The 51,046-nt window shown below is 42.2% G+C and carries 40 protein-coding genes and 2 tRNA genes; 19 read left to right on the forward strand and 23 right to left on the reverse strand.

Annotation, left to right across the window (positions count from 1 at the left end; all coding sequences use genetic code 11):
* Nucleotides 1-180: 180 nt before the first annotated feature.
* A complete protein-coding gene (locus AAGA18_11085; GenBank protein ID MEM9445882.1) occupies nt 181-540 on the reverse strand; it encodes a hypothetical protein in 360 nt (119 codons plus the stop codon).
* Nucleotides 541-726: 186 nt separating this feature from the next.
* On the opposite strand from AAGA18_11085, the gene AAGA18_11090 reads away from it, so the two are divergent.
* Complete coding sequence (locus AAGA18_11090; protein ID MEM9445883.1) at nt 727-1,521, forward strand: energy transducer TonB; 795 nt, start codon at nt 727-729, stop codon at nt 1,519-1,521.
* Nucleotides 1,522-2,070: 549 nt separating this feature from the next.
* Nucleotides 2,071-2,709, forward strand: coding sequence for a CBS domain-containing protein (locus tag AAGA18_11095; GenBank protein MEM9445884.1), 639 nt, complete (start codon nt 2,071-2,073; stop codon nt 2,707-2,709).
* Nucleotides 2,710-3,270: 561 nt separating this feature from the next.
* Here AAGA18_11095 and AAGA18_11100 read toward each other — a convergent pair.
* Complete coding sequence (locus AAGA18_11100) at nt 3,271-4,059, reverse strand: TIGR00266 family protein (protein MEM9445885.1); 789 nt, start codon at nt 4,057-4,059, stop codon at nt 3,271-3,273.
* Between the two features lie 349 nt (nt 4,060-4,408).
* Between AAGA18_11100 and AAGA18_11105 the strand changes: the two genes are divergently transcribed.
* Nucleotides 4,409-4,861, forward strand: coding sequence for a DUF4339 domain-containing protein (locus tag AAGA18_11105; protein ID MEM9445886.1), 453 nt, complete (start codon nt 4,409-4,411; stop codon nt 4,859-4,861).
* Between the two features lie 226 nt (nt 4,862-5,087).
* On the forward strand, nt 5,088-6,467 hold the full coding sequence (locus tag AAGA18_11110) for a response regulator (GenBank protein MEM9445887.1): 1,380 nt from the start codon (nt 5,088-5,090) through the stop codon (nt 6,465-6,467).
* A 16-nt stretch (nt 6,468-6,483) separates the two neighbouring features.
* Here the strand turns inward: AAGA18_11110 and AAGA18_11115 are convergent, their stop codons facing one another.
* Nucleotides 6,484-8,352, reverse strand: coding sequence for a TIGR03790 family protein (locus AAGA18_11115; GenBank protein MEM9445888.1), 1,869 nt, complete (start codon nt 8,350-8,352; stop codon nt 6,484-6,486).
* A gap of 99 nt (nt 8,353-8,451) precedes the next feature.
* Between AAGA18_11115 and mqnC the strand changes: the two genes are divergently transcribed.
* Complete coding sequence (mqnC, locus tag AAGA18_11120; protein MEM9445889.1) at nt 8,452-9,552, forward strand: cyclic dehypoxanthinyl futalosine synthase; 1,101 nt, start codon at nt 8,452-8,454, stop codon at nt 9,550-9,552.
* A 5-nt stretch (nt 9,553-9,557) separates the two neighbouring features.
* Here mqnC and AAGA18_11125 read toward each other — a convergent pair whose 3' ends face one another.
* The 4 genes from AAGA18_11125 to trmFO form a co-directional block, all read right to left on the reverse strand.
* Nucleotides 9,558-11,747, reverse strand: a complete 2,190-nt coding sequence (locus AAGA18_11125; GenBank protein ID MEM9445890.1) for an EAL domain-containing protein — start codon at nt 11,745-11,747, stop codon at nt 9,558-9,560.
* Nucleotides 11,748-11,771: 24 nt separating this feature from the next.
* Nucleotides 11,772-12,947, reverse strand: a complete 1,176-nt coding sequence (locus AAGA18_11130) for an NAD-dependent epimerase/dehydratase family protein (GenBank protein ID MEM9445891.1) — start codon at nt 12,945-12,947, stop codon at nt 11,772-11,774.
* Between the two features lie 201 nt (nt 12,948-13,148).
* Nucleotides 13,149-14,561 (reverse strand): exopolysaccharide Pel transporter PelG, encoded by a 1,413-nt coding sequence (gene pelG / locus AAGA18_11135; GenBank protein ID MEM9445892.1) that lies wholly within the window; start codon nt 14,559-14,561, stop codon nt 13,149-13,151.
* A gap of 73 nt (nt 14,562-14,634) precedes the next feature.
* On the reverse strand, nt 14,635-16,005 hold the full coding sequence (gene trmFO / locus AAGA18_11140) for a methylenetetrahydrofolate--tRNA-(uracil(54)-C(5))-methyltransferase (FADH(2)-oxidizing) TrmFO (protein MEM9445893.1): 1,371 nt from the start codon (nt 16,003-16,005) through the stop codon (nt 14,635-14,637).
* A 46-nt stretch (nt 16,006-16,051) separates the two neighbouring features.
* Between trmFO and AAGA18_11145 the strand changes: the two genes are divergently transcribed.
* The 7 genes from AAGA18_11145 to sucD all read left to right on the forward strand — a co-directional run bounded on the left by AAGA18_11145 (nt 16,052) and on the right by sucD (nt 24,035).
* Nucleotides 16,052-16,414 carry a Spx/MgsR family RNA polymerase-binding regulatory protein gene (locus AAGA18_11145; GenBank protein ID MEM9445894.1) on the forward strand — a complete coding sequence of 121 codons (363 nt, stop codon included), beginning with the start codon at nt 16,052-16,054 and terminating at the stop codon, nt 16,412-16,414.
* Between the two features lie 298 nt (nt 16,415-16,712).
* On the forward strand, nt 16,713-17,642 hold the full coding sequence (locus AAGA18_11150; protein MEM9445895.1) for an ATP-binding cassette domain-containing protein: 930 nt from the start codon (nt 16,713-16,715) through the stop codon (nt 17,640-17,642).
* 40 nt (nt 17,643-17,682) lie between these two features.
* Entirely contained in the window at nt 17,683-18,402 is a 720-nt protein-coding gene (locus AAGA18_11155; protein MEM9445896.1) for an ABC transporter permease, read from the forward strand.
* Between the two features lie 24 nt (nt 18,403-18,426).
* A complete protein-coding gene (locus tag AAGA18_11160) occupies nt 18,427-20,343 on the forward strand; it encodes a GldG family protein (GenBank protein MEM9445897.1) in 1,917 nt (638 codons plus the stop codon).
* A 42-nt stretch (nt 20,344-20,385) separates the two neighbouring features.
* Nucleotides 20,386-21,495 (forward strand): DUF4340 domain-containing protein, encoded by a 1,110-nt coding sequence (locus tag AAGA18_11165; protein MEM9445898.1) that lies wholly within the window; start codon nt 20,386-20,388, stop codon nt 21,493-21,495.
* 465 nt (nt 21,496-21,960) lie between these two features.
* Nucleotides 21,961-23,145, forward strand: a complete 1,185-nt coding sequence (gene sucC, locus AAGA18_11170) for an ADP-forming succinate--CoA ligase subunit beta (protein ID MEM9445899.1) — start codon at nt 21,961-21,963, stop codon at nt 23,143-23,145.
* Nucleotides 23,146-23,156: 11 nt separating this feature from the next.
* Nucleotides 23,157-24,035, forward strand: a complete 879-nt coding sequence (gene sucD, locus AAGA18_11175; protein ID MEM9445900.1) for a succinate--CoA ligase subunit alpha — start codon at nt 23,157-23,159, stop codon at nt 24,033-24,035.
* A gap of 26 nt (nt 24,036-24,061) precedes the next feature.
* Here the strand turns inward: sucD and AAGA18_11180 are convergent, their stop codons facing one another.
* The 7 genes from AAGA18_11180 to AAGA18_11210 form a co-directional block, all read right to left on the reverse strand.
* Nucleotides 24,062-25,249 (reverse strand): RtcB family protein, encoded by a 1,188-nt coding sequence (locus tag AAGA18_11180; protein ID MEM9445901.1) that lies wholly within the window; start codon nt 25,247-25,249, stop codon nt 24,062-24,064.
* A gap of 60 nt (nt 25,250-25,309) precedes the next feature.
* On the reverse strand, nt 25,310-26,413 hold the full coding sequence (locus AAGA18_11185; GenBank protein ID MEM9445902.1) for an AAA family ATPase: 1,104 nt from the start codon (nt 26,411-26,413) through the stop codon (nt 25,310-25,312).
* A gap of 73 nt (nt 26,414-26,486) precedes the next feature.
* The gene (locus tag AAGA18_11190) at nt 26,487-27,416 is read right to left on the reverse strand and encodes a slipin family protein (GenBank protein ID MEM9445903.1); all 930 of its coding nucleotides are present in this window, start codon (nt 27,414-27,416) and stop codon (nt 26,487-26,489) included.
* A gap of 509 nt (nt 27,417-27,925) precedes the next feature.
* Nucleotides 27,926-28,000, reverse strand: a tRNA-Met gene (locus AAGA18_11195).
* 19 nt (nt 28,001-28,019) lie between these two features.
* Nucleotides 28,020-28,089: transfer RNA gene (locus tag AAGA18_11200), tRNA-OTHER, on the reverse strand.
* Nucleotides 28,090-28,367: 278 nt separating this feature from the next.
* Nucleotides 28,368-28,505, reverse strand: coding sequence for a hypothetical protein (locus AAGA18_11205; GenBank protein ID MEM9445904.1), 138 nt, complete (start codon nt 28,503-28,505; stop codon nt 28,368-28,370).
* Between the two features lie 65 nt (nt 28,506-28,570).
* Nucleotides 28,571-28,729 carry a hypothetical protein gene (locus AAGA18_11210; protein ID MEM9445905.1) on the reverse strand — a complete coding sequence of 53 codons (159 nt, stop codon included), beginning with the start codon at nt 28,727-28,729 and terminating at the stop codon, nt 28,571-28,573.
* Nucleotides 28,730-28,830: 101 nt separating this feature from the next.
* Between AAGA18_11210 and AAGA18_11215 the strand changes: the two genes are divergently transcribed.
* Nucleotides 28,831-29,754 carry a LysR family transcriptional regulator gene (locus tag AAGA18_11215; GenBank protein ID MEM9445906.1) on the forward strand — a complete coding sequence of 308 codons (924 nt, stop codon included), beginning with the start codon at nt 28,831-28,833 and terminating at the stop codon, nt 29,752-29,754.
* Here the strand turns inward: AAGA18_11215 and AAGA18_11220 are convergent.
* The 3 genes from AAGA18_11220 to AAGA18_11230 form a co-directional block, all read right to left on the reverse strand.
* Entirely contained in the window at nt 29,751-30,584 is an 834-nt protein-coding gene (locus tag AAGA18_11220) for an HDOD domain-containing protein (GenBank protein ID MEM9445907.1), read from the reverse strand. The genes AAGA18_11215 and AAGA18_11220 overlap by 4 nt on opposite strands.
* Before the next feature lie 9 nt (nt 30,585-30,593).
* Nucleotides 30,594-30,929 carry a hypothetical protein gene (locus AAGA18_11225; protein ID MEM9445908.1) on the reverse strand — a complete coding sequence of 112 codons (336 nt, stop codon included), beginning with the start codon at nt 30,927-30,929 and terminating at the stop codon, nt 30,594-30,596.
* A gap of 86 nt (nt 30,930-31,015) precedes the next feature.
* Nucleotides 31,016-31,891 (reverse strand): carbon-nitrogen hydrolase, encoded by an 876-nt coding sequence (locus AAGA18_11230; protein ID MEM9445909.1) that lies wholly within the window; start codon nt 31,889-31,891, stop codon nt 31,016-31,018.
* A 140-nt stretch (nt 31,892-32,031) separates the two neighbouring features.
* Between AAGA18_11230 and AAGA18_11235 the strand changes: the two genes are divergently transcribed.
* Complete coding sequence (locus AAGA18_11235; GenBank protein MEM9445910.1) at nt 32,032-33,228, forward strand: hypothetical protein; 1,197 nt, start codon at nt 32,032-32,034, stop codon at nt 33,226-33,228.
* Nucleotides 33,229-33,340: 112 nt separating this feature from the next.
* A complete protein-coding gene (locus AAGA18_11240) occupies nt 33,341-37,750 on the forward strand; it encodes a VWA domain-containing protein (GenBank protein MEM9445911.1) in 4,410 nt (1,469 codons plus the stop codon).
* 321 nt (nt 37,751-38,071) lie between these two features.
* Here AAGA18_11240 and AAGA18_11245 read toward each other — a convergent pair whose 3' ends face one another.
* Genes AAGA18_11245 through coaD form a run of 5 tightly spaced genes read right to left on the reverse strand, consistent with a single transcriptional unit; the run spans nt 38,072 to nt 41,336 of the window.
* Nucleotides 38,072-39,073, reverse strand: coding sequence for a beta-ketoacyl-ACP synthase III (locus AAGA18_11245; GenBank protein MEM9445912.1), 1,002 nt, complete (start codon nt 39,071-39,073; stop codon nt 38,072-38,074).
* Nucleotides 39,061-40,104, reverse strand: coding sequence for a phosphate acyltransferase PlsX (gene plsX / locus AAGA18_11250; protein ID MEM9445913.1), 1,044 nt, complete (start codon nt 40,102-40,104; stop codon nt 39,061-39,063). The genes AAGA18_11245 and plsX overlap by 13 nt, the downstream gene beginning before the upstream one ends.
* A 57-nt stretch (nt 40,105-40,161) precedes the next feature.
* A complete protein-coding gene (rpmF, locus tag AAGA18_11255; GenBank protein ID MEM9445914.1) occupies nt 40,162-40,347 on the reverse strand; it encodes a 50S ribosomal protein L32 in 186 nt (61 codons plus the stop codon).
* A gap of 24 nt (nt 40,348-40,371) precedes the next feature.
* Entirely contained in the window at nt 40,372-40,830 is a 459-nt protein-coding gene (locus AAGA18_11260; protein MEM9445915.1) for a hypothetical protein, read from the reverse strand.
* Nucleotides 40,831-40,841: 11 nt separating this feature from the next.
* Nucleotides 40,842-41,336 carry a pantetheine-phosphate adenylyltransferase gene (gene coaD, locus AAGA18_11265; GenBank protein ID MEM9445916.1) on the reverse strand — a complete coding sequence of 165 codons (495 nt, stop codon included), beginning with the start codon at nt 41,334-41,336 and terminating at the stop codon, nt 40,842-40,844.
* Nucleotides 41,337-41,431: 95 nt separating this feature from the next.
* On the opposite strand from coaD, the gene AAGA18_11270 reads away from it, so the two are divergent.
* From AAGA18_11270 to AAGA18_11285, 4 genes are all read left to right on the forward strand, one after another.
* Nucleotides 41,432-42,325 (forward strand): rhomboid family intramembrane serine protease, encoded by an 894-nt coding sequence (locus AAGA18_11270; protein MEM9445917.1) that lies wholly within the window; start codon nt 41,432-41,434, stop codon nt 42,323-42,325.
* A 16-nt stretch (nt 42,326-42,341) separates the two neighbouring features.
* A complete protein-coding gene (locus AAGA18_11275) occupies nt 42,342-42,668 on the forward strand; it encodes a rhodanese-like domain-containing protein (GenBank protein ID MEM9445918.1) in 327 nt (108 codons plus the stop codon).
* A 208-nt stretch (nt 42,669-42,876) separates the two neighbouring features.
* Complete coding sequence (locus tag AAGA18_11280) at nt 42,877-43,914, forward strand: phosphate acyltransferase (GenBank protein ID MEM9445919.1); 1,038 nt, start codon at nt 42,877-42,879, stop codon at nt 43,912-43,914.
* Nucleotides 43,915-44,061: 147 nt separating this feature from the next.
* Nucleotides 44,062-44,853 carry a TIGR00282 family metallophosphoesterase gene (locus AAGA18_11285; protein ID MEM9445920.1) on the forward strand — a complete coding sequence of 264 codons (792 nt, stop codon included), beginning with the start codon at nt 44,062-44,064 and terminating at the stop codon, nt 44,851-44,853.
* A 136-nt stretch (nt 44,854-44,989) separates the two neighbouring features.
* On the opposite strand, the gene AAGA18_11290 is transcribed toward AAGA18_11285, so the two are convergent.
* Nucleotides 44,990-50,914 (reverse strand): malectin domain-containing carbohydrate-binding protein, encoded by a 5,925-nt coding sequence (locus tag AAGA18_11290; protein MEM9445921.1) that lies wholly within the window; start codon nt 50,912-50,914, stop codon nt 44,990-44,992.
* Nucleotides 50,915-51,046 lie beyond the last annotated feature (132 nt).

The following is a 51,046-nucleotide window of genomic DNA, read 5'->3' on the forward strand; positions in this document are numbered from 1 at the left end:
TGTTTTCAGGACTACTACTTCTCATTTTTGACCAGCTTTTGCGTCTATTGTACCTATTACCAGTCTTTTCTCACAGTCCTTTTATACACTCACCCCTTTCCCATACTAAGCCAAATCACTTTTTCAGTGACAACTAATTAGGAAAGAGAGATCGACTTTGTAACGAAGGCATGCATGGCCCTACTTCATTCTAGAAAACGCGCCAATTTCACCTGTTTGATCGGAGAGTGAAAGCAAGCCATTTTCGAGATTAAAGTCAAAATCTTTGGGTAAGATATTTTTTCCAAAAGTTAGAGTAACTGTGTCAGCATCTTTGAAATTCCACTTCCCTTTGACCTCATTAAAATAGAAAGTCCCATCTTTCTCAAAAGTTATTTTCTTAGCTGCGAGGCGCACTTTGTCGGATGTAGGTTCCCAACTCCCATGGATAGTATTTTGTTCCGAACTGCAGGAAGCCTTAAAAAGCAATACTATTACCAGGCATACCCGCAAGAATAAGCCTGTCACACGACTTTCTAGAAAATTTTCTAAGAGCTGCATAAACGAAAAGGCTTAGTCTGCCATGCTGCAAACGTGTGTCATTTATGTTACGATTACGTGACAAAGTCAAAGAAATTGTGAGATCTAGAATCATAGTTAGTTAAATAGAGCGTGTTTATAACTGGCTTAGCTTTAGAAAAAGCCTGATTTGTCGATATTTAAAAGTCGTTACTTTAATTATAAAGAATGAATAAAAAGCGCGCAGATAATCTAAAATACTGGCATCTAGGCTGGCTCCAATACTTCTTTGTCGCATGCTTGATTATTGACCAAAATCACAGCGCAACAATAGCAGCACCGCCTGCAGTCAAATTGGCTTATTATCCCCTATACCCTCGCGAACAACTTTTAAATGGAGATGTTGGAAATGTCAAAGTTCTGGTCCTTGTAGACAAAAAGGGCAGAGTTTCTGATGCTAAAGTTGAAGTCTCCAGCCACCCAGCATTTGCTAACGCAGCACTCAGGGCAATAAGGAATTGGAGATTTGAGCCATTTGTTGTAGATGGTGTTGCTCGCTCGGTGAAAGTAAGACAACCATTTAGATTTGTGCAATCGGTAGATTCATTTTTTGCGCTAGAGCCACTAAAAAGGTATAAGAAATCCAGTGAGCTATTTCCTGTAGAGGCATATAAGCCCGCTTACCCTAGGGCTTTTAACTCCTATAACTCAAAAGATTATTGTGATGTAATCATTACAATGAATGAGCTTGGTAAGGTTGTTAGAACAGAGATTGAGCAAGTTACGCACCCTGTATTCATAAAGCCATCAATTGAGGCAGCAAAGCTATGGAAATTTACTCCCTTCACCCGTTGGGACAATTTTGAGAGGATGAAGGGTTATACAGCAGACTTTATTAACGAGAGCTACGGTAGAATCAAAATGAGGTTGACCTTTCTTTATGGAATACAACTAGGTGAAGAGTTAGAGATGGTTCAAGAGAAGATACTGAAGTCGTCTAATAAGCAATATGCTAACAAGTAGCTCAGTTTGTACAAGTCTCTTAGGTTCTAGGGAACGGAGTAAAATCTGTTATTTCATGCCGAAATAAAGGGGATGCTTTACTTTATAGCGCTTCCACTTCTTTACCTTAACCCTCCGGTTAGCGCGGTCTGTCGACAAAAACTTGCCCTGGCTCCGACTATCGCCCTCGGCTTCGCTTGGTTTTTTATGCAGTAGCAATCCCAAAATGCTTAACATAACGCTTCTAAAATAATTAAACAGTCGAGGTTGTCAAGTATATGGTAATACTAAAAATATATGGTATTTCGAAATCAGATAAATCTTTTAACTCGAGCTACGACATAAAAATTTAAAGATTTGCATAAGATCTTGGATCCAAAAAACTTAGACCTTGTAGTTCCAAAAAATCCGATGCTTTTATTAAGCCAAGAGTTGTTTATCGTCTATCAAGAATCTCTAGAAATGCGTTACTTGTAACTCTTTTTAGTTAAATTTGAGGAGGGGTGCTTAATTTATCGATCTTTAAGTCTCTACTGCATCGCTCGGGTTGAAGGTCGATAAGGGGAAGAAGTGATAGTTCAAATGTACATGACCAAAGATGTGCAAACGGTTTCTCCCGAAACATCGATGCATGAAGCAATCGCTAAGATGGTCAGACATAAAATTAGGCGACTGGTCGTTTTGAGTACAGAGGGTCGAATTATTGGAATAGTAAGCGAAGGGGATATTGCTAAAAACTACCCAAGCAATGTAAACCCTTTTTCAGCAGCTGGACCTGAAAGCATTCCGGGTGCAAAAGACGTTAGAGGAATTTTATCTAAAAATGTCATCACCATCTCTCAGAATCAGCCGTTAGAAGAAGCTGCCAAAGTAATGGCTGATTACCATGTTGGCGGTTTACCCGTCGAGCACGACAATAAGCTAGTGGGAATTATAACAGAGTCTGATATCTTCAGGGCTTTCGTAAGAATATTGTCTAGTGAAGAGGGGACAGCTCGCATCACTTTTGGTTTAAGTGAAAATGAAAATATTTTATCTTTCCTCATCGAGTTAGTAAAAAAGCATAATGTCAAGCTGCTAAGCTTCCTAAACTACCAGAGTCAAGGTCGAAATTTTGGAGTAGCCAAGATATCAGGCCGACAAATACAGGGATTCGTTGATGAGCTTTGGGACTCTGGACACTCAGTTGAGAATGTCCTGCGAAAGTAGTCTTCTCTGAAAGTGTGAGTCAACCTTCAAACTATTAAAATATTTTTTAGTTTAAGTCAGTTTAAGGATCCGCAATCACACTTCTCTTGGTTTCACTATGCAACACATGGTATAATCAGATATTGGTCCTTTTATCCTGACCCAAGACATTCCCTTAAGAAGATCTTATCATCTTGTAGGCCGACAGGTAACATGAAAGTCTTCATTCTTTCATATTACTTGACTCCTGATTTTTACAATCGGTGCTATGCTAAGTTTAGACCTGCCAGTATCTACTGCCATGATTGGAAATAAAACTTAAGCAACAATATGACTTTAACTCGAATGAGGCTCTAGAGATTGAAAGATCTGTGCAAGATCTTGGCCTTAAAAAACATAGAGTCTCTTAGAAATATCACCTTTTGAACCCATATCGCACTTTTATCTGGATTGGCACTTCGCGCTTCTTCGCTTGCTGGTAAGAGCTGCGTTCAGACGATACGATGTTACATCTTCAGAGACTCTCTTTTTCTTGCGGCTCAAGCTTCTATGCACATCGTTCAACTTCTATGAGATCCTGGCTTAATCACCATCTATGATATCTCCGAGCCCACCTAATACGGATCCCTCACCTTTACGTTGCCCTCCTTTTGAGGGAGCGTGAGCAATAATACGGTCACACATTCTTGAGAAAGGCAAACTTTGTAAATAAACTCTCCCAACGCCACGAAGGGTTGCTAAGAATAAACCTTCTCCACCAAAGAACATGGATTTGAGATTGCCGGCTCGCTCTATGGAGTAGTCAATCCCTTCTGTAAAAGCGACAATACAGCCAGTATCTATCCGTAATGTTTCGTTATTTAGGTCCTTGGAAATTACTGAGCCGCCAGCATGGATAAATGCCATGCCATCGCCTTGTAATTTTTGTAGAATAAAGCCCTCTCCGCCAAAAAAGCCTGCGCCTAATCTCTTGTTAAAAGCGATACTAATTTTGGTTCCTTTAGCTGCGCATAAAAATGCGTCTTTTTGGCAAAGTAACGAGCCGTAATGTTGTTCTAAGTTGATAGGTATAATTTGACCAGGAAATGGGGCAGCAAAAGCTACTCTAGATTTATCAGAATGATGGTTTGTGAAATGTGTCATAAAGATGGATTCACCAGTCAGGGCTCGTTTACCAATGCTTAAGAGCTTCCCCATCATTCCTTCATTCGGATCAGAGCCGTCTCCCATCTTAGCTTCAAAGACGATGCCTTGTTCCATATAATTCATAGCTCCCGCCTCTGCGACGACCGTTTCATTAGGGTCGAGTTCTACTTCGACAATTTGCATGTCGTTGCCAAATATTTCAAAGTCTATTTCATCACACTGCATAATTCGTAACTCCAATTATCGTCCTCTAAAGTAACGTTATCTCTATCAATATCAAATAGCTATGTGTCTAACCACTTGCCACGATTAATACTCGAGGTTTCCGAAGATCTGCATAAGATCTCTGCATCGAGTAGCATAAAGCTTCCAAGAAGTATCACCATTGGATACAGCTTGATAGATGGTATGCTTTTCGTTGCTCAAGTCTTCATAGAGCTCGATTATATTCCCTTGACTATGATTCGAGCGAAATACCGTTTGTTCTTAGGCACATAGTTAATAAGTTAGAATTGTAATTATTGCAATGTTCTATTTAATTGCACTTCGTTTTGGAAAGTGACAGATTAAGCATATGGATTCCACGGATACCGAAGAGATTTATATACTTCGCGGCGAGGAGAAGCTTGGCCCCTATGATGTTTACCAAATCGCTACCTTTTGGCAGAAGAGTGACTTTTTGGAAGAGGATTTTATTTGGAAGGACGGAATGGATGAATGGGCTAGTATCCAAGATTTTCTTGATACTAATGCAGAGGTGCTTGAAATGCTTCTATTTGAAGAAAGTGAGCAAGCATTAGAACGAGAAGATTTTGAGATCTCAGAAGCAGATCACGCTGGCGCATATGCTTCTGCTGATATTGGCTACGGAAACTATTTTGTTGAATCCTTACAAAGGATTGAAATAAACCTTGGAGATTTGCAGTCACAGGTCAACTCAGTTCAGGAGCTTATAGAACTTCTTAGATATGATCTTGCTACTGCTTTTCAACAAAATTCCTTGAGTCCTGATTCTGAAAAGGCTTGATGATGTGAAGGATTCATAAAAATTAGACCAATCGAAATGACTCGGCACTCTTATCTGCTATAACAAATGATTGATTTAATTATTTTATTAGATAGGATGTAGAGGACGTTTAAACAGTTAATAGCTTACAATTAGATTGCTTTTAGGCTCCTGGGTAGAAAAATATCGTAAATTATAGTAATTATTGTATATTCTTGCCGATATAGTAATAGAACTAGGTGTAAAAATGGTTAGGGAAAGGGAAATAGCAAGTGGCTTTAAGCAACAGAGCCATGCAGAAGGAAATTTATTAAGTCTGGGTGAATTTGCAGGTAAATTCTCTCATGATTTAGGAAATGTCCTTGAAGTAGTGCATGCGAATCTTGAATACGTTTTATCTGAAAAGAGTAACAACTTAACACATGATCAGAGACAGTCTTTACAGGATGCCTTAGATGCCTGTGCAACTGGAGCAGCGGTTAGCCATCAGTTGCTTGGTTATGCTCGCAAGCAGTCTTACGATGCAAAGGAGCTGAGCTTAAGAGAACTCATCTTAGATGTGGTTAATTTATGTAGTTATTCTTTTGAATCTGGCTTTGAATTTATACTAGACGAAGTGCTAGCTGAACGTGATATACTTGTCCACGCCAGCTACTCAATTTTAGGTTACAGCTTAGTGACCGTTCTTAAGGATGTAAGAGAGGCTTTGGTTACTGATGGCCGTATTTTTATCCAGGTGGATACCGATGAGTACTTTTCCCATATTTTTGTTACTGAGGAAACGGGCGGTTTATTAAGGCTCAAAGAAGGCGAAACAGGCACCCAGGATAGTTCAAATGTCAGTTTAGATGTGGTTCATGGTGTCTTAGAAAAGCAGGGCGGAGCTCTTACGATACAGGGTGATAGCGAATTTGGCGCCTCTATTGTTATCTCAATACCCTTATCGTCTTCTCAGCCTCTCGGAAACGCAGATCAGTATCAACAGGACACAAACGCGCTTCAAGAAAAACAAGAAGATAACTTAGATAAAGAAAACCAGATGAAAGTGGGAGCGCCGAAGCGGCACTTTCTTAGGAAAACACAGCCGGTTAATTTTAAAGACTTTAGAGAATCAGCCACGAGTGCTCAAGAGCTTCAAAAAATGTCTGTTATGGTGGTAGATGATGATGCTCTTGTTAATAGAAGTTTAGGTCGCTTAATGAACCGGATAGGTTTCGGAGAGGTTGAAGCGACAACAAATCCTTTAGAGGCCCTTGATAAAGTTCGCTCAGGGTTCTTACCCGAATGGTTTTTCGTAGACTACTCTATGCCAGAAATGAATGGTTTAGAATTTTTGGAGCATCTAAGTGAGTTCCGTGAACAGCAGAGCTTTGTCAAAGATTGGTATCCTCAATTTGTTCTAATTAGTGCTTATCCGCCTGACGAATTGAAAAAACTGATAGGCAAGTCTCGTCTTGAAAAACTAACTACGCTGACCAAACCTTTTACAATTGAAACGATACGCAATTTGGTGGAGGCTCCATCTAAAGCGGATCTCCATAATAAGCCCATTATTCGACTTAGCACAACCAATACAGAGAAGCGTAAAACGGCCTGTTTTTTTGGGACCTTTGGCTCATCTCCTTGAGACCACTGGTATCCATTTAGTTGTTGACTGGAGGCAGGATGCCTGACTGTGTATCTAAAGGGCTTTTTGTTGCAGGTAGAAGTCCTCTTTTTTCAGGAGAAGGCTTTGATAAGATGGGCTTCAGAGTACTTGGTCCAGTTTGAGCAGGGCTTAGTAGTCTATTGGTTGGGGTGGTGGCTTGTTTCTCGTTATTGGGCAAAGTTTTATTTGCAACGAGAGATTGCATAAAAGGGCTGAGGGATGAATCAGGTTGCTTTTTAGCTAAAGCTATAGCCTGACTACTAACATTATATGAGTGGGCGATGTTTCGGTTCTTTTTTAGGATTTCTTCATAGACAGATAAGCTTTTGTGAGGATATCTAAATTTTTGATAAAGCTTGGCCAGAGTAAGTTTTAATCTAACTTTTTCTCGTGGGTCGATTTGAAAATTGATGGCCTTTTGGTATGCCATCTCGGTTGGTTCAAGTTGGTCCTCAATTTCTAGCATAATCTCAGCATAGCCTTCCCAGCTTGTGGGAGAAGGAATCTTAGTGACCAGATCTTCTAAATTTTTACGTGCATCTGTGAGCTTGTTATTTAAAACCTGCAAGCGAATCATCCTTAAAATTAGCCATGATAAATCAGCAGTATTATTCTGGTTGGCATGTAAAAGCGAAGATGCAAAGTCCCCTTTGAAAGGACGGTACAACGGGTCCCCCACCATGGTCATGGTCCAGGATAGGGCAGGCTGAGCACTGTAGGCTGCTTCAGCAAATGATAACCCGCTCATAAGGCTAGCATAGAATATTGCAATGTTGGGTGTGAATCTTAAATAGGGTTCATATACAGAGCCCATGGTAGCACAGGCTCCTTTGCTAAGGAGGGGGCCAACCCAGAATTTTTTTGAGTTGCGGACACTACCTGCACTAAAAGAGTGAAGGTGATACGCGATAGCTCCAGGTCGAAAACGAAAATGTTCTTGATTAAGTGCGCCTGCTATATTGCCAGAATACCAGCCGGCATAGATTGCAGCATCTGGGATAGGTATGAATGGGGCAAAGATTGGGCCTTTATTATCGAGAGTGGTGTGCAATCCGGATTTTTTCAAGATCTCTGCACTATTAGTGATCCACAAATCCCCAATATAATAACGATCTTTGGAGTCAGAAATACCTCGTGCATCAAAGTACGCTTTTCCAGTCAATTCAGTTTTCTCAATTCGAATAGGCTCATCAATCATTCTTTTGACTATCTTGGTGCTAGGGCCGTCAAGTCGGCAGACCAGTGTCATTTTATCTGCAAAACTTTGATTAAATGGCCTAGGTTCTCTTTCATAATAATAAGGATTGAGAACAAATGCCTCTAATGGATATTTTTCATATCCAATAAGAGCTAGCTCCGAATCCACAGAAGCGTAGTCATGCAAAAGATTGGTAGGCAAACGAAGTGAAGGAGTATAATTGGGATCCTTCGAAATTTTAAGGGGGACTCCTTTGATAAGAACGATGGCCCATAGTGGAAAATTTTTTGCTCCTTTAATCTTTATTTTCTCTTGCGTTAGTAGCTTGAGAGTTGCAGGTTTACGCTCAAGTAATCTTTTTTCTAGAAGATACGCTTCAAGAGGTTTACGAATAAATTTGTCATATTGTTCTCGAGTAATTTGCTCTGTTATGGGTGCATTAACCGCTAATATTCGGTCATTGGGTATGTTGCGCTTTTGGGCGTAATATTCTGCCAACTCTTTGGAATCAGGAGCATTATGATTGTATATAACGAGTATCTTCTGATGCCCACTTTCCGTAAAGCTAGTTTGAGCATAAATACATGAATGCAGAAAGGTGACGGTAGCAACGAGAGTATGGTTAGCTATTAATTGTCTGACCCTAAAAAGAATGGACTTCAGCATTTTTAATTAAATATAAAGAATAACATAGATATAGTCCAATTGCTACACATCAAGAACATAACTTGGAAGTTCCCTTTATTTAGCTTATAGTATGATAATATGATTGCTCCGGTAAAAAACGACAAAATCATTGAAAAAATCCAAGACGAGCAAAGAATATCTGAGGATGAATGCCTGCAATTGTATTATGCACCATTGCCAGAATTGGGTGAGCTTGCAGATTTGAGACGTAGGCAGAAAAAGTCCGCGGCATTTGATGGCAAGGGAGACGTTATCGTAACTTACATAATCGACCGTAACATCAACTATACGAATGTCTGCGATGTCTATTGCAAGTTTTGTAATTTTTATCGCACTCAGAAAGACAAAGATCACTATGTGCTTACGCATGAGGAATTTGATGCTAAGATAGATGAATTAGTAGCACTAGGTGGAAATCAGATTTTGATGCAGGGCGGACATCATCCTGAATTGGGTATAGATTATTACGTCGATTTACTGAATCATCTACGCGATAAGTACCCTCAAGTGAATGTGCACGGTTTTTCCCCGCCAGAATTTAACCACTTTGCAGACGTTTTTGAAATGTCTTTAGCCGAAGTGATCAAAGTTTTTAAGGACGCAGGTTTAGGTTCTATTCCTGGTGGTGGTGGGGAAATTCTAGTAGATCGAGTCAGAGAAAGAATTTCACCCAGGAAGTGCAATGCAGACCAGTGGTTAGAAGTGATGAGGCAAGCGCATTTACAAGGACTCCATTCAAGTGCCACTATGATGTTTGGGCATGTTGAAACAATTGAGGATCGAATTTTTCATCTGAAGCGGCTTAGGGATTTACAGGATGAAACTGGTGGTTTTACAGCATTTATTTGTTGGACTTTTCAACCGGATGGAACAGTGCTAAAGGCTGACACGGCGGGACCGCATGAGTATCTACGCATGCAAGCACTCTCTAGAATCTATCTAGATAACTTTGATAATATTCAAGCTTCTTGGGTAACCCAAGGCCCTCAAATTGGTCAGCTAGCTTTGGAGTTTGGTGCTAATGATTTTGGAAGCCTGATGATGGAAGAGAATGTCGTTTCTCAAGCCGGAGCCAGTTTTCGTTTGGAGCTAAAAGAAATTAAATCGTTGATCAAGGATGCAGGGTATAAGCCTGTGCAAAGAGACAACTGGTATAAAGCTGTAGGTGATGAAGTGTAGTAGACTCAATCTACAGGGTTATCTGTTTTGGATAAGGTAAAAGTTTTGATTCCTTCCTCTTGAACGAATTGCCGGTCAATCCGAATGGCTAAACGCTTTTGTGCTTCTTCTTCCCAGTCAGACTGCTCAAGCCTTTTAGGACGCCCAAGATAGTATCCTTGAACATAGTTTACGCCAAGCACTTTGAGAATTTCTAAGCAATCTTCTGTTTCGACAAATTCTGCAACTGTTTGCATTTTTAAATGATGTGAAATGGTGTTAATACTGTGAACAAAGACGCGGTCAGATAAATCATTTACAATATCTCGAACAAATGAACCGTCGATCTTTACAATGTGGACAGGAAGATTCTTAAGAAGAGATAATGAGGAGAAGCCTTTGCCAAAGTCATCTAGAGCAAATCTAAAGCCTGCTTTAGTAAGTTGTCTGATAGTTTCCTCTGCTTGCCCTAGGTTAGAAATCATGACGCTTTCCGTTAATTCAATGATGATTTGGTTAGAATCAATGTTTTTAGAGAATGCCAAATCTTCAATAATATTGGGCAGGTTAGGGTCCGAAATAGTATCTCCTGAAAGGTTAACAGAGAAACAGCATTCTGGATGCTCGCCGAGGACACTAAAGGTTTTATCCAATACCATATAGTCTATTTCCTTGGATAATCCGAATCGTTCTACAGATGGTAAGAAGAGGGTTGGCGGAACTATAGTACCATCTTTGTCTCTGAATCTCAAAAGGGTTTCGTAGAAGGCTATACCATCTGTTTCAATATTGACTATAGGTTGATGCCAAAGTTCAAAACGATCGTGATGAAGAGCCTCTTGGATACGATTAAGCCAATCTCCGTCTGTTTCCATCGTTTGCATTTCTTCTGAGTGGTTGTCAAAGAGTTCTACACGATTCCTACCGCGAGACTTTGCCATATAGCAGGCAGCGTCTGAGGAAGAAATAATGCTTTCAGCTTTATCATCCGCTTTAATTTCGGATACGCCTATCGAAGCAGAGATATTGCAAACACGGTTGGAATCATCAATACTTGTGATAACTACTTCTTGAAGCAACTCGTTGATTCGTTCGGCCACTTGCCTGGCTTGTGTTAGATTAGTATTAGCCAAGATTACTACAAATTCATCTCCTCCGAAACGAAAGACGTGATCTTCCCCGCGTGTGGCTTTGAGTAATAGTTCCGCAACTTGAACCAATAGACGGTCGCCAGCACTATGCCCACCCATAGTGTCGTTAATCATTTTGAAATTGTCGAGATCAAGATAAATGAGGGAGTAGTCTTTCCCATCTTGAACTTCTTGTATCGCAAATTCTACACTTCCCAGTAGTCTGGTGCGATTGAGAAGCCCAGTTAAAGAATCTCTTTCTGCAAGGTAGGTCATCTTTTCTTGGGTTTTCTGTCGTTCGGTGATGTCATTTCCGGTGCAAACAATGTGTCTGATATCTCCGCACTCCGTGTAAACGGCAGAGCATGACCAAGAGACATAACGTATTTGTTGGTCTTTGGAGACTAGCTGAGCGTCAAAGCGAATCGTATCAGAAAAAAGCTTTGATTGGCGCAATTTGTTTTGAACTCTTTCTCTTTCTTCATCAGAAATAAATGCATTTTCAAAAGTGCTGTTCATCAACTCAGCTTCACTTAAGGCACTTAATTGGCGACTGGTTCGGTTATAACGAACGACCTTATAGTCAGGAGTCAAGACAACAATAAGAGCACCTGCTGATTCGATAACTGTATTGATGAGATCTTTCTCATTCTTTAATTGAGACTCTAGCTCTTTCCTATGCAATAGTTCTAGAACATGTTGCTCCGCTATTCCGAAGCGCACTTTTAAAATATCTTGGCGGTAAGGTTTAGCAATGTAGTCATCTGCTCCTGCAACAATGATTTGTTTGAGATCTTCCGGTTGCTCACTTGCGGTTCCGACGATCAGGTAATGAAATTCGCCCTTTGGTTGCAATTTTAGCCAGTTACAAAATTGTGTACCATTCATCCCAGGTAGTTGCAGATTGAGTACGATGAGAGGGTAGTCATCAGCCTTTAATATCTCCATCGCCTCTTCTGCTCTATTACAGGTTTTTACAGTATGGCCTCGATTTTTAAATACCTTGGCGATGATGACACGCGTGACAGGGTCATCTTCTATGATAAGGGTCTTGAAAATGGGGTTGCTGTCAGGCGAGTTGGACATAAGAAGATCTAGTATTTATATCGGCTATAAATGGTTCGTCCTTGAGTTTGTCTTGGGATAGGAAACATCATTTCTATTATTTTTAGTAACGGGTTTAAGAGTATCACATGATTGGATGTGCTCTCCGATTTTAATGACAGTGGTTTTGGGAGAGCTTAGATTAGGCAAGAGGTTTGTTAGATACCATTGATAGGTGTTTTCTAGTTGAGTCTGAAAATCAAGTGACGGTTGATAACCTAGGTGCTTTTCAATGAGTGAGATATCAGCACGGGAGTCCTTGACTTCACCTCCTCTATTTTTCAAGCGTATTACATCTACTGAATGCTCAGGATATTCATTCTGAAAGAGGCTTTGTATATGATCGAGCAAGTCAATTATTTTTGTGGACGACCCACTTCCAACGTTGTACACAATTGGGCTTTCAGAGCTCAAAGGATTTACTGCTGATAGTAAGTTCGCCTGAACAACGTTATCGACATAACAGAAATCCCTGGTCTGAGAACCATCACCGTAAAGTGTAACAGATTCTTGCTGAAGTAGAGCAGATATCCATTGAGGAATTACGGCTGCATAAGCTCCTTGTGGATCTTGACGCGGTCCGAAGACATTAAAGTAACGCAGACCTACAGTGGAGAGACCATATTGCCGAGTGTAAAGTTGAGCATAGAGTTCGTCTACATATTTGGTTAAGGCGTAAGGTGAAAGGAGTCTTCCCGTTCGATTCTCGATGCATGGTAGCTCTACACTGTCTCCATAAACAGCGCTACTTGAAGCATAAACAACTCGCGATACTTTGTTTTCCAACGAGGAAATCATGAGATTGAGAAAGCCTGTAGCATTATGTTTATGACACATGTCTGCATGAGCTATGGATTGAGGTACGGAGCAGAGGGCCGCTTCGTGGATAACATATTTAATGTCTGGGTAAAGCGAGAAGATTTCTTGGCAAAGTTCTAAGTTTGAAACATCTGCATCGAAGAAATCGAAGTTTTCCCATCGATCTGCGCTAAGATTGCTCTGAACGAGAGGAAGGTTGCTATCTTTATTTGATAAAAAATTGTCAATCCCAATGACTCTTTGATCTAGATGCAGTAGTTTCTCTACGATGTGTGATCCTATAAAACCCGCTGCGCCGGTCACCAGCCAGGTCTCTGGCTTGTTTTTTAGATCTCTCTGGATCTTGTCGTAAGCATTCGTCATATGTTGCCCGTCTGTTCGAAGGTCTATCAGTGAGATCGGTTAAGCTTTAGATATGAGGAGTGGGAGGAAAAAAATTTATGATTCTAGGTAAAAAATGACCATTTTAATGTCATTTAGTTCCCAAATGTATCAGGTGAATGATGGTCAAGCGGCAAAAATTTCACAGCGCTTGTGTGCAAAGCTAAAGACCCTTTATTAACTCTAATAAATAGGCTGAAGTGCAAAGGTATTATATTCTAACTGCTCAAGGTGACGGTTGATACGGGCTGCAGTATAGAAGAAAGCTAAGGCAGCGCCCAAAGCAAAACCTAACCCGTAATAGGCTTCTCCCAAATGAATGGTAAAAAGGGTAGTGATTGTATTGAATAAAAAGAAAATCAGGCACGCGATAAGAACATCTTTTCGTTTATCTAAGTAGAACAAAACGGTCATGCAGGATAAAAAGAGAACAAGAAGAAAGGAGCCTAGTAGAATCATTCGGAAAACGCCTTCTTGCAAGGAGCCTAGATTTATGAGCGAAGAGATCTGCTCGGTGAATAGCACCAAGACTAGTGTCGTAAGCCCCTGAATCTTGATCAGCTTGATAAGCCCGGCGGTTAAGGACTTTTCCATATTGACTTTATTTTGATGAATGGTTGTCAGGGTAGCCTTTTGCTGTATCTGTTTGTAGTAACGCTCGTAATGGCGCGCAAAATCAGTCTCCAAGCGCAACAGGAAAACCGCCATACCAGGTATGATGCTTAGAAAACCAAGATATACCGCCTGGTCGTGAATGGGCATCACGTAAATGAGCCCACTGATGTTTTCTCTGGTAGGTCCAAGAAACCAGAAGAGTATTTTGTCACTCCAAATACCTAAATTATAGAGTAAGCCAATGATAGCTAAATCGGCATATTTTTTAAATGAGGCGAGGAACTCAACCGATATAATTTTTTTGACCTCAAGCTCTAGATAAAGACTAATAAGCAAAGAGATCAGCAGAAGCATATGCCCCAAAGCAAAGCCAAACATCACCCAATCATGTCCTAAATACTTCGAACAACCCCAGCCTCCAGCAAGACTTCCTGTATAACCCATAGCGAAACAAATAAGGACTCGGTGGTAATTCTTCATGGCCGTAAGGTAACTGCTTACCAGCCAGATGCTTGAAATAAGCATACACAAAAATGAAGCTCCTAGTTGAAACCAAATGGAAGCAGGCACAAAACCTACAAAGAATACGAGCGAGAGGAGGCTTACGATCGGAGTCACTAGAGCTAGCGATGAAAGAAGGAAGGGAAAGATTTTGTTCTTCTCACCAAGGTAATGGCAATCGGCTCCGAAGCGAACCAGCACTAATTGCACGGGGCCAGTAGCTATTAGAGAAAAACAGTAAATATAGGTGACCGATGAGAAAAAGAGCTTAAAAACCTCTCCGTCTCTTAGAGCTCCTAGCAGTAAAGCGATGGCACCAAGGGATGCGATGGACATGATTAAGGGGCCGCTTCCTATGATTGCTGCATATCCATAGGCTCGCAACAGATTGGCAAGTGAGGGAGCATCCATGATCTTTCTTAATCGGAACCCTATACCGGCCATGATCTTAATATCGGTAAAAAATGAATAAAAATTCAAAATTTTACCTTGACTCTGTAAAAAATGGACCGCTTTTTAGCTCATGACATAATCTTTGCAGGTGTCTTAGGCTTTAGGTATCTTGTTGAATTTCCATTGGATAATCCGGGAAATTGAGAGCTAAGTTTGCACATGTTTTCATAGCCGCGAGGCCTCTATCTGAATAAGCCTGGTAGCGCTCTCTTTTGCTGCGGATTTTTTCTGCAAACGAGGGTAGGATACCGAAGTTCGCTTTCATAGGCTGGAAGTGCATGGATTCTGCATGGGTGACATACCAGCAGAGACTGCCTAGCATGGTCTCCCTAGGTAGTTCCGTAAGTGGTCTCTCTTCTAAGAAATGAGTCATATTGATACCGGCCAGCAAGCCAGTAGCGGCATTTCCCATATAACCTTCTACACCGACAATTTGTCCGGCAAAAAACAGTCCGGCTTTTTCTCTAAATTGCATACTAGGCTCAAGCAGCTTTGGAGAATTGATGAAAGTGTTGCGGTGCATTTGGCCCATTCGCACGAATTCAGCTTTTTCGAGGCCAGGAATTAAGCGAAGTATTTCTTGCTGCTCTGTCCATTTGATGTTGGTCTGAAAGCCAACTAAGTTATAAAGACTGCCAGCTACATTGTCTTGCCTGAGCTGAACCGCCGCATAGGGCCATCGACCGGTTCGAGGATTGGTCAGGCCCACGGGACGCATCGGGCCATATCTTAGCGCATCGATATCACGGGCTGCTAAAACTTCGATAGGAAGACAGCCTTCGAAAAAACATTCATTTTGAGACTCCTCTTTTTCAAATTCGCGGAGTGGTATGCGAGGTGCTTCAAGTAAAGCTTGATGGAATCGCAAGTACTCTTCCTTGCTAAAGGGACAGTTAAGGTAGTCGCCGACGTTCTCAGTGTCTCTACGGGATGCACGGAAACATATATCGTAGTTAATGGAGTCAGTGTCAACTATCGGCGCAAGCGCATCGTAAAAATAGAGATAATCTTGACTCGTGAGAGACTGGATTGATTCTGAAAGTGCATGGCTTGTAAGAGGACCAGAGGCAACAACGGTGGGAGTCTCTTGCGGTATTTCTTTGAGTTCTTGGCGTATTAAATTAATTCTGGGATGCTTTTCAAGACTGTCTGTAATTTTCTTAGCAAAAAGCTCCCGGTCTACAGCTAATGCACCGCCTGCTGGAACCTTGGTTTCAAGAGCTACCTTGTGAACAAGAGATCTTAGCAAAGCCATCTCTTCTTTGAGCATGCCCGAGGCGCGGTCAGGTAAAAGGGACCCTAGGGAATTGCTGCAGACTAACTCAGCACACTGGTCGGTTTGGTGAGCACCTGTTTGTCGATCGGGTCGCATCTCGTAAAGATCGACTCGATGACCTCGCTCTGCTATTTGCCAGGCTGCTTCGCTACCAGCTAACCCGGCACCAACGACGATTGCTTTTTTGTATCCCATCACATTTATTTAGATCATTTTAGAATTAGGTATACATTAAATTTGAATGAAAGTGTATATTCACCCTAAGTGCTCTACTTGTCGTAAAGCTGTCGATTGGTTAGAGAGTAAGAAGTTGGAGTTTAAGTCGATAGACATTCGTGAATTCCCTCCCACCGAGAAAGAGCTAAAAAAGGCGCTGGCTACTGCCTCTAAGCCAACCGCGGTGTTCAACACCTCAGGTCAGTTATACAGAGAGCAGGGATTGAAAGATAGACTACCCAACCTTAATCAAAAGGAAGTCATTGCTCTACTTCGTAACGAAGGAATGTTGGTTAAGAGGCCCTTTCTAGTTACAGGTGACCTTGTTTTGACTGGTTTTAAAGAATCTCAATGGTTGTCTTACGTGAATACTTTGCCAGCATCTTAGGAGATTTTTCATAATCTCTAGGACCTAAGGCTGCTATTTACCATGAATTCAGGATGGCTAGGCTGTTGGTACTAACAAAAATTCTTGAAAACAAAAAATGAATATCTACTATAAACTCTTTCTTGATAGAAATACTCTAGTAAAAACTTAAGCAAACCACGATGGATATAGAAATACAGGAGAGTAATAAGAGTAGTTATTGGCAAATGTTTTCTGCGTTTAATGACAAATTCTTTGAATAAAATTTCTACTATGCGAGGTCTATCCATTTATCAACCATAACAAGATATAATTCCATATGATTGAAGCTAAACATCTTATAAAAGATTACGGCAGTTTCCGTGCAGTTAATGACATTTCGTTCGAGCTTAAAAAAGGTGATGTTTTAGGCTTTCTTGGGCCTAATGGGGCAGGAAAATCTACCACTATGAAAATGGTCACCGGTTTTTTATCGCCAACGGGAGGTGAAGTGACGATCGGGGGTATTAACATTGCCGAAAACCCCATAGAAGCAAAGAAGCGATTTGGATATCTTCCAGAAAACTGCCCCCTTTATTATGAAATGACAGTGATTGAGTTTTTGGAAAGCATTGCAGATTTTAGGAATCTGGAAGGAAGCGATAGAGCTGACCGGATTGCTCACGTTATCGAAGTCTGCCATCTCGATGCAGTGCGCTACCGCACGATCGATACACTAAGTAAAGGTTATCGTCAGCGTGTGGGTATGGCCCAAGCAATCATTCATGAGCCTGACTATCTCATCATGGATGAGCCGACTGATGGATTGGATCCCAACCAAAAGCAAGAAGTTCGTAAACTTGTGGCTTCTATGTCTAAGGATAAGGCGATTATTTTATCGACCCACATCCTAGAAGAAGTGGAGTCCATGTGTAATCGCGTCATTGTGGTAGACAAGGGAAAGATTTTGGTTGACGAAAGTCCTCAAAAGTTTCGTGAACGCCATCCTTATCACAATGCTTTAGAAGTGGTCTTCGACTCAGCTATTCGCAAGGAAGCCTCAGAAGCAATTAAGGGCATTGATGAAGTTAAGGAAGTTAAGGAGGAGAAAGATAAACTCTTCATTCTACCTAAAAATGGAGGCGAGATCGATGGCTTGATTCTAGAGAAAGTTCAAGCAAAGAATTGGAAAGTGCAGTCTTTTAACAAAGCTCCTACTCGTCTGGATCAAGTTTTTAGAAATCTCACGGAAGCAAGCAGCAAAAGCTAATTATCTATTCATTTAGATCAACGTATAGAAATAAAATATTATGCAAAGTATTCTTACTATCTTCAAACGAGAATTTCTCGGCTATTTTCGCTCACCAGTGGCCTATGTCTTTTTGATAGTCTTCTTGGTGGCATCCATCGTCATGGCGTGGTTTGTTGGACGCTTTTTTGATGCGAATAACGCAAGTTTGTCGGGTATGTTCAATTTCTTTCCTTATATTTTTGTTGTCTTTATACCGGCAGTGGGAATGAGACTTTGGGCCGAGGAAAGAAAATCAGGTACCTGGGAACTTCTTTTTACCTTACCTATTTCAACAACTCATGCGGTTATTGGCAAGTTCCTAGCTGCTTGGCTTTTCATCACAATTACTATTGCCATGACTTTTACCATGCCCATTACAGTCGGCTATTTAGGTGATCCTGATTGGGGGCTCATTTTTAGTGGATATTTGGCCAGTGTTTTAATGGCAGGCATCTACCTAAGTATTTGCTCTCTGATGTCAGCAGTGACTAAAAACCAAGTCATTGCTTTCGTGCTTGGCTTCATTGCTTGCCTCATTATGATTCTGATGGGATATAGCATCTTGAATAATCTGATCGATTTTCTACCAGTTGCCGTATTGGATGCTATTGGAAATATTAGCTTTATGCCTCATTACATGTCAGCTGTTGAAGGAATTGTAACCATTAGTAGTTTTATTTATTTCATTAGCTTCACAGCGCTTGGTTTGTTGTTAAACATCATTGTCTTAGAACGTTAGAATTTTAAATTAGAGATATAAAAAATGAATACACAATCTAAATGGATGGCCTTCGGGTTATTAATCATTGGTTTTATTTTGGTCAATTTCATTGGCTCCTTTATGCCGGGTCAAGTCGACTTCACAGAAGAAAATTTATATACCTTATCTAAAGGATCTAAATCACTGCTTAAGAAAATAGAAGATCCCGTTCAAGTGAATCTGTATTTTAGCCGCAGTGTTGAGCACCCAATCGTGCAAATTAAAAATTACGCTAAGCGTGCTGAAGGACTTCTAAAACAATATCAGAGAGCTTCAGGTGGGACCATTGAAGTGAACGTGATAGATCCACGTCCTGATACCAAGGAGGAAGAAGATGCCACGCGTGCGGGATTAACCCCGCAGCAACTGCCAAATGGAGAAGCTTTCTTTTTGGGTATTATGGTAAGTCAAGTAGACAGGGAAGAGACGTTGCCATTTTTAGATCCTAGAAGGGAAGCTTTGTTGGAGTATGACATATCTCAAGCTCTTTATAAGGTTGGCAATACGAATAAGCCTAAGCTAGGAATTATAGCAGGACTTGAAGTCTTTGGTTCAGCCCCCCCTTCTATGCCCGGGATGCCACCACAAATGAGTCAAGGTGGCGAAAAGTGGATCTTTTTAGGAGAACTCGAGAATTTCTTTGACGTGCAAAATATTGATACGTCTGAGGAGGAGTTACCCACAGACTTAGATGTCCTCTTTGTGATACATCCTCAGGAGTTAAGTGACATCCTGCTTTATCACATTGACCAATTCTTGCTTAGTGGGAAGTCCGTGATTGCCGCAGTAGATCCGTTATCACGTTTCCAAATGATGAATAGTCAACAACAACAAAACCCCATGATGATGATGAACCAATCGAATTCCAGCGATCTCGGTAAATTGTTCGGTGCTTACGGTATCAAATATGACTCAACCAAAGTGGTAGGGGACTTTGAGTATGCAACGAATGTTAGTGGTGGAAGATCGAGTGCACCAATGCTAATGCCGACTTGGATTACGCTAACAAGAATTGATAGCGAGCTACCACCGGTAGCTGAGCTGGATAATGTCTTTTTAGGAGATCCTGGGAGTCTCTCATTAAAAGATGAGGAAGATAGCTCGCTAACTTTTACGCCTATTTTGCAGGGTTCGGAGCGTTCTGATTCTATTGCTGCAAGTAGTTTAAGATTCATGCAGCCGGATGCCATCGCTAATCGAATGAATGCAGATGGCAAGGTGAAAACATATGCCGCACTCATTCAGGGAAAATTTACCTCGGCGTTCCCCAACGGTAAACCTGAAGCCCCCAAGAGAGATGATGAGGAAGAGGAAAAGGAATCCAAAGAAACTGAAAAAGCTGAACCAGATAATTCTCTCAAGGAATCAGCTACTGAGTCTAAACTGATTGTGATTGCAGACACTGACTTTCTTGCTGATAGATTCAGTGTACAGCGTATCAACCTTCTGGGAATGAATGCGATCCGTCCTATCAATGACAATTTAAGCCTTACCTCTAATTTAATAGAATTTTCATCAGGCAGTGATGATCTTTTGTCCATTCGAGGTAAAGGAACTACCTCTAGAGACTTTGATAAAGTTAAGCAGCTCCAAATAAAGGCTCAGAAAGAGTTTCAGCAGCAAGAGGAAGTGATCAACCAAAGCCTTACAGATATTCGTAATCAGCTCAGCGAGCTACAAGGTCAGAAAAAGGAAGACGGTGTTTTGGTGGCAAATGCCGAACTTCGTAAATCTATCCAAGCAATGAAAGAACAGGAAGCAGATATGCTTCGTCAGCGCCGCGAGATACGAAAGAAACTCCGCGAAGATATTGAATTGTTAGACAACACACTGGCAATTCTTAATTTAACAGTTTCCCCGGCTCTTATTATTTGTTTCGCTCTAATTTTCTTTTCAAAGAGGAGCAAGAGTAAGGAGTAATCTCAGATACAAATGATGCCATTTTAACTCATTCTTAAGACCATGAATATCAAACCACTATCAGTCATTATCGTTATCTTAGCAGTGATCGCTGTAATTATTGGAGGATTAAGCTCCAGTAAAGACAAAAAAATTATTAAGGAGACGAACCAACCTTTACTAGACAGTAGCACTTTAGGAAAGGCAACTAAGATTGTTCTTAATGCTAAGATTGCCAATGAGACAATCGTTTTACAGAAGAAGGATACCGATTGGATTCTTCCAGATTTCTACTCAATGAAAGTAAATTTCGAGAAGATGGAGTCATTAGCCAATGACATAATGGAGGCCAAAATTGGGAGAGTCGCAAGTTCGAATCCTGAAAAATTTTCAACTTTCGAATTAGGTAACAAAGTAGTGGAGCTTTACGATAAAGACGATCAGCTAGTGTGGAAGCTTGATATTGGAAAAGATGGAGCTTCATCAGGTGCATTTGTGAATATAAATGAGGAGGAAGTCGTATATCTTTCGAATATCGCCCTTTTTTTTGATAACAAAGTTGAGGATTGGGTTGATAAGAAATTTAACGATTTCGATCCAGGAACTGTTCGTAAAGTCGCAACCGTGGTGCTCGATCCTAAAGGCAAAGAGGAGGTTGCTTTTGAAGTTAAGAGAGCTGATGGATCTCAACCCTTTGTGGCAACCACTGAACTTGGCGAAAAAGAGGTCACAGATCACAATAAGTTCCAAGAGATTATAAACACACTTAAGAATGCTGTTTATACCTCACTAGAGGATCTAACTAAAGAAGAGGTAAAGTCCGCACTGGCTAATACCCGTGACATTCAACTCACTTTTGCGGATGACAGTTCCATGAACATCACCGTTGGTAAAAGCATTCCGCCAGAGCCTAAGAAAGAGAAGAGCAAAAAAGGCGAAGAGCAGGAAAAAGAGGAAGAACCAGCTCCTGAGCCAGAGATTTATATGATTGTCGAGCACTCTGATCCTGATCATTCTTTGAACCGAATAGCTAAGGTGAAGGCCTTTAAAGTTCCTGATAACGTCTATGACCGCATGCCAGAAAAGTGGTTGGATGTTGTAAAAGAAAAAGAGGAGCCAAAGCCTAAGGGTCCCGAGCCGGCTCCAGCGACAGAAGGTGAAACTGAGGACTAGGGTTTTGCACATGAATGCCTGTCATTAGATGATTATTCCCGAATAGATGCAGAAACAAAAAGGAATAATCTCTACTTATTTGGGCGTTAAAAAAGCAATTATTTGAAGCTGCTCCCATGTGCTACTGGCAGCTTTAGAATAGCTAAAGGGTTTTTGAATTATATTTAAAAATCCAGGTTATGTCCTAACCCGGGTTCAACAGGGGGAGCCAAGCACCATGGGGCTACGCATCGATCTCTAGAGGTTTTGTAATCAGAGAACAGACAGCTTGGATTAGACACTGTTGTCTATGAATCAGAATATGTAGCTCCTGGTATGAATAATACTTCATACTTCTTTTGTTTTTTATAGTCTTATTTTAAAAAAGTCTTTGACGATAGGTTACCTATCTGAGAGCTTCATAGTTTCGTTGATTAAGGAACCGACAGCACATTCAATTAGTATTAAAAACCTTAAAAAAATTTAATGAATATTCACGAATATCAGGCAAGGGAACTCTTAGAAAAGCATGGAGTTAAAACATCACGGGGGAATGTCGCAACGACGCCCAGTGAAGCAAAAAAAATTGCTCAATCACTAGAAGCGCAAAAGCTTGTTATCAAAGCTCAAGTTCACGCTGGTGGGCGTGGTAAAGGCACGTTCAAAAGTGGACTAGAGGGCGGCGTGCAGCTTTGTGATTCCGCTCAAGAAGTCGAGGATTATGCCAGCCGGATGCTTAATGAAACGCTAGTGACTCATCAGACAGGGCCCGATGGAAAAGTTGTTCGCAGTGTGATGATCGCAGAGGCAGTTGGAATTGAGAGAGAGCTCTATTTTGCTATTCTCATGGATCGAGCAACTTCACTTCCTATCGTCATAGCGAGCACAAAAGGGGGGATGGATATTGAAGCGGTTGCTGAAGAAACTCCCGAAGAGATATTCCGTGAATCGGTCAACCCTGGTTTAGGTCTCTTACCTTTTCAAACGAGAAAGCTTGCCAAAAAACTTGGTTTCGAAGGCCCCCAAGCTCGTAGTGCTGGTAAGCTGTTTCATGCAGCTTATAACATGTTTATCGCTTTGGATTGTTCGCTGCTAGAAATCAACCCCTTAGTTGTAACGACCGAAGGAGAGGTCATGGCTCTAGATGCTAAGATCAATTTTGATGATAGTGCATTATTTAGACATTCCAATATTGAAGAGATGCGGGATAAAGAAGAGGAAGACCCTCTGGAAGTTCGTGCCTCTGAGTTTGATCTAAACTACATTAACCTAACTGGCAATATCGGTTGCATGGTCAATGGTGCAGGTTTAGCAATGGCTACGATGGATATTATTCAGCATTATGGAGGTAGCCCTGCTAACTTCCTGGATGTTGGTGGAGGTGCTAATGAGAAGCAAGTTACAGAAGCCTTTAAAATACTTGTAGAAGATACCAAGGTCGAAGCCATCCTCGTTAATATATTCGGCGGAATTATGAAGTGCGATGTCATAGCTCAGGGTGTCATTAATGCTTGGAAGACAGTTTCTTGTGATTTACCTCTAGTGGTTCGCTTAGAGGGCACAAATGTGGACAAAGGTAAGGAGCTATTAAAGGAAAGCGGCTTACCCATTATTACAGCAGATGGTATGGCGGATGCGGCAGAAAAAGTCGTGAAATCTATCAAGAAATAAAGGTATTTACAATGTCAGTTTTAGTTGGAAAAGAAACAAAATTAGTCGTTCAAGGAATTACAGGTAAAGCAGGAGGCTTTCATGCCAAGCAGTGCTTAGACTATGGAACCAATATCGTAGCAGGCGTTACCCCAGGTCGACATGGTGAAAAATTCGAGGATAAGGTTCCAGTCTTTGATACAGTAGTCGAGGCCAAAGAAGCCACAGATGCCAATACCTCAATGGTCTTTGTTCCCGCTCCATTTGCTGCAGATGCCATTATGGAAGCCGCTGATGCCGGAATTAAGCTTATCATATGCATTACAGAACACATACCTGTGGTTGATATGATGAAAGCGAAGTATTTTTTAGAAGATAGAGACTGTTTATTGATTGGGCCCAACTGCCCTGGGATTATCACACCCGAAGAATGCAAGATTGGCATTATGCCTGGATATATTCACAAGAAAGGTAATGTGGGCCTTGTATCGCGTAGTGGCACACTGACTTATGAAGCAGTTTGGCAGCTAAGTAACCGAGGTTATGGTCAGAGCACGTGTATAGGTATTGGCGGAGATCCTATTCATGGACTGACACAAAAACAATCTTTAGAGCTTTTTAATAACGATCCTGAGACAGAAGCCATTGTGATGATTGGCGAGATTGGAGGAACTGAAGAGGAAGAAGCTGCTGCTTTTGTAAAAGAGCATGTTAAGAAACCTGTGGCAGCCTTTATCGCAGGCCAAACGGCGCCTCCTGGACGTCGTATGGGGCACGCCGGAGCCATTGTCTCAGGTGGCAAAGGTAGCGCAGCGGATAAAATTGCAGCGCTAGAAGATGCAGGTATCGCAGTTGCAAAGACACTGGCAGAAATCGGCGAAACTCTCATCAGCCAGATAAAGAAGGGTTGATCCCCCTTATAGGGAGGGATCAAACTTTAGTCTTTATATGGGTCATAGATCTTAGGACCTGCCATGGCGACACCTATTGGACTCAGTGTGTGAAGAACTTTGATGGTTCCTTCATGAGCCTTTAATACTTCAGGTAATCGTCGGTAAGCTTGAGGTGCTTCATCAACGTCACCGCCGCGAAGAACAACCCCGCGTTTCTTTAACCAGCGTCGCATATCGCCAGGTGAAATACATCCGCCTTCTCGAAACCGATCTTTGCCGATGCGCTTTGGTTTTCCCTTTGCTTTGGTTCTAGACATGATTCGTCCAGCCCCATGAACCGTTGAGAATAGTGCATCTCGAGATGTTTCAGAATCAACACCTTCAATGATGACAGCGTCGTCCCCCATGCTTCCACCAATAAACCCTTTTTGGCCAGGAAATGCTGGTGTTGCTCCTTTTCTCACCACCCAGTATTTTTCATCTGAGCTATCAGAGTGAAGCTTATGTGTTTCAAGCCAAGCAAAGTTATGGTGGTTATGTACTTCCTCTTTGATTTTTGCTCGCAAGATTTTCTTAGCCACATAACGTGCAACATATTCGCGACCTGCGTAAGCATATCGTCCGGCTAAATGCATACCTGTGAGATAATCTTGGGCAAGGTTTGATTCGAGTTTTACAACTGCTGGAGCCACATCCATTCCATCCTTACCTCCTGCTTTATTTAGAAAGTAAGTTGCTGTCTTATGGCCTAAGCCGCGTGATCCGAAGTGTACGCCTATCCAGATACGCTTTTCTTCGTCGGTAAAGATATCCACATAGTGATTGCCACTACCAACTGTTCCAAGCTGATCTTGGGCAGTTTTCTTTAGGCTTTTCATAGGATCAATATCCCATGCTGGGGCATCAAAAAGCTCATGATCTACACTGTTTTTGTTATGTCGTCCCATACCAAAAGAGATGTTTTCCACAATATCATTCATAATCTTTTCGATCTTGGGTCTGACATCTCCTAAGCATGCATCTGTTCTCAAAGCGAGGTTTCCACAAGCAATGTCGAATCCAACACCAGATATTGATATGAGATCCTTATAAGCGATCACGCCACCTATGGGTTGTGCATAACCTTTATGGCCATCTGCACAAAGCACGGCTTTCTGCCCCCCTATTGCAAGGCATGTGTACATTTGTTTAACAGTTGCGTCGTCGTGCCGACCAAATATTTTAAGATTCATAATTATTTATTTCTATGTTAGATCCTCTCCAGCTTCTGATAAAGCTGGAGATTCACCAGTTTAAAATCCTATAGCTGGTTTAGGTGGATTGAGTTCTGATTCACTTGTTTCCGTGTAAATCTCAGCCAAGGAATAAGTTTCCTTTATTTGCAATGGCTTACCGAGCTTGTTAGCAAGCACGATAGCTTGTTGCTGTGTCAAGTTTTTGAATTGTTTTCTAGCGATAAGTCGTCCAGGACGTAAAACGGCTGGATCGAGAGCACTTACCGAACAATTGATGGTACAGATCAGGTGGAGTTTTAAAAATTCACCTAAGAGTCCATCAGTTATGTTTAGTAAGGCGCTAAGCTCATCGCGGTTATCCCATTGACGAGGAAGGAGTATTCCCTCAGCGTCTTCGAGAATAACGATTTTCTTCATCTCTTTGTGGTGGTTTGATTGATTAGACCAAAAGTCCACAAATTCAGGATCCTTCAACATTTTAAAATTAGATGGAGGGATGAAGTAGAAACGGTGAGTATCTGCTAACTTGGCCACAAGGTGGCGGATAAAAGATGTTTTTCCGGTGCCTGGTGCGCCTTGTAAAAGCGTGATGCCATAATCTCGTTCTTCAATTGCCTCAACTAATTCGTCTTCCCAGATATTAAAGGTTTCCCCGTATTGAAGCGCTAAGAGATTAGAAGAAATCTCCTTATTTCTATCTATTTTAACGCTCTGCAGATCAATACTGCAGCCATTATATTTAACCAGATAGAAGGTAGGCTCTTCTTTCTTTACGATGATATACTTATTGCGTAGGTCATCTAGACATCTATGGGCATATTCCTTAGTTGGTGCATACACATAGAGATATCCGTAGCTGAAATAAACATATAGTTCATCGTCGAATCGAAATAGAATACGGTCCCATCCTTGACTTTGGCCTTCAAAGATATCTGCTTCGTCAAATGTAGATCGGACGACATGGCTTTGAAAATCCTGATAGAGTTTGTATCCGTCCCATTCGCCTTTAGCTTCCAACATATGAATGGGCTTGTTTTTAAACTCTTCATATATAGGTAGCCTTAACCACTCTTTTAATTCTAGATTGTAAGTGGTTTGTAAATCGACAGTGGAATCAGATGAGCTTTGCCCGCATAATGGGCGATCATCATTAAATTTCATGATCGATAACTTTCTAGTTTTAAATTACCTAAGTTCCCCCCTTCCAAGAATAGGAAGAGGGTTCATTAGGGGTTCATAGTAAGTTCACGATTCGGTCAGTGAGTCCTTTTTCACCCAACATAATGTTGAGTTTGGAGTTCTCAGCAACTTTTTCGAGAACTTCTAATTCTTTTAACCTTATAAGAGCTGGTGTACTCTCAATGAGTTTTGCAGTGTTCAACTGGCTGCGCATTGCTGCTATTTCTTCGCGCCGTGCAATAACATTAGCCTCAGAGGCTTTTTTTGCTTCGATCACTTTATTTAATAACGTTTTTATCTCTCCAGGTAAAATGATGTCACGAATACCTAATGAGATGATCTTGGCACCAAAAGCGTGAGCACCTTGAATCATGGTGCTTTCAAGCTCTGATACAAGAGCGTTTTTGTCGGCAAGTAGACTGTCAAGATCACGAGTTCCGATAATAGCACGTAATGCGAGTTGAGCTTTTCGGTAGAGAGCTTGATCTATATCACCAATAGTTTCAACACTCTTGACAGCATCAGTTACTTGCCAGTTCAAAATAGCATTGATACGTAGCGTTACTTTATCAGCAGTCATGATGTCTTGACCGGTAATATCTAGAGCCTTTTCTCGTATATCCACAGGGAACATTTTGACTTTTCCGACTTTCATCCATGACGCGTATTGGCCAGGAGTTAGAGTCTTTAAGTATTCTCCATCTTGATAACATACAGCGACCTGTCCTTGTTCAATACTGAACATATTAAGCAGGCGGTCCGTTCCAGCTGATTTCAAAATAGTATGAAGCTCTTCGTGTTCAAAAAGGACATTTCGAGCATCAATGATCTCAGCCTGAATGTTTCGGAACTTTGCCCAAAGAGCATAAAGCCCAGCATCTAGAATGATACTGAAACGTCCGTCAATCCAGATAAGAGCACGCTCATGATCCTTTAGATCGAGCACAAGAGCCTCATCACCTAGTGCCCCTGATTGGGCGATCAAGTCAAGTTTTTCGTGAATAAACCATGGTTCACGTTGAGAAACAATATCTACCTTGGTTTTATTGAAAGGGTCGAAGATCCGGTAAATTCCTTTGCTAAGAATTTTTTCGAATTCACCATCTTTGATAACAATTCCTTTTTCATAGGATCGGGTTTTGATTTTTTGAATGGGAACATGGTTCCTCCTTTCTTGGTTAATGAAATAATAAAAATTTTAAATAGGATCAGTCAGAGATAAGTGTGAAGGCAATCACACGCATGTTGCGGAGTAAAGTTTAAGTAGCGCGACATCTATTCTATCCTTGAGTTAAAGCCATAGAATAAGATGATTCAGTAGCTTCTTCTCAATTCAGGATTAGATGTGGCCATACGGTATCTACTTGCTGCGGGCACCAGTTTGATGTTGTTATTTGAAACTTCTTGTCAGTATAACTACAGGAAGATATCAAGTTAACAGATCAGCTTTCGCTTATCTCTTTCTGATCTTTCATGTGTGTCGTTTTTAGCGACTAATTGGTACGGGATTCGAACCCGCGACTAATGGATGATGAGTCCATTGCTCTACCGGACTGAGCTAACCAAACCCCTTAACAGGGATGTTGTATGCATAATATGGGAATCGAACCCATGCTCTCCTCGTATCAAGAGACGCTTTACCACTTAGCTAATGACGCTTGGCTATTATTGATGATAGTTAAAACCCATTAACAGAACACAAGCCTGTGAACATAAAATACGCAATGATTGTGCTGTTGGCTAATCTATCAATAAACGGTCAAAGTATAAAAAATTCCTGCTGTCGGGCTCGTTATAGGCACCCCGACTCACCTTGAATGAACCCGTTACAGGGATTTAATCACGAAGACGGGTAAAGCGACGTGATGTTTTTCATGAAATTTTAAGATATAAGATTGAGCATCAAATACTCTGGTTATATGCTAAATCTTATATGTTAAATCATAGATAAGGCCAACACCCTTACCTCCCTTAATTTCTCTCGGGACATAGCCACAGGTATTTCACGGTGGACGTTTGGGTGTTTTACAGGCACACCGCCCAGCGAAGCCCTTAGTTTTTTCTTTAAATTCATTTTTGTAATAAAAAACCCTGCTTGAGAGGCAGGGTTGAAAGAACTTAATTAATCCTATCAAAGTTCTAGGTTACTGTGACTACCTCTTTCTGAGTTTTTAGATCGACGGAAGTAACTTGTTCATCTTTGTCATGATAGATTGGCAAAGGAATGCCGAGATCTATTTTACAAGCACACATGTTACCTCGTGTGATCCTGCTTGTTTCTAAAAAATGTCTTATCATTAGCTACCTTAAATTCCTTTTTTGTTTTTCTTGAAACAGACAATATAAAATCTGGAAATTCTTGCCATGCAAAAATTTACAGGATACCTTACTATCTAATCATGTTTGAAAATTTGTTTGCACAAAGAGGATTGTCCCTAGATCGCTTAAAAGCTTTTGTTGAAGTAGACGAGGCAGGGGGCATGGCGAAAGCTGCGGTAGGGGACCCCGTAAGACAGAGCCAATACAGTCGGCAAATAAAAGAGTTAGAAGAATATTTTGGAGTAGAACTCATACGTAGAAAAGGTAAAGGGATTGAACTAACGAGGGTAGGTAAGGAACTGGCAACTTTAGTAAGGGAGCAGTTTTCTGGTTTGAGTGATTTTCATCTTAGTTGTTCTGGAGCACCAGTTCGCTTTTCTTTAGGAGCTGGAGATAGTTTACTTCATTGGCTGCTCACCCCATGTCTTAGTCAATTACAGGCTAAAATGCCTCAAATGGGAGTTCGTCTGCATAATATGAGAAGTGTGGATATCATTCGAGAGCTACATGATTTATCGATCGACTTTGGTATCGTTCGTGAAGGAGTTGAGGGAAGGCTTTTAGAAAAAAGAATGATTGGATCATTTGATTACGCATTTTATGTGCCAAAGAGTATGGTGGGTCGCAAGCGCAGAGTTGATATTAAGGAGATACTAAAACAGATTCCATTAGCAACTCAAGGTAGTGATGGTTCATTTCGACAAAATCTTGAGGGGAATGCTCTACGTAAGGGAGTCAGGCTGAATATTCGACTCAACTGTGAGTCATTTCCACAAGCCTACCAAGCACTATTGTCGGGTGGCTACGCGGCTGTATTGCCAACTTTTATTGATCCCTTCATTGATAATAAGAGGACGGTGCGACTAGAAGTTGATTTTATGAGGGAGCAAAGGAGAACGATTTCTTTGAGATGGAATAAGCGATTAATTCGCGTTCGACCCCTTGCTGAAAAAGTAGCTATTGGGCTAGTAAGAGCTCTTAAGAGTCAGCTAGCCCTGCATTAATCTAAATCTAGGGCTGAGGCAGTTGTTGCGACAAGAAAGGGAAGTTCATCGGCAGCGTTGCTTAAGAAATTCTGGCCAAGAACTAGTTGAATTTCATCTGTATTTTGAGGGTCAAGCATTGGTTCACCACTTGATCCAAGATCTAAAATATCTGCCAGAGTGTCTGCTAGATGTAAAAGGTTTGTTTCAATCTTACTCTTAGGAGCTAATTGAGGTGAATGGTGATAGCGCACGATGGTAATAAGCTTTGAAGGTATGCGCCATTGTTTCAGTATGGCTTCCGCCAGGGAGGTGTGATCAAAACGAAAGACTTCTTGTTCTGCTTGAGCAATGGGTATTTTCTTAGACTCACAAAGCTGATTTGCTTTTTTGTAACCGTCAACAAAAGCTTTTGACATAATGAGCCGGCCTATGTCATGGATGAGACCAGCCATAAAGAGGCCATCCGCCCTGGAAGGGTTTACGCAGTTAGCCAGATAGCGTGCACAAACACCGCATGCAATACTGTGTTTCCAGAATACTTTGGCTTGTTCTGAACTATCAAAAGCTTTGGCTATGGCGGTTCCCACAATGGCGTCCTTCACTTCTGCCATGCCAATTAACATCAGAGCTTCAGAAATACTTTCTACTTTTTTACTTAACCCATAGGTAGGGCTATTAGCCAACTTTAGAATGCGGAGCGTGAGAGTAGGATCTTTAGATACGATGTGGTCTATTTCTTGGTAGCTACAATCGGGGTCTTCAAACTTGTCTTGTAAGCTGACAACGACTCCTGGTATGGCCGGTAGGTAACTAGCTAGAGTTTCCAGGACTGCATCGGGACATTTCATAACAGAGGATTAAATATTATCAAAATACTGAGTCTTGAGACGTTGGAGCGTAGCAAGCTCAATCATTTTTTTTGCAACTTGTAAATCAGGGTGACAGAAGCGAGATGATAAATCTGCCTGAGTCTTGGCAATTTCTTCTTCTGAGAAGAATTTTCGGAGATCTCCCAAGTCTACTAAGAATTCGTCTTCCTTGGCTTCGCTTAGCTTTTTGATGGATTCTTCATCTAGAACTTGCCCTTTTTTGAGAATAATAGATCCGTCTTTACCTTCTACGTTCTCTCTCATGACCATACCTTCGACAATGCTAAATGCCGTAATCTTTTTAAGAACTCTATTGGCTTCCATAAATGAGGTCCTCGGACATGCAATGCGTCACACTCCTAATAGGAACATCGGTAGGCAAAGCTTATAAATGAGACTTTTGTTGGTTTCTAACTATCTAGAAACCGCTGACTAATACCCTCATAAGCATCAATGCGACGATCTCTAAGAAAGGGCCAGGTTCGTCGGGTATGATCAATTTCTCTTAGGTTGCAGGAGGCGATTATTAAGGCTTCCTCATGATGAGGTGCCTCATGTAAAATTTCTCCAAAGGGATCGCAAACAAAGGAGCCTCCCCAGAAATCAATATCCTTCTCCGGGCCAGTGCGGTTAACGCTAGCAACAAAGACTCCGTTAGCGATAGCATGCGAACGTTGAATGGTTTTCCAGGCATCATATTGACATTTATTATTGTCAGGGCTTTCATCGACTGACCAACCAATAGCTGTCGGATAAAAAAGGATTTGAGCTCCTTGTAAAGAAGCGAGTCGTGCGGCTTCTGGATACCATTGATCCCAACATATAAGAACTGCGACTTTTGCTAATGAGGTTTCGATGGACTTAAAGCCAAGGTCCCCCGGAGTAAAATAAAACTTTTCGTAGAAGCCAGGATCATGGGGGATATGCATTTTACGGTAAATATCTAACAGCGAGCCGTCTTTTTCAATGACGACTGTAGTATTGTGATAAAGCCCTGCCGTGCGCTTTTCAAAAAGACTGGCGATGATGACAATATTTTTTTCTTGAGCAATTTTGCTAAGGGCTTGGGTGCTGGGACCGGGAATCGTTTCAGCCAGATCAAAATATTTAGGATCTTCCTCTTGGCAAAAATAGAGTGTTCGAAAAAGCTCTTGTAGACAGATTATCTGCGCTCCACGGTCTGCCGCATCACGGATTTTAGTAATGGCCTTTTCGAGATTATCAGGAGTGGACTCCTGGCAAGTCATCTGGATAAGGCCGAGATGGACAGTGCTGACTTGATTCATAAGAACCATGTTTTGCTATGCTACTAAGAAAAGAAAGCCAAATTATAATAAGAAACAAGAATATTGACGCTTAGCCGCTATTGGTGTTTGGATAGCGACATTTGCGCTTAACTGTCTTTTCATTTGTATTGCTTGCTTGCATGACGAAAGTATCTGGTCAAGGACTGAATATACCTGGCTACTATGGTTTTAGTGAGCTTCCTATTTATTCCTATTTTTATATTTCACGGCAGGAAGTTAGACATGAATTGATTATCAAAGCTTCGGCACTGGAGGAATGGATAGAAGTTGGAAGGGCACAAGCTGATCGAATCAGTATAGATGAGCAAAAGGTGCTACAAGAAGCACTTATCCCACTTATAGCAGACAACATCCCAATAAAGATCAATAAAGTCTTAATAGAGCCAAAGTTAATTGAAGCTAAACTAGGAGGGTTTGAGCTGCTTGAAGATCCATCTGCATTGAGGAGGGCACGTGTTCTACCGTTTGCTATGTCTTGGATAGCAATAGCATTGAGTTACTCTTCAGAAGGTTTTGTTAAAGATTTAGAGGTCCATTGGGAACTCGTACCAAGAGAATCTGAATTAGTAGTTAGCAATTTCTATTATGGTGATTTGAGAATTCGGAAAAATTTTACACAGGCCCTTCCTCATTACAGGTGGGAAGCTCCAAAAGAATTTGTATTTAAGATTCCTGAGCCGGTTCATGTTAATGAAATAGGTTCAGTATGGGGGGCTGTAGTAGGATTGGTTACTTTTTTGATTGCCTCGATCTTTTTAACGGCAGCCTCCTTAAATGGGTACAGCGGCAGGAAGCAATACAAGCAAGCAGGAATAATAGCTTCATTAGTTTTAGGCTTTAGCCTATTAGTCACCTTTTATTCTATACGCAATGCACAAATAGCTAAGCGAGAAGAATTGAAAAAGGTAGCGGAAGCTGTAACCAGAAATATTTATCAAGCATTAGAGGCTCCTTCTCAAAATCTCTTGGAAAAAGCTTTGAGGGTTTCATTAGACTCAGGCTCAGATGAGTCTTCTTTTAAGAAGCTTTCGGATCAATTACTGATTAGAGATAGAGGTCGATTCATATCTCATATCCAAAAATTGCACTTTAATGAGGCGGTTCTTGCTGCAAAGGGGGACAAGGAGCTTAAGGTTTTAAACTGTCGCTGGGAAATAGAAGGAATGCTCTTTTGTTGGGGACATCAAGCTTTGTCAAAAATCACCCAAGAAGGGCAGTTAGAGCTAGTACAGCTTGAGAACACCTGGAGACTGAGGAAGATCAAACTCATTAAAGCAATAAATCGTTCTAAAAATCTTCAAAATCTTGAAGATTAAATAATTAACAAAACTCTTATTGTGGCTCATATGTAATATTTAAATTTTTTTGCCTATTTGTAACGATTAGAAACTTGATGATTACTGTATTTTGGTTCTATATAGTGTGCATATGAAAGTATGTATCAGGTTTTTTGTAGCACTGACTATTTTATTTTGCTTCGGCTTATCTAGCTTACAGGCTGGTAATTGCGATATACCAGGAGATGTAGATCAAGACAGAGATTTTAGCTATAATGGAATCGACTACAGTATCAAGTACTCAACTGAATCTGGATCTTCAAATCGTATCTCAACGAGTGACGCTGCAGACCTGCAAGACATGGCAGAGAATAGCTATGATGATTATATAGGGGGTCTAAATTTTGCAGAACCTTATCTTAGCACATTTCCTGATTATACTATTATAGCGAAGGACGACTGGCACTATGCTGAGCCCTCTTGCGTTGCGATACATGCTCCAGATGTTAGAGAAAAATCACTCTTACAGATTCGTCAAGTCTTTGCCCATGAATATTTTCATACCATTCAGCGCCGTTACAAAGAAGATGCCTTTGGTAACGGCAATTCTGGTTACATCGGCAGTACCTTTGGGAAATGGGTATCTGAAGGTTCAGATGAAGGGATACTCGATATGGCCAACGCGGATTATGATAATACGACAGGATGGCCCTCATATGAAAGCCAAGCCGTAAGCGCTTTAAACTCTCCAGAGGCCAGTTTCTTTGACCGCGAGTATAATGGAGCATTGTTTTGGAAATACATCTATGAACAAATGAAACGGGATAATGATCCGGCAGCTAGCACGACACCCGTTTCTTATGGTTCCGAGTTTATGGTCGATTTTTACGACCGTTTAGTCGTCAATGGAAATTCGGGCAGCTCCGCATCAAAAGTGGCACTCGAAGAAGTCATGGCTACCTATAGCTCTCGCTCGTTGGAACGAGTGTATCTGAATCACTCTGTTGCAAACTACACCCGAGAGTTTGATGTTTCAGGAATTGCTAATAACACGCGTTACTTCTATATAGACGAGACAACTACAGGAGCCAATGCTTACAGTGATACAGTTAATAGAGAGATGGTCTCTAACTTTTTCCCGCTTTCCGACACGGGCGTAAATGTCAAAGCTTATGCTGCCAAATATTTTGAAGTAGTCGTTGGCGACCCAAATAGTTCGCCGTGTCAGGTATTTGGGATGAAGGCATCATCAGACAAACATATGGGGTTTGCCTTGATAGCTGTTGATTTTGATGGAAGAGTTGTTGCGGTTCGTGAAGGAAGAGGAACTGAATTTGGAGCTTCTGTTTTTAATTCCGAGACATCACCTGTATCTCGTATTTGCGGAATTCTGGTTGGTTTGGAGCAAGATGTCACTGCAGACATCGATCTGGATGCAGGATTCGTACAAACCTTTGATGTAATTCGCCCCACCTTTAGCTATAAGGCGTATCCAGGAACTTTTGATGATCCTGGAAACGTCCTCGTGAGAGTTTTTGTTGATGGTCCTCCAGCACTGAAGCCAGTTGGGGTAGGCAATCTTTCCATTCTCGGTCTGTTAAGAGAAGATTTTGAGGTTAGGATTAATAATGTTGTTTCCAATATCCTGACAGCGGACTATGTAGGGGGTGAATATTGGCTATTGGTTCAAGCACCGGGGTTTCCAGATATACCTGCCAACGGGAGTTATGATTTAGAGGTGGAGTTGTGTGAAGGGTCTAACGGTGTCCAGCTAAGCTCAGTAGAGTATGCTGAAATACAAATTAACCATGTGGTAGCGCTTGATATATCTGGTAGTATGGAAAATCCAACTTCTGCTAAACTAGATGCTGCAAAAGAAGCGGCTAAATTCTATATTGATGCCATAAGGGATGATGATCAATTTACTCTGGTTACTTTCACTGGAGACGCTGTTGAGTGTAATGATATCGGGGATGACGTATTCAATGAGGCCGGCAGTTCTGGAACCATCCTCGTAGCGGACAGCACCAGCAGAGGGGATATGAAATCCAAAGTCAATAGTCTAAGTTCTCTGAATTTGACTTCGATAGGTGATGGTCTTTGGGAATCTCGCAACGCTTTAGGTTCTGCGGCACTTCCACCTGCAGGGGTCATACAAATCAATCGTGTGCAGCTCTTAACAGATGGAATTGAAAACGAAGCTCGTTTTTGGGACTTAAATACATGCAATGGAGCGACAACCGTTCAAGAAGACATCACAGGCGATGGCATCATTGTCAATACGATTGCTTTTGGTGATGGTTCAGATCAGGCGCTACTGCAACAAATTGCTGGCGCTACAGGTGGTGACTATAGCTATGTTGATGTTGATTTCTTTTCTGGCTTAGCAGTAAGTACACCTCCTGGCGGCAATCCTTTTCTAAAGATGGCAAGTGGTGGATCCTTTGCCGCTTCAGCTACAGCCAGCGCCTCGTCATTAGTAACTTTACAAAATGCGCTTACACAAAAGTATCTCATGGGTGCGGAAAAAACTCGTGGTCTACAAAGACTCTGCTTTGAGGTTGGAACGATAGCCAGTGGTGACAGTATTTCAGTGCCTCTAGATTTAACCGAAGGGGATGTCGAGAACGCCATCATTTATGTGGGTTGGTCGGATCCCTCAAATTCTTTAGGGGTGGATGTTTTTGATCCGAGTTCCACTGATATAGCTGTCTTTTCAGACAAGCGTTTGGATAATGCTCATGTGATATATGTCATTGATCCTGGTGTGATGCTTGCCAAAGGTCAGTATGATTTTCAGTTGCAAAGTCCATTTGCAAATACCGTGGAATATTTTGTTGGGATCTCGGGTATTCCTGGCTCTGGCTTAGAAACGCAACTTACCCTTTCACAAATTCGACTCGGTGGTGGCAATAATGAGTTAGAGAGTCAATATGAACGCTTTGAGAAGTGTCTGCCCGTAGATATACGCACAACACTCGTTGATAATCTCGGTCCTGTTTTGGATGCTGTTGTCGATATGACAGTGATTCTACCTGATGGAACCGAAGTCTGTGGTCCTCTACAGCTCCTTGATGATGGAGGTAGCTACGATGGGCCAGCTGATGATGGAATATACGGGCATCGTTTCCGCAGAACGCTCCAAGCAAGCCCAAGACCACTAAATAACCAGATAGATCCTGCAGGTGGCATACCTGGTACCTATCGTGTGACGGTGACTGCGGTTGGTAAAGGAAATGATGGAACCGAATTTAATAGAACCTTAGAGGCCAGTTTTCAAGTATATGAGAGACGTGACGGACCTTTGGACAGAGATGGAGATGGTCTGCCTGATCAATATGAAAAATTATACAATTTCATTAATGGTGTGGATGACTCCGTCCTCGATCCAGATGAGGATGGCTTAACTACTGGCTTAGAGCACAAGCTAGGAACGCATCCGCTTGATCCTGACACAGATGGCGGGGGAGAATCTGATGGCTCTGAAGTAGAAAGCAACCTATGTCCTTTACAACCAGATGATGATCGTTTACCAGCTCCCACGGATGTCTCTATTATTACTACTTCAGATGTGGATGCTCATGGAGGCGGTTCCAACTTAATACCGGATAATCTCCTCCTGCAATTCCCCGATCACATCTCTTACACACAAATGGAGATTTACCGCTCGACAAATCCGAGTAACGTTACGAGTAATCTAGTTGGAGTGATTGATCTAGATGGAGTGGTTACCAACTCGGTTCACGATGGACCGCTTGTTGATGGCAAGACCTATTACTATAAGATGAGAGCGCGTGGTTTGGGGGGAGCAGCAACTCCCTTTTCTCGTTTGCTTTCAGCAGTGGCTAAATCGGATCCTGTGGCACCGACAGGGAATATTATCATTAACTGTAATGCCCCGTACACATCTTCAACTCAAGTGCAGATTCGCTTAAGTTACACAGTGGACGCAGTGGAGTTTCGCTTGAGTAATGACGTTGTTCCCACAGGCCTATTCTCACCAATACCAGCTAACGACGTAGTAGCTCCTTACAATCTACCAGGAACACTTATGAACGGAGATCTCGGAAAAATCTTTGTCCAATATAGAGATGCCAACGGTAACGTTTCTGTTCCAACATCTACGACAATACTATACAGAACAGACTTAGACTTCGATAACGATGGAGTTCTAGATCTCGCGGATGTGGATGATGATAATGACGGAATAGAGGATTCTGATGAGATTAAAAGCACCTTTACCAACCCATTGAATGCCGATTCCGATGGCGATGGCTTTGGTGACAAATGCGAGATTATTCTTGGTAGTGATGCAAAGGATGCTCTGAGTCTACCTGCCTTAGATCCGGCAAAGATATTTATAGGGCCAACCGATGTAGATATTGTTTTCCCTACTAAGCCAGGAATTGAGTACCAAGTAGAAGCTTCTCCAACACCATTTGGACCATGGACACCAGTCGGCCCTGTCATCTTTGGTGATGGTAATGATCAGGGCATTTCTGAGCCCTGGGCTCCTTACAGCGTTCGATTTTTCCGCTACGTGACAGTTAACTGTCCATAAGGAAATCGAGTCTCCAAAATGCTCGAGTCTTAGACTTCTAAGCTCGAGCTAATGATTTAACTTCTATGACATAATCCGGATTAAAATGGAACATCCATTTTTGTCGTCCATCAGTTTAACCGGTGTGTCCAGGGGATCCAAGTATTCATGGATTGTTCCGCCGGATTGATCACCTGATAGGAACACTGATTCAAGCACCATGCGACTATACAGATCTCTTGAGGTTTTCACCCGTGAAAACAGAAGAGTACAGATTAGATAAGGCACTGTTGCCTGCTAATGAGAAAATGCACTAACTCAGAATTATCAGAGTTTTCTTGATCACCACTCAATGATAGCCGAGCCCCATGTAAGGCCCCCTCCAAAAGCGACAAGCAGAATCTTGTCACCGCGTTCGAGAGGGTAATAGTCTTTTGCTTCATGCAAAGCTACAGGGATACAGGCTGCAGAAATATTTCCATAGCGTTGCACGTTAATAAAGCGTTTCTCCTTGGGGACCTTTAAACGGTCCGAGAGAGCATTGATAATGCGAATGTTTGCCTGATGGCTAATGACGCATTTGATATCGTCAACGGTGCAGCCTGCTTCTTTCATGGTGCGTGTAGCAGAATGATACATGGCAATAACTGCTTTTTTAAAGACTTCTTGACCGCTCATGACCATGCCTTCCCGAGGCAGTGTTTCTACGTCACAGCCAAAGTAAACATCCTTGCGCCCGTTATTTAGGTAAAGAACATCACCAGCACGGCCGTCGGCTCCTAGGTGGTGAGCAATTAAGTTACTGCGCTTATCCTCGGTAGGCCGGATGATGACAGCTCCAGCTCCATCTCCAAAAAGAACACAGGTGTTTCTGTCGGACCAATCAATGTAGGCTGAAATGCGTTCTGCACCAATGAGCAGAATATTTTTATATTTACCGGTAGCGATAAAGCCACTAACCATAACCAACCCATAAATAAATCCTGTGCAAGCGGCCTGAAGGTCCATGGCACAAGCATGAGTGGCTGCAATCCTTTGTTGGATAGAACAAGCTACAGAAGGAAATATAGCATCGGGACTAATAGTCGCAACAAGGATGAGATCAATATCCTTAGGTGAAAGTTCGGCGTTTTTCATAGCCATCTTAGCAGCTTCAGCTCCGAGATCTGCAGTTAACTCCCCGGGGGCAGAAATTCTTCTCTCTTTAATACCCGTGCGGGTAGTGATCCACTCATCTGAAGTGTCGACCATTTTTTCAAGCTCATCATTTGCGAGAACTTTTTTGGGTAGATAAATTCCCGTGGACGCAATCTGCATTCCAGGTACTGCGTTTACTTTTTCCATGCTAATGAGAGACCTTTTTTGTTGTGTTCTTTAAATTGAGAAACTTGCTCTATAATTTGGTGGTTGATATTTTTTTCAATGGCCTGAGCTGCGACACGTATAGCGTTTTTCATAGCTAAGGGAGTAGAAGATCCGTGAGCAATGACGACGGTTCCATTTAGGCCTAGAAGCAAGCTTCCCCCATATTCCTCATAATTGGTTTTCTTCTTGATAGCGGCAAAGGCTTTTCGAGCAAGCCATGCGCCGAATAGTCGAGTAGGTGTACTGTTCAACTCGTGCTTGAGCCAGCTAAAAATAGAATGGGCGATGCTTTCGCTTGTTTTGAGAACGACATTTCCCGTGAAACCATCTGTAACGACGACTTCAACTGGGTTTTCGTAGAGGTCTCTTCCCTCAATGTTCCCAATAAAATTGACGGGAGCAGAACGTAACATTTTGAAAGCTTCTTTGGTGAGGTCATTACCCTTGGCATCTTCAGTTCCCACGGAGAGAAGTCCAACACGGGGCTTGGTAAAACCCAAAGTGCTCTTGGAGTAAATACTGCCCATGATGCCATAGATAGTCAGATGTTCAGCGCGCGCATCTACGTTTGCTCCCACATCCAAAAGGACAAAAACATTTGTTTCAGTAGGCATCAGAGCAGCAATGCCTGCTTTAGGTACTCCAGGAAGAGTTCTCAAGCGGAGCGAAGAACAAGCTGTCATAGCACCAGTATTTCCAGCTGATACAGCAGCAAGCGCCCGGCCTTCTTTAACTAATTCAATGGTGCGATTTATAGAGCTGTCCTTTTTCTTACGGACGGCAGCTACAGCGGGTTCGCACATTTCAATGACTTCTGAGCAGTGATTGATGCTGATGCGATCAGGTGTTTTACTTACGCCGAGCTTAGACAGCTCCATGCGGATGCGTGGCTCATCCCCTACAAGGATGAGTTCTTCAATTTGTGGAAATTCTGATAATGCGTCGATTGCGCCCGCAACTGGGTTTCCAGGCGCGAAGTCGCCACCCATAGCGTCAAGGGCAATTTTCATCTAGTGCAATCAGGCAATAGGGCTGAGCATTCTATAGGTATATATGGTTGCAAAGAATTAGCCTTCGGCAGTCACTGAGATAACTTGGCGTCCGCGGTACATACCTGTGGCAGGGTCTACTCGGTGTGAGAGATGTTTGGACTTGGTCTTGGTGTCAGTGCGTAACTGGATAGGATCTTTGCGGTGGGAAGCCACTCGTTTACGAATCTTGCTCTTTGAAGTTCTACTTTTTGGTACTGCCATAATACTCCTTTATATACTACGTACTTAATCGGTTTTTAAATTATCTAATTTGCCCCAGACATCTTTTTTTCTTAAATCTGAGAATTCGTCCTTTTGCTGAAGGTAACTTTTCCCAGATAGAGGACAACATTGCTGTGCATCCAGCTTACAGGCATAAACCATCGGCAAGCTGAGCAAGATATCTTCTCGGATATCACTCGTCAAGTCGATTGAGCTATCTCTGTGGCAGCGGTAGGATTGGCAAAATTCTCCTACGTCTACTTTCCAGGGGATAGGGTCGACACAGCGTGCGCAAGAAACTTCGAACTCTGTTTGTATTTTTCCTCGTATAAGGCATTCATCTTCAAGGATTTGTATCTCTAGCTGATAAGAAATGGTCTCCCATTTGATGAAATCCTTCAGGGGAAGATCATAATGGGCGGTGGGCACAGATCCTGAGATCATGCTGCCATCATCTTTAATTGTTCTGAGATCGATTTTCATGAAAGTGCTATTTAGGCTTGCTTGCCGAGCATTTCCTCCACGGGTGGTGGAACATATTGGCTAATATCTCCTCCGAGACTGCTAATTTCCTTAATAATACGTGAACTAAGATAAGTGTAGTTGTCTTTGGGCATAAGGAAGATAGTGTCAACATTAGGATTGAGACTTCGATTCATCAGTGCCAATTGAAATTCAAATTCAAAATCAGAGACAGCTCTCAACCCTCTGATGAGGGCGGTGGCGTTGAGGTTAGCCGCAAAATTCACGGCCAACCCCTCTACTTGTTTGATACGTATGCGCTGAGCTCCTTCAATCAGCTGGATTGATTTTTTTACCAGTTCTGCTCGTTGTTCCATGGTAAAGGTATGCTTTTTAGAGCTATTTGTTGCAATCCCTATGATGACTTCATCAAATTGTCGCAGAGCACGTTCGACAATGTCCAAATGTCCGTTAGTGATAGGATCAAAGCTGCCAGGGTAGAGAGCTATTCGACGGGAATTTTTCATTGAGCGGATGTTAGAGGTTTCCTGTGAGAATTTCCAGCTTGCTGTTGCAGTTGCACTCAAAGTGATAGGCTGTAGTATTCACTGAATTCTAAACGATGTTAGGCTTTTTTAAAAAAGAAACACCAGGCAGGTTAACTAGGATCATCATAGCCATCAACGTGGTGATAGCTATAGCAGGCTTGGCTTTAGATGCTTTTCTTGGGACACGTGGTGTTGCACAAAGTATTTTGGGCTTACATTTTTCTGACTTAGCTCAGGGGAAGATTTGGCAACTATTTACCTACATGTGGGTGCACGCCGAGTTAGTGGGACCTACAGCGTTGCATCTAGTTTTTAATATGATGACTCTCTATATGTTTGGAAGGGTAGTAGAGAGTGAATTAGGACCTAAGCACTTTATCTCCATTTATTTTTTGGGTGCCCTGGTATCTGTATTTGTTTTTAGTGCGGAAGTGTTACTGCGTGATGGAATGGCTATTTTCCAACCAAGTCCAAATGGAGAGGGTGGTTTAGTAGGAGCAAGTGGTGGAGTTTGTGCCATAGTCATGGCCTTTGCGTTATTAAGGCCTAATACAAAGCTGATGATTTTCCCGATACCCGTGCCGGTTAGAGCCATTCGCATGATGATGGTTTTTGCGGGTCTGTCTCTTCTATTAGTAGTTACTGCGCAAGTTTTGAGGTTGAGTGATCAAGACTCAATGGAAAGCAGTGGCACATTTTGGAGCCTTTTACTTTTCCAGATCGCTCATAGCGCCCATTTGGGAGGGTTAGGTTGGGGATACTTCTATATGGTCTTGCTCCACAAACAGATGAAGAAGAAGTATAGTCAGGCTGAACCTAATGAGGATAAAGGCTACTTAAAAAATTTATCCGCGCGAGAGCTATTACAAGAATCAAATCGGGTTATTGATAAGATGAATCGATATGGGGTCGAGAGTCTGTCTCAAGAAGAATATGAGATTTTAGATTTATTGCGTAGGAGAATGTAGGAAGGAATAGTCAATAATGATAGAGGGCATAACAGCTACAGAACTATCAAAGCAATTAGATAGTCAAAAAACGAAACTAGTGCTCGTGGATGTTCGAGAGGCTGATGAGTGGGAAATTTGCCGTATTGAAGGTGCACAGTTGATTCCGCTCTCAGAATTTGCCGAGAGATCACTAGAGGCTTTAAGTAAAGAGGATAAACTGGTGCTATACTGTCATCATGGAGTAAGATCTGAAAGAGCTGCAGCTTGGCTTGTGCAGAATGGGTATACTCTAGTGCGTAACTTGTTAGGTGGGATTGATGCCTGGTCTTTGGATGTCGATAACAAAATCCCAAGGTATTAATATTGTTCCACTGATGAAGAACCTCCACATCTCGTAAATCTTCGCTTTTCCGGATGCTCTTATGGGTGGTAGCAATGTGCTTTCCTAGGAGATGATGTAAATAAAGATCTCTGTTATTGATATAGTGGATCTTACTTGTATAACTGTAAGAAGTATTTTACCAGAGTTGGGCAAGCAGCCCGTATCGGAAGTGCAATAGTCGAGTTTTATGCCAAGTTTTATAGATTCTATATTTGAGAAATTATCGAAGCATCCCAAGCGCGTTATCTTTTCTGATGGTGCAGATACTCGGGTTATAGAGGCTGCCCAGGAGTATACAAACCGCAAGCTGGGTCCAGCCATTCTCTTAGGCAATCCTGATAAAATCCAGAGTATGGCTAAAGATTTAGGTGCTTCTCTAAAACGTATTTTGGTTATTGATCCCAAAAATGCTCAAGATATGCCTTTGTTTGTGAGACGCCTTGAGACGGTGCAGCGCTACAGGGGGATTACGAATCAGGACGCTAGGCAGATTCTTAAAACTCCAAGTTATTTTGCATGTATGATGCTACAAAATGGTCAATGTGATGCCTTGGTTGCTGGCACTAGCGAGTATTCGGGAAATATACTGCGGCCTTTATTCCAATTGATCAAGCCTTTCCCCGGAATCAAAAGTATTTCAAGTTGTATGATCATGCAATTGCACGAAAGTCCGTTTGGTGATGAAGGTCTCTTTTTCTTTGCGGATGCTGGGGTAATACCCAACCCAAATGTAGAGCAGTTAGCTGATATTGCTTATGAGACAGCCCGTTTAAGACGTCAGCTATCAGGCAAGACGCCACGAGTCGCTATGTTGTCTTACTCTACCAAAGGTAGTGCTCAAACGCGTGATTCGCAGAAGATCGTTGCGGCTACAGCGTTAGCACAGCAGAAATTTCGCGAAAATAGATTGGATGCTTACATCGACGGCGAGCTACAAGTGGATGCTGCTTTATTACCAGAAATTGCAAAATTAAAAGCTCCTGAGAGTCAAGTTGCAGGGAAAGCTGATGTGTTTGTCTTTCCTGACTTAAATTCAGGAAATATAAGTACTAAATTGATTCAAAGGCTTTCTAAGGCTGAGGCCTATGGGCAAATTATGTTAGGTTTATCTAAGCCAGCAGCAGAACTATCGCGAGGTGCAGCAACAAGAGATATACTTGGGGTTGCAGCAATCGTTGCTGTTCAGGCTATCGAGTACCGGAAATTGTATCCAGAGCAAGCCTAGAAGTAAGATCATCTCCAGCGACCTACAATCCTTGCTCTGAGGCCTAGTTTGAGTGATGTCGTCTAGTTTACTCAAGTTGTTCTTAAGATAACTGCCTTGTTAAGGCTTTTTGTTTTGATCTGTATTCAATGAGGGCTAGCGTTAGGGATGCGTTTGGTTTTTTTGGGTGATGTGGTTGGTGAGCCCGGTCGCGAAGCGATTAAGCAAGCGGTTCCCAAATTTATAGATAAGTGGGGTCCAGATTTTATAGTCGTCAATGGAGAGAACGCGGCGGGTGGCAAGGGGATTACACCTAAATTAGCTTACGAATTGCTAAGGGCCAAAATAGATGTGATTACTTTAGGTGATCATTGCTGGGATCAACGAGAGATTCAGGGATTTTTTGAAGAAGAGCCTCGCTTGATTCGGCCTTTTAATTTTCCTGATAATTCTCCTGGTAAGGGGTGGGTTCGAGTTCATGGCAATGGAAAAAAACTTGCTGTTATTAATGCGCTTGGAAGAACCTTTATGCCTTTTCCCGTGGATAATCCTTTTTCTGGTATTGATGAGTTGCTACTAGAAGTGAAAAAGGAGACACCTTGTGTCTTGGTTGATTTTCATGCTGAGACGACTTCTGAGAAAATAGCCTTTGGACATCACTGCGACGGTAAAGTAAGTGCTGTCTTAGGAACGCATACTCACGTCCAGACAGCAGATGAAAAGGTACTTGAAAAAGGTACGGCTTACATCACGGATGTTGGTTTTTGTGGACCGCATGATTCCGTTATTGGTCGGGACAAAAAGGTGATTGTCGATCGCTTTCTAACACTTATGCATTCCAGAATGCCAGTGGCAACTAGTGGAAACCAAGCTGACGGTGTTATGCTGGAAATTGATGATGACACCGGTAAGGCTATAAGTATCCAAAGAATACAGGAGTCTGTCGAAGATGGGCTCTAATCTTTATACCCCGTCGCTAGCCGCTGTGGTAATGGATTTCTTAAGACTTGATCTTTGCTCGGCAAATGGTAGCAAACCCCACAAGCTGATTTAAGCAACTTGTGGGGTAATTGATTAGCTGCAAGTAAGTTTTTATTTACTCTGCTACAGTCACACTAACATTTTGAATAGTTGCAGTCGTGGGTGTGTTAGCATCCTGTGAAGTGACAGGTAGCCCGACGAAGACACTACCTAACATACTGATGTTGATAGAGGAGCCAATTTGCGTCCAGGTAACTCCGTCATCGGAACTGTAACTCGAGAAGCTATCTCCTTCGCGAATGATGCGCACCCATTTTGGAGTAACAGCGGGTATGCTGGTATCATCTGTTTGCTGACCCGTGGTGACACGTCTTTGGAAAGAAAGGGTATTACTCGTTTGCGTAACAACGGTCATGGCATGAGCTGCATCTGTGTTGAGTGAATCTCTAATCATGACGCCTGCCTTCGCCAATGAGGGCGAAGCGAGTAACGAGGTTACTTCTGCTGTGACAATGACATCTCCAGTGACTTCTTTGTATACAAAGTGAAATTCGTCATTCGCACCCGAGATATCTTGACCAGCTGCTGTTACAGTGAACACGCGATTAGCATTGTTGAAACCAGTTGAGCCTGGAAGTGATGGTGCTCCAATGTCTAGGCTATTCCAACCAATACGGTCCCAAGGCGACAAGTAGCTACCGTCAATAACCGTTGGTAATGGATTAAGTGCATCACTGTTTTTCTCCCATGCGACAGCTACATTGTCTGAAGCCTTGCCTTGTTTATGCAAGATTTCGAAGTAATACCTTTCTCCTGCTATCAAGGGGAATTCTATGGATTTCTGTTCCCCTAGACCCGTGTATTTATACCATTGATATTGCTTAGTTCGACCTGGAAGCGAAGCCATTAAAGTTTTATTTACTTCGGTATCATCGGTGCTCAAGTAGAGCTCCGATCTATTGTCACCAGCCAGCCAAAAGGTGTAAGAACCTGATTCCTTTGGATGCAAGTAACCTTGGATACGTTGCCCGTAAAAGATGCCATACGATGAAAGATCTAAAGCCGCGATCTCATCATAGAGATCAGGTGCTTCCAGCAAAGGAATAGCTTTTGTTTTATTACCCAAGATATTTTCCCACAGCACTCTTGTGGCTGATCCAGACGCTGCAGGTGTCAAGGGCTGGAGGTATTCACCATCAATCACAGTAATCAATGGGTGTTCTGGACTTGTCCATCCCACTTGCATATGATCCTGGCCGATTCCTGCTTTGTGCAGTGCTTCTATGTAATAAAGTTGTCCTGCTTCGAGCGTAAAGGCAGCGGATTGCTGGGAGGGAAACGTATCCCACTCTTCTTCCCCTGTAGAACCAACAAAGCTGGCGATAATGGTGGCGCCTAGGGGATCGAGTGTGTCACCAGAGCTTGTCAACTTCAGCTCACAACTTTCGCTACCTGCAATCCAGAACGTATACTCGCCGGTGATTTTAGGTGCGAGATAAGCAGACCATCTGGAGCCGTAATTATCTTCATCATTATATTGATCGTAGAGGACAGCAAACGAAGGGTAGTAAATGATATTATCGGCTCCCGTTGCCACAGGAATCGTATCGACGGTGGAGCCGAGGATATTGTTCCACACCTCTCGCATAATGGCGAAGGCTGAAGGGTTACTGTCTGGATCAAATTGATCTAGAATGGCATCATTATCCCTATCCACATCGAGATAGTTTGGAATACCATCGCCATCAAGATCAGCCATGCCTTCTTCATTATCCGGTATGGTGTCCCCATCTGAGTCTCCGACACCAAATACGAAAACGGTCCAATTAAACGTGGTATTAGCAGATTGAACAGGTGTACCATCATCCGTCACGGTAATTGTTACGCTGTAGGGACTTCCTAAGGATGCATCTGTAGCAATAGTTCCTGAAATAAGTCCTGTGACCCCATCGATACTAAGTCCACTTGGCAAATTAGAAGCTTCATAAGTCAGGGTTTGATCTAAGTTCGGATCATTCGCTGATATTTGTAATGAAGGAGTATCTCCCTCTGAGTTTGCTTGATTGCTAACAGAAAAAATAGATGGAGGTTGATTGGTGGGTGCTCCAGAACCATCAATTTCAATAGCCGAAATTTTGGCATTGTTAACACTAGCCGTGAAATCAATATCGAGTTGACCATCTGTGACGACGATATCATTGATCTGAACAGCATAGGCAGTAACTGGACCTACTATATCATTAAGATCTATACCAATTAATGTCGCTTGGGCATTTTCAATGGAGACATCGAAGATACGATGACCAGGTCCATTTTTTGAAGGCTGGAGAGATGATCCGAAAAAGATTTCGGCAAAATGCAAGGTGACCGCATACGTTCCTGAAGTTACAGCAATACTGTAATCTAAAGTATCACCATAGCGTTCACTTTGATAAAGCGGATCTTCGACTGTGTTATTAATTGAGTCAACTGTTGTAGTATAGGTGGTACCTCCTGTGAAGAAAGTGTCAGCTAGCCATATATTACCTTGGGTGTCGGTGTATTCCAGTCCTCCGGTGTTGATGCGTATGACATCAGTTGGTGAGTAATTTTCGTCATACTCAAGCACAATTAGGTTGGAAAGCAGACTGGTAGCACCCTTTTCATCTATTGTTACAGCGGCGAGGTAGTTAAATCCACCTTCAGGATCTGAGTCTGTCAGCGTGATTGGGATTTCAATTTGACCCGTTGCACCAAGATTGGCATCGATTTCGTTGATGGCTATGACGCTATTAATCTCATAGGGGTCTGGGTCGTATGAGCCCTCAGCTTGCACAAACATAGCCCCTTCTACAACTAGAAGTGAAATGTCTGTATTGAATGGCCCAGTGACAGTAACTAACTGGTTTGTTTCACTCACTGTGGCATATGATTCTGAAATCTCACTAACTGAAATGGTAGGAGTCTCTGGAATGACATTGGTAACTAACACAGTTGAGGCACTTAAGCTGTTTGGTTGGGTCCGATAGAGTTCTACAGTTTGAATTTCACCACTGTCATAGACCACAGTAACTGTGCTACCGATCAGTTCGAAGCCAGAAATACTACCTGATTCGCCAGGTCCAGGTGCTTCAGTTCCCTTGATACTTGTTGGATCATTGTCGATAGAGAATTTGAATGCCTCACCAGAATCAAAGTCGTTGAAGTTTATCTGTAGCGAGTCAAATCCATCATCATTGTCGACACCATTGTGGAAGTCTAGAAGTTGGTGAGATAGGAGTCCTGTCTCACTTGTGCCAGTATCTGCCGTAAACGGCTTGGCTACAACATCTCCTGCAAGACCATCTGGGTCATAGACCATGTCAGGGAACATACCAGTGGCTAAATTGAAAGTAACCGACGATATTTTCTGACCACCAGTTGAAGTGTTTGTAATAGAAAAGGAATCTTTAGAATAAGTGCTGGCGTTGATATTTTTTTTCTTCGGTGCGACATTCACAAGGGCAGATGCATTGGAAACATCTTGGGTAATTTCGATGTAATCATAGGATACCGCGAATGGAGCTGCTCCTCCAGTAGTTGCAATAATACCTACGGCCATGGCCTTGCTATTATTTTGTACACAGTTGAGAAGCTCTCCTTGCAATAGAATGGGACTACCAAGGTATGTTTCTAATCCACTAGAGAGTTCATAGCCCGCTTGCGCCGTTCCCGCAAGAGGATCGACTTTCAAGATTAATTCCATAGCGGTTTCTGTTAGTAAGCCATTCTCTGTATAGATTGTTTCTGAGAATACGCCAGCATTTTCCACAACTACTTGTATGCCTCCAGCGCCGTTGTTATTGTTTAGTGCTACTTTGAGGTAATTATCTTGATCTCCATTGCCCATGTAGAAACCGTGTGAGCGGAAACCTGTCGGAGTATTCGAGTTGAAAAATGGACCAGCGATAGCCACTTTGATGGTGAATGGTCCAGAGGCAGCACTCACATCCACTCCAAATTGTAGAGCGTTGCGTTGTGTATTAGTAGCACCTAAGGCATCGCCTGCTCCAACAATAGGATTGGTAACGATTCCAGAGGTTCCACCAATGATCAAATCTGTCTCATCTATTAAACTTTGGTAGTCGGTGACACCATCGGTCATCAAGCCCGTGAATCCGGTTCCACCGTAACCAAAGCCAGGGTCGTTATTGAGTAGGGTGTAAATGATAGGTAGCTTGGCGGAAAGGCCATTATTTGGGTCACGCGCATAAGGGTCGGAAGTATCTGGTATGCCGTCATTGTCGTCATCAGTGTCCAGCAGGTCAGAAACAAAGTCTAAGTCTTCGTCGCTTGGAATGCTTGCAGGGGAACAAGGGTTGGTTCCATTGGCGATTTCGTCCTGATTATTGTAGCCATCTCCATCTTCGTCAAAAGCAGGATCATCTACTCCAAGACAATTGAAAAAGTCATTGGGTTCAAAAATGGTGATGTTGTTTGATCCATAGGTTGCGGTCCATATCGTTCCCGGAAAAATATCGTTGTCACCTTGAGCAGTGATGTCAAGAGGCTTCGATCCAAAATTACTTGCAAAGATGCTGTCATTGACCAGAGCATCACCTGTCTCGTTGAATTCAAATTCATAGATGTCTCCAGCAAAGCCTGCCGCCAGTAAGTGACCTTGCATGCCGCCAGCAAAATTAGTTGCTGTATATTCGACCAGACCATTAGTTGATATAGGGACAGTCCATAGGGCACCATCATCAACTCCTGGATTACGATAATCACCTTGCTGAATATCAGCTTCACTCAAGGGCACAGGTGGCCAGTCGGATGGGAGAAGGGCGGGATCTGTCACAAATACTTGGTCGCCACTGTTGACTCCTAAATGAGTAGCCAGAATTCCTTCGGCTTGAGTATAAATGTAAGCTCCAGCAGGATTCGCGCGTATAGGTGTGGGGTGACCCGCATAATACCCTTTTCCTGTAATGAAGTGGAGACCATCTTCGTTATTTACTGGCCCGTCACCTCCAGGTCCAGGATCACTTGAGCCTGGTTCACCAATAAGGTAGTCATTGGAAACTGCTGCAGTGTTTTCTCCTGCCGGATGACCTCCCCATGCACCATTAGGTCCATTATCAACTGAATATAAACGTCCCGACTCTGTAAGTACCACATCGTAGGGATTACGAAATCCAGAGGCATAAACTTGAACGGGTCCACCTACAACAATTTTTGCCATGTTGAAACCATCATTACCACCCCATGGATCATTTTCCGGAAGTTGACCTGGTCCTCCTCGAGTTGGGTCATCAAGGGTAGGGATGTCATAAACATAGTTTCTACCACTGTTGGCATCAGTTAAAATGGGCATGGCTTCAAGCGCAGTTAGATCAATCTCCAGAATTGCAGCTGCTAGCGCATATTCAATGGCATAGGCAAAGTTTGTTGAGGGAGCTCCTGCATTGGTATTTCCTCCCTGTGCGAGATACAGTACATGGCGCACAGGATCATAATCCATCCCATTGCAAGCGTGATTCTCCTCCGAACGTGGCAAACCTCTGACGATGTCAAGCACATCCCAAGCACTCCCGGTCCATGTCAGTCGGGTAATGACACCACTGTTGGTGTCGAGACCTTGGTCGCCTTTGCCTTGAGCTCCAGCACCGATCCGAGGGTCACTGGAAGTAACATAAAGAATGGGATTTGCTGACGTTCCCAAAACCAGCAACCCGGTAATTTGCCGTTCCGAAAGGGAATTAGGAGTTCCATCGTCATCATAATTCGGAATCGATTTGACTAGCGTAATGGTTTCCGTGTTAGTCACGCTGTAATCGTTAGTGCCATTTCTAACAATCGTGTATGCGTAAATCAGACCATTTTGTTGAGATACATACAGGCGATCATCGGGACCAAACTGTAAGGATGTTGGATTTTTAAGCTTTTCTCCCGCCAGTCCACTGGGAGTGAAACTAATGGTTTGAGCAACTAATGAAGCAGGTAGCAACATCAGCGATATTATAAAATTCCCTAAAACCAGACGTATCCGGGAAACGATTCTCTTGTTGAGCATATTTTTCATAATGATAGATCAGCTATAATTTTTTATTTGGTAAAATGACTATTTATTTATCCAAAATTTAATGAAGGCTCTTGGACTAATTCGTTAATCAAAGTTATCTTCTAATAAATTTCAGCGCGGAGATTATTTAAA

It is taken from the genome of Verrucomicrobiota bacterium, assembly GCA_039192515.1.
Classification (GTDB): domain Bacteria; phylum Verrucomicrobiota; class Verrucomicrobiia; order Methylacidiphilales; family JBCCWR01; genus JBCCWR01.

What these genes read in the sequence shown, in the direction of transcription:
- AAGA18_11085 (MEM9445882.1), bottom strand. Translation starts at nt 540, where the DNA reads ATGCAGCTCTTAGAAAATTTTCTAGAAAGTCGTGTGACAGGCTTATTC.
- AAGA18_11090 (MEM9445883.1), top strand. Translation starts at nt 727, where the DNA reads ATGAATAAAAAGCGCGCAGATAATCTAAAATACTGGCATCTAGGCTGG.
- AAGA18_11100 (MEM9445885.1), bottom strand. Translation starts at nt 4,059, where the DNA reads ATGCAGTGTGATGAAATAGACTTTGAAATATTTGGCAACGACATGCAA.
- AAGA18_11105 (MEM9445886.1), top strand. Translation starts at nt 4,409, where the DNA reads ATGGATTCCACGGATACCGAAGAGATTTATATACTTCGCGGCGAGGAG.
- AAGA18_11110 (MEM9445887.1), top strand. Translation starts at nt 5,088, where the DNA reads ATGGTTAGGGAAAGGGAAATAGCAAGTGGCTTTAAGCAACAGAGCCAT.
- AAGA18_11115 (MEM9445888.1), bottom strand. Translation starts at nt 8,352, where the DNA reads ATGCTGAAGTCCATTCTTTTTAGGGTCAGACAATTAATAGCTAACCAT.
- mqnC (MEM9445889.1), top strand. Translation starts at nt 8,452, where the DNA reads ATGATTGCTCCGGTAAAAAACGACAAAATCATTGAAAAAATCCAAGAC.
- AAGA18_11125 (MEM9445890.1), bottom strand. Translation starts at nt 11,747, where the DNA reads ATGTCCAACTCGCCTGACAGCAACCCCATTTTCAAGACCCTTATCATA.
- AAGA18_11130 (MEM9445891.1), bottom strand. Translation starts at nt 12,947, where the DNA reads ATGACGAATGCTTACGACAAGATCCAGAGAGATCTAAAAAACAAGCCA.
- trmFO (MEM9445893.1), bottom strand. Translation starts at nt 16,005, where the DNA reads ATGGGATACAAAAAAGCAATCGTCGTTGGTGCCGGGTTAGCTGGTAGC.
- AAGA18_11145 (MEM9445894.1), top strand. Translation starts at nt 16,052, where the DNA reads ATGAAAGTGTATATTCACCCTAAGTGCTCTACTTGTCGTAAAGCTGTC.
- AAGA18_11150 (MEM9445895.1), top strand. Translation starts at nt 16,713, where the DNA reads ATGATTGAAGCTAAACATCTTATAAAAGATTACGGCAGTTTCCGTGCA.
- AAGA18_11155 (MEM9445896.1), top strand. Translation starts at nt 17,683, where the DNA reads ATGCAAAGTATTCTTACTATCTTCAAACGAGAATTTCTCGGCTATTTT.
- AAGA18_11160 (MEM9445897.1), top strand. Translation starts at nt 18,427, where the DNA reads ATGAATACACAATCTAAATGGATGGCCTTCGGGTTATTAATCATTGGT.
- AAGA18_11165 (MEM9445898.1), top strand. Translation starts at nt 20,386, where the DNA reads ATGAATATCAAACCACTATCAGTCATTATCGTTATCTTAGCAGTGATC.
- sucC (MEM9445899.1), top strand. Translation starts at nt 21,961, where the DNA reads ATGAATATTCACGAATATCAGGCAAGGGAACTCTTAGAAAAGCATGGA.
- sucD (MEM9445900.1), top strand. Translation starts at nt 23,157, where the DNA reads ATGTCAGTTTTAGTTGGAAAAGAAACAAAATTAGTCGTTCAAGGAATT.
- AAGA18_11180 (MEM9445901.1), bottom strand. Translation starts at nt 25,249, where the DNA reads ATGAATCTTAAAATATTTGGTCGGCACGACGACGCAACTGTTAAACAA.
- AAGA18_11185 (MEM9445902.1), bottom strand. Translation starts at nt 26,413, where the DNA reads ATGAAATTTAATGATGATCGCCCATTATGCGGGCAAAGCTCATCTGAT.
- AAGA18_11205 (MEM9445904.1), bottom strand. Translation starts at nt 28,505, where the DNA reads ATGAATTTAAAGAAAAAACTAAGGGCTTCGCTGGGCGGTGTGCCTGTA.
- AAGA18_11210 (MEM9445905.1), bottom strand. Translation starts at nt 28,729, where the DNA reads ATGATAAGACATTTTTTAGAAACAAGCAGGATCACACGAGGTAACATG.
- AAGA18_11215 (MEM9445906.1), top strand. Translation starts at nt 28,831, where the DNA reads ATGTTTGAAAATTTGTTTGCACAAAGAGGATTGTCCCTAGATCGCTTA.
- AAGA18_11220 (MEM9445907.1), bottom strand. Translation starts at nt 30,584, where the DNA reads ATGAAATGTCCCGATGCAGTCCTGGAAACTCTAGCTAGTTACCTACCG.
- AAGA18_11225 (MEM9445908.1), bottom strand. Translation starts at nt 30,929, where the DNA reads ATGGAAGCCAATAGAGTTCTTAAAAAGATTACGGCATTTAGCATTGTC.
- AAGA18_11230 (MEM9445909.1), bottom strand. Translation starts at nt 31,891, where the DNA reads ATGAATCAAGTCAGCACTGTCCATCTCGGCCTTATCCAGATGACTTGC.
- AAGA18_11235 (MEM9445910.1), top strand. Translation starts at nt 32,032, where the DNA reads ATGACGAAAGTATCTGGTCAAGGACTGAATATACCTGGCTACTATGGT.
- AAGA18_11240 (MEM9445911.1), top strand. Translation starts at nt 33,341, where the DNA reads ATGAAAGTATGTATCAGGTTTTTTGTAGCACTGACTATTTTATTTTGC.
- AAGA18_11245 (MEM9445912.1), bottom strand. Translation starts at nt 39,073, where the DNA reads ATGGAAAAAGTAAACGCAGTACCTGGAATGCAGATTGCGTCCACGGGA.
- plsX (MEM9445913.1), bottom strand. Translation starts at nt 40,104, where the DNA reads ATGAAAATTGCCCTTGACGCTATGGGTGGCGACTTCGCGCCTGGAAAC.
- rpmF (MEM9445914.1), bottom strand. Translation starts at nt 40,347, where the DNA reads ATGGCAGTACCAAAAAGTAGAACTTCAAAGAGCAAGATTCGTAAACGA.
- AAGA18_11260 (MEM9445915.1), bottom strand. Translation starts at nt 40,830, where the DNA reads ATGAAAATCGATCTCAGAACAATTAAAGATGATGGCAGCATGATCTCA.
- coaD (MEM9445916.1), bottom strand. Translation starts at nt 41,336, where the DNA reads ATGAAAAATTCCCGTCGAATAGCTCTCTACCCTGGCAGCTTTGATCCT.
- AAGA18_11270 (MEM9445917.1), top strand. Translation starts at nt 41,432, where the DNA reads ATGTTAGGCTTTTTTAAAAAAGAAACACCAGGCAGGTTAACTAGGATC.
- AAGA18_11275 (MEM9445918.1), top strand. Translation starts at nt 42,342, where the DNA reads ATGATAGAGGGCATAACAGCTACAGAACTATCAAAGCAATTAGATAGT.
- AAGA18_11280 (MEM9445919.1), top strand. Translation starts at nt 42,877, where the DNA reads ATGCCAAGTTTTATAGATTCTATATTTGAGAAATTATCGAAGCATCCC.
- AAGA18_11285 (MEM9445920.1), top strand. Translation starts at nt 44,062, where the DNA reads ATGCGTTTGGTTTTTTTGGGTGATGTGGTTGGTGAGCCCGGTCGCGAA.
- AAGA18_11290 (MEM9445921.1), bottom strand. Translation starts at nt 50,914, where the DNA reads ATGAAAAATATGCTCAACAAGAGAATCGTTTCCCGGATACGTCTGGTT.